This is a genomic window from Leuconostoc rapi (assembly GCF_016908715.1).
Lineage (GTDB): Bacteria > Bacillota > Bacilli > Lactobacillales > Lactobacillaceae > Leuconostoc > Leuconostoc rapi.
Genome location: NZ_JAFBEK010000005.1, coordinates 1 through 57671, shown reverse-complemented (window position 1 = coordinate 57671; position 57671 = coordinate 1). Strand labels below are relative to the sequence as shown.

The following is a 57671-nucleotide window of genomic DNA, read 5'->3' as shown; positions in this document are numbered from 1 at the left end:
AACGGATTTGAATGCACAAAAAGCCATTGCAGGGGAACAGTCCTTTTTAAAATCACGCACAATCAATGAAAATGGTGAGCGAAAGGAACTTGTGACGACAACACTTGGCGTCACAACGGACCGTGTCCGAGACATCACAGGCATTATTATTGTGAAAGCGAGTTTATTACCGGTTTATCAGAATGTTAACAATGTGATGCGATTATTTGTGGTTGCTGGATTAATTGCCCTGCTAGTCAGTATTATGTTGGCCTTGTTCCTTGCTCGTACGTTAACACGACCCATTGCGCAAATTGACGAGCAAACGACTAAAATTGCAAACGGCGATTATTCCATGGTAAATCATATTTATGGTTCTGATGAGCTGGGTCATTTGGCACAATCAGTTAATGAATTATCAACACGTGTTGAAGAATCAACAGAAACCGTCAACGCTGAACGTAATCGTTTAGATTCAGTTTTGACGCACATGGCGGACGGTGTGTTAGCTGCTAATCGGCGTGGTGAGATAACAATTATTAACCAGGCTGCAGCAAATTTTGTTGGTATTGATCGGGAAGCAGCCATTGGTAAAAATGTTGTTGATCTGTTGCGGCTAAAAGGCAAACGCACGTTACGTGATATGTTAGAGAACCTTGAAGATTTTCGAATTGACCTATCTGATGATAGCAAAGATATATTGGTACAAGCTTATGTCTCACTGATTAAGCGACAGTCTGGGTTTATTTCTGGTTTAGTCGTTGTGTTGCACAATATCACCGAACAACAACGTATTGATTCAGAGCGACGCATGTTTGTTTCCAATGTATCGCACGAATTACGAACACCACTAACTTCAGTGAGATCATACGTTGATGCTTTAGCAGAGGGTGCTATTAACGATCCTGACATGGCCCAAAATTTTTTGGGTGTTGTGCAAGATGAAACACAGCGAATGATTCGTATGATTAATGACTTATTAGCACTATCGCGATTAGATCAGGGTACCATGGAAGTTAAACTAGAAGTTATTAACTTGAATAGTTTATTTAACTTCGTTTTAAACCGATTTGATATGATTATTGAAAACGATGCAAAGAACGCAGATACACCGAACAAAAGCTATAATATTCAACGTGAATTTACAAACGAAGATGTTTGGGTCGAAGTTGACCCAGATAAATTTACCCAAGTGTTAGATAATATTATGAATAATGCTGTTAAGTATTCACCTGATGGTGGGACGATAACTGCGCGACTAATTAAAACAAAAACACGGGCTATTTTGAGTATTTCGGATCAAGGTTTAGGCATTCCACGTAAAGACTTAGATAATATCTTTAATCGCTTTTTCCGCGTTGACAAGTCGCGTTCACGCGCACAAGGTGGGACGGGATTAGGATTGGCTATTTCCAAAGAAGTGGTCGAAAAGTTTAACGGGCGTATTTGGGTTGATTCCGTAGAGAATGAAGGGTCAACCTTCTACATCTCACTAGCCTATGTTGATGATGCTGTCATTGAGGAGGACGATTGGGATGCGGAATAGACGTAAATATTTCCAAAGTACACTCTTGAATATGGCATTAATTTTAGCCATTACTTTTTCGGTAATTTTAACAGGATTTGTATTCAGCTCATTTGGTAAAAATGAAGCGCCAGATCAATCTGAAAATCAGCAACCGGAACAACGATTGTTAGAAATGTTTCGACCAACGCAGTATATTGTGACTCAATCTAATGGCCATCAACAGCTCGTTGTGAACGGTACTGATGAAAAAATTAAAGGTATTCGACGTGCAGTCACACAGTCGACATTTGATGAGGCACAAACCAAAACAGTCACAACAGGTCAAATTAAAAAAATTTTATCAACAAAGAAATCACAAATTTTTCGTTATCCTGATGTGATTCCTATTTCTTATTTTAATACGCGTTATGAGCAGCATATTTCAGCGCAAAAGCCTTTTAATTTTAACTATTTTGTCTTGTCTCTTGATCGTACAGAATATGGTTATTTTGTGAATACCAAAACGAATCAAGTCACAACAGTTAAAGTGAGTAAGTTGAATAGCGGTCAGACATGGGAACAGGTTAATAAATTACCAACCAATTTGACAGTTGATTTTAAAGCCTATAATGGTCGGGTTGTCCTTAATTATCCAGAAAAATTCAAGTTACCGGTTTATTCTTATCTGGTGAATCATCGGGATCCTAAAACGTATGTTTCTTCACTTTTAGGCACGATGAATCAATTGAAGATTACCCAAGATGACACTAAAACGGTGTATACGAATAAATTAAATAACCAGCAAATAACTTATGACCCATCTTGGGAAACGGTTAAATTTGAAGATCATAATCCAAAAAATAAGTTACCTAAAACATATCTCGACCGATTAAATTCTAATTTCTCACAAATCAACTTATTACAGCTCGATCTAACGGATACACGTTTTTATGAAAGCCAAGATAATGGGAAGAAAATTACATTTAGAACCTATGTTGAAGGCTTCCCAGTTTATTTCCAGTCGCAAAGTGGTGCTATTCATATGGTCATGGATAAGTATGGTAACTTAACAAGTACTTATTCTCTTAATGAACTTGGTGTGCCTGTCCCTAATCGACAATCAGATGTTGAACTGCCAGCAACTGAGACAGTGATTAAACAGTTAACGGATGCTGGTGTAAAGGCAAGTGATTATAATTTTATTACGCCAGGGTACGAATGGTTAATTAACGAAGATAGTCAGGCAGCAGTTAACATGGAGCCTACATGGATGATTGAAACGCATAGTGGTTGGCAGAGTGTGACATCATATTTGCGAAACCGGTAAGCTGAGTTGAAATAAAAACATCAGGAGGAAAATATGCAATTTAAACGACTTAAAGTCTTAATGCTCGTTTTGTTTTTTTTGTTAGATATTTTTCTGCTTAACTGGTGGCGTGCAGGCCAAGTGCCTAATGAACAGATAACGGATGCTAATGCTAACATCATTACCGAAATGAAAAAACAGAAAATTCATTTACCAAAGTTTAGCACTACGGTTCAATATAGTGGCTATATTGCTGCACAGCGTGGTGATAAAGGTACCATGACTTTACCTTCTGGGTTAAATGTGACCACCAATAGTCAATCAGACACAGTAACTGTTAAACTTAAAACGCCAGAATTACCAAAGAAAGAAACGGTTATTTCTGCTAATAGTCATAACCCGCTAACAATTGCAAACCGCGGAGGATATCGTTATAATCCTGTGTTAACGGCAGATAAAACGAATTCGGACAGTGTTTACTCCCAACGTATTAGAGGATTACCAGTAATTTCTGATAATGGGACAATGACTTTTCAATATAATAAAGAAGGTAAAATTACTGGATTTGTTCAGAGGCAGATCGTTAACGTGCAACGACTCCGCGATGATCGTGCTACAATTACTGAAGAAGAGGCCATTGTCGCATTGTATCGGTATAATGAGTTAGATAGTGGTGATCGTTTATCTTCAGGCTATTTATCATATGATAAAAGTCTTACTGTTAATGGGTATGATATTTACTTGCCAGTTTGGGCATTTGAGGCGCATAGTGGTAATGAAAAATATATTTTGAAAATTAATGCTTTCACTGGTGATAATTTATCGGAGTAATTTAATTTAATATTAATTTTTATGCGTTATAATAAGAATAATTCAATTGGTGGGTGATTAAAATGGCACAAAAATCATTAACAACGGTCGTAATAACTGGCGCAATCGCCGGTATTATCGGTGGCGGGGTTGTTTTATATGGACAAAATAGTCTTGAAAATTTACAAACATCAACTCAAAAAGTGAATACAAAAGCTGACAAAACAGTAAAAATAGCTAATAATGCCACGGCAACGACAGCTTATAATAAAATTTCTGATGCTGTCGTTTCTGTACTGAATTTTTCTAAGGATGGTAGTAACACTTATCAAGAAGCATCTGAAGGATCGGGTGTGATTTACAAAAAAGCAGGCAGTGATGCCTATATTGTGACAAATAATCATGTTATTGATGGGGCTGCACAACTGCAGGTGATGTTACATGATGGTAAAAAAGTCATTGCAACCCTTGTAGGTAAAGATGCAATGACGGATTTAGCAGTTCTAAAAATTAGCTCAGAAAATGTCAAAGCGACAGCAGACTTTGGCGATTCTAATAACATACAAGTTGGACAAAAAGTACTCGCAATTGGCTCACCTTTAGGATCGGAGTATGCTTCTTCAGTAACTGAGGGTATTATCTCTGCCAAAAAGCGTCTGGTAGCGACAACTTCAGAGAATGGTCAAAACTATGGTGGTTCAACCGTCATTCAAACGGATGCTGCCATTAACCCTGGAAATTCTGGTGGTCCGCTTGTCAACTTTGCTGGTCAAGTTGTTGGTATTAATTCTATGAAGTTATCATCATCATCTTCTGGTACAAGTGTTGAGGGGATGGGGTTCGCTATTCCATCAGACCAAGTCGTTGATATTGTTAATAAATTGGTTAAGGACGGCAAGGTAACGCGACCGGCAATTGGTATTGGATTGGTTGAACTTTCTGCTGTCACTGTTGACGATCAAAAATCATTACTTAAAATTCCAGCAAATATTACTGGTGGCGTTGTTGTAATGAGCACGACGAAGGATGGCCCAGCAGACAAGGCTGGCTTAACAAAGTATGATGTCATTACTGAAATTGACGGTAAAAAGGTTATGGGCCAGGCAGAGTTACGAGAAGCCTTATATAAGCACGACCTGAACGACACAGCCACCATTACCTATTATCACCATGATACTAAAAAGACAGTGAAAGTTAAATTAACTCAGAAACTAGCAAACTAACGGATTCCGTTAGTTTTTTCTTTACCTTTTGTTGACAAAACGATGAAAATAGGCGTTTTCTGATAATGTTGAAAACTATTGCAAAATGTTGATAATCGATTGTAAACGTGAATAATTTGTTGATAACTAATAAAAACTATGTGGAAAACTGATGAAAAAGATAAAGAAAGCTTAAAAAGAGTCATAAGCACCTCTTAGGAGGCGTATTTTTACGTTGAAATACGATGTATTTGTTAAATGTACGTGTTTTAATTAATTTTTTGTCTTTTGAAGTGTTGAATGGGCAATTAAACGATCTAAATGCTAACGTTCCGTTTTAGAAGTATTTGTATCGTCAAGGGAACAAATGTGCTTATCCACAGTTGTGGATAAAAAAGTGGAAAACTGTGGATAAGTATTAATTGATAGGACATAATTTGTCCAAATAGCCTTAAAGAGCCTTTTAAAAGTTATACACAATTTTGTTCAAAAATTGAAAAAAATGTGGATAAATAATAATGCGAACATGTAAATAACTGGTATAATAGCTTTACATAGATTTTACAAACAAGTTGTTCGTGTGGATAATTGTGGATAAGTAAAACAACACAAATGTTTGCGCTAGGGATAATATTATTAAGAAAGTTTAAAGTTGAAGAAAAATGAACATCAAATTAATTACAGTTGGTAAATTGAAAGAAACCTATCTCAAGGAGGGGATAGCGGAGTATATTAAACGATTATCGCGTTTTGCTAAAACAACGTTGATCGAATTACCTGATGAAAAAACGCCTGAGAAAGCTAGTATTGCGCAGAATAAACAAATTATGTCTAAAGAAGGCCAACGTATTCAGGAAAAAATTGGCCCTCGAGACTTTGTCATTGTCTTGGCTATTGAAGGAAAACAATTGGCATCAGAGGAATTTGCCCAAAAAATGGTTGATATTACAGTAGCTGGTTATTCAGATATAACGTTTATTATTGGTGGTTCACTGGGACTTGACCCAATGATTAAACAACGTGCTAATTTAAAAATAAGCTTTGGGTTATTGACATTGCCTCATCAACTCATGCGACTTGTGCTCGTTGAACAAATTTATCGTGCTTTTATGATTCAACAAGGTTCACCCTACCATAAGTGACTATAATTAGTTAGCTAATCTATCCGAGTTGTCCTATAATATAGTAAACTATAATTTATTAAAAAGAGGTTAGATGATTATGAATGAATTTCCACAGGCTTTAACAATTGCTGGATCGGATTCAGATGGTTCAGCAGGTTTACAAGCTGATTTACATACATTTTTTATTCGAAAAACATATGGTATGAGCGTACTTGTGGCTGCTGTGGCTGGAAATTCATATGGTATTCATGCATCTGAAACGCTACCATTAGCATTTATTGAGAAACAGTTTGAAGTACTAGCTGATGATTTTAAGATTCGTGCCAGTAAAACAGGCATGCTTTCTGATGCACCTTTAATTAAAACTGTTGTTCGGGCATATCAGAAGTATGAGTTTGGGCCACTAGTAGTTGATCCTGTAATTACAACGAAACATGGGGCGCAGCTTTTGGCTGAAAGCGCATTTCAAGCGCTAAAAGAGTTATTGTTACCTCTGGCCGAAGTAGCAACACCAAATTTTTTTGAAGCCCAATTGTTAACAGGTCTTACAATTAATTCAGAAGCGACCCAACGTGAAGCAGCTAAAGCAATTCAAAAGTTGGGTGTGAACAATGTTGTTGTTAAAGGGTGGCATAATCAAATAGATCAATCTGAGGTGGCTGATTATGTTTTGCTAGCTGATGGGCATGATTTTTGGTTACGTCATCGGTATTTTGACACGACGCATATTAATGGCACAGGTGATACACTAAGCGCCACAATTGCAGCTGAATTGGCTAAGGGGCAGACTGTCGAACAAGCTATCCGCATTGGTCACGATGTCACGACAGCAGCCATTGAAAATGAAATTGCAGTTGGCCATCAGTTTGGTCCTATTAATCATTGGGCAGCGGCAGATATATAAATGACATAAAAAACATCAAAAAAGACGCACATCACTGATATGCGTCTTTTTTGATGTTTTATGTCATGGTCGTGGTGCTTTGATCAAACGCGATCGATAGGTGCTTTGTTACTAAATAAGAGCGTTAATGCTGCAGCAACGAGCATTAATAAGGCAGCTATGAAGAATGTTGTTTTAATACCATGTAGTTGAATGAGTGTGTCTAACATGCTTCTGTGCGTAGTACCGTAATTCATGGCAGATTTAGTCATAATTGTTACTAATGCGGCCGTCCCAAATGATGCAGCAAGTTGTCGAATTGTTGTAAACATTGCTGAACCATCAGGCATAAGTGCTAATGGTAAGGCGTTGAAGGCTTCTGTTTGAATTGGCATGAGGACAAGGACCAAACCGAGCTGTCGAATAAATTGACCACTGACAATAATCCAAAATGGTGTTGCTAGGGTTAGGGCGGATAAAATAAATGTACCCAACGCAGTAATTAAGATACCTGCTAAAGTGAGATATTTAACACCATAGCGATCATACAAACGACCGCTCCAAGGTGATAAGAATGCGGTAACTAAGGCTCCAGGGAACAAAACAAGGCCTGATACCAATGCAGAAGAACCGCGAACAGTCTGCATGTACAGTGGTAGCATTAGCGCACCACCATACATTGAAATCATCAAAACGATGTTAATTAGCATAGCCAGCACAAATTCGCGATGTGTGAAAACAGCCATATTAAGTAATGGTGTCTCGGTTAAAAATTGGCGCCAAACAAATAATGTTGTCACAAGAATACCAATAATGATAAATCCCCAAACAGTAAAATCTGACCAAGGGGTTGCACCAGCGTTAGAAAAACCGTAAAGTAAGGAACCAAGACCGATACTGGATAAAACGACGCTCAAAAAGTCAAATTTAAGCATTTTTGGTTCGCCGATATTTTGTAATAAAAAGTAAGCGAGTATAAAGTTAGCAATAATCAAAGGGGCAACAATAAAAAATAAGAAACGCCAGGAAAGATTAGTGACAATAAAACCAGATAGCGTTGGCCCTAGTGTAGGGGCAAAGTTGAGGGCCAAACCAATAAGGCCCATGGCGCCACCACGTTTGTCAGGGGTAAATAGATTCATGACAACGACGTTCATGAGAGGCCCAAAGACACCAGCACCCATTGCTTGAATCATACGTCCTGTGATAAGGACTGTAAAGTTAGGCGCAAACCCTGCTATTAACGTGCCGATAGCAAATAATCCCACAGCTGACAGGTATAATCGGCGTGTTGTTAGTCGTTGGATTAAGAAGGCGGTCAGGGGGACCATGATGCCGTTGACAAGCATATAACCGTTTGTAATCCACTGACCAAGACCAGTATCAATATGAAATTCGCTCATGATATTAGGCAAAGCAACGTTCATCAGCGTTTGGTTTAGAAATCCGAGAAATGCGCCGATTACTAATATCGTCAAAATTGATTTTTGTTTTTGTGATATATTCAAATGGTATCCACCCTTTCTTGTTAAATAAAGTATAACAAAATATTAGCAGTAATATCGGAATAAAGATGTAAACAAAAAACCAGTATATTTACTGGTTTTTTGCCCAAAGAAATTAAACTACTTTGTTACAGGTAATTCTTCTGTTTTACCTTTTGCCCATTGTTGCAACTTTGCGATAGCAGTTTGACGTTGCTTCTTGGCTGAGTTGTGTCCGACCTTGCGAGCACGGGCGAATGAATTAAGCGGCTTCTTTAATGCCATGATGGGTACTCCTTTTTCAAATGTTTTACATACAAGATATTATTATACGTTATATACCTCAAAAAATCAAGGTTTAAACTTCATAAGAGTTTCTAAAAATCGTGAAAACTAGGGTACAATAGATATATGGAAATATGGTCTGAACAAACAATTAAAGATTTTCAACGAACGTTACTTGATTGGTATGATAACGAAGGGCGCGCTAATTTACCTTGGCGATTAAATCATGCGCCCTATCGTGTACTCGTTTCTGAGATTATGCTACAACAAACACAAGTAGATACGGTTTTACCTTATTATGAACGTTTCATGACAGCTTTGCCAACTGTAAAAGATTTAGCGCAGGCACCTGAGGAACAAGTTCTGAAACTTTGGGAAGGCTTGGGCTACTATTCACGTGCGCGTAATTTACAAAAGGCGGCTCAGTATATCGTTAATGATTTACATGGCCATTGGCCAGAAAGCGCTGACGATTTACAGATGTTACCGGGGGTTGGACCTTATACATCAGCTGCAATTGCTTCGATTAGTTTTGGCGAGGTTGTCCCAGCAGTTGATGGTAATGCCTATCGTGTGTTTAGTCGCTTACTTAAGATTGATGATGATATCGCTAATACAAAAGCGCGCAAGGTTTTTTATGATGCTATTTTACCAATTGTTGACCCACTACGCCCTGGTGACTTTAACCAAGCAATCATGGACTTGGGATCAAGTTATATGACAGCGAAAAATCCTGATAGTCAGGGTTCGCCTGTACGGGCATTCAACGCTGCTTTTCGTGATGGTGTGGAATTGTCTTATCCAGTTAAAACGAAAAAGAAAAAGCCTGTGAAACAACAGTATATGGCTATCGTTTCTGAAAAACAAGGTGAATTATTATTTGAACATCGGCCTGACAAGGGGCTGTTGGCAGGATTTTGGACCTTCCCATTAGTAGAAATCAATAGTATTGAGGAGATTAATGGGCAGCAGCTTAACATTAAACCAATTACTCACGTGTTCACACATCGACGTTGGGAAATTTGGCTCGTGCGACAAGAACTGACACCAAGAGAAAATCAAGCGTATTTATCATTAGATGATTGGCAAAAGTTGTCGTTGCCAACAATTCAACATAAGTTGCTTAAAGCACTAAGGGAGTTAAATTAATGTTTTTAAATCAGAAGTTAAAAAAATTATTTTTTTGGACAATTGAATTGCTTGCATTATCGTTATTAATTTTGATTGTATCCGGATTTGATTTTTTAATGCGACCAATTTCAGTATTTATCTCGACAGTATTTGTGCCACTATTGGTAGCGGGATTTCTTTATTATGTTTTAAAACCTGTTTTAAAGCTTGTTCAAAAAATAAAAATTTATGGTTGGCAAATTCCTCGTCAAGCAGCAGTTATTATTACTTTTTTATTCTTTTTATCAGTAATTGCTGGTGTCATAGTTGGTTTAGTGCCAACATTGGTACACGAAATTACAAATTTGATTACTGCACTGCCAGGGTTTGCACAAGATATGCAGCGATTTACGACAGAAACGATTAATAGTAAGTGGTTTGGCAATTTGAACTTGTCAATTAATGTTGATCAAGTACGAGATGCTGTTGGCAAATATGCAGCATCATTTTTGACAATTACAGCTGGCACTTTAGGATCAATTGTATCTACAGTGACTTCGGTGACAATCAATTTAGTGACTATTCCTGTTGTTCTATTCTATATGCTAAGTGATGGCGAACGTTTGGTGCCAGCCATCAAAAAGATGTTCCCAGAACGTCATGCGGATAAAATAACTGAATTAACAACTAAAATGGACAACACAATAGAGCGGTATATTTCTGGGCAAGCCATTGAAATGTTATTTGTGGGTGTAACAATGGCCATCGGGTATTTTATTATTGGACAACCATATGCTTGGTTGCTTGCGGTTGTGGCAGGTATTACGAATATTGTGCCTTATATCGGTCCTTGGATTGGTGTTATACCGGCTTTACTTGTTGCTAGTACACAATCATGGGAACAATGTTTATTTGTTTTCATTGTGATGACTGTAGTTCAACAACTTGATGGTAACTTTATTTACCCTAATGTCATTGGTAAATCATTAGCAATTCATCCATTAACAATTATGATCTTGTTAATGGTAGCGGGAAACTTGTGGGGCATTGTTGGTATGATTTTAGTTGTCCCAGTCTATGCTGTATTCCGAGTGATTATTAAGTTTGTCTTTGAATTGATTTCACTAACAAAAAGTAAAGATGTGTTATAATGACCTTATGACATGCTAGTTATTAAGTGAGGTTATAAATTATGAAGACGTTTGATTTTGAAAAAAATATTGCTATTTTACAAGATGCCAAAGGCAAGGAGATCGGATGGTATGGTAGCCATTACCCGGCCTATTCAACTGATATTATAGTTTTCGCCCAAAGTTATTTTAAATCAGATGCATATGATCGTTATTTTGATCGAACACTGCGTCAATATGGTTTCCGTGAAGGTATACCAGAAGAAAAGGTAGCAGAGATTGCCAAAGAATCAGATAACTATGATCTTGTGCGCGCTTTAATGTCTGCAGTTATTCGTGGTGAAAAGTATACACCAGGTATGTGGCAGGTACTCGTTTATAATGGTATTATGCTTGACTTATTAGTACGTCAGTATCAACTTAAAACAAATATTCAATTAGCTATTGACGTATGAACTTTTTTCAAGTAAACTAATATAGTTGCGTAATCAACAAAGATGCGGGTGTGGCGGAACTGGCAGACGCGCTGGATTTAGGTTCCAGTGCCGCAAGGCGTGCAGGTTCGATTCCTGTCACCCGTATAAGAGGATGATTGTTCTCTGGGGTATCTGGTATGATTTAGGCATACCTGAGTACTTGGCGTTGCCGACTTAGCTCAGTTGGTAGAGCATCTCACTAGTAATGAGGGGGTCAACGGTTCGATTCCGCTAGTCGGCATGATGTAAAAAGTAGTGATACACTGTATCACTACTTTTTATTTACTAATCTATTATGCTTTACAAACTAGTGGGTTTATTATATACTGCTAATATGCTAAGCACACTAGCTAAAAGGTGAAAAAATGAAATCAAATACTTCTAGTCAAATGCTTAAAGGAATTTTACAAGGTGTAATGTTAATTATTTTAGAAAAAAAACCAGACTATGGTTATGGTATTAGTAAACAAATCAATCAATATGATTTATCTGATATACCAAAGGGGACAATTTATCCTTTACTGACAACGATGGAGAGACGTGGCTTAATTGAAGGGAAAATGAAGTCGTCATTAGAGGGTCCGGATCGAAAATACTATTTCATTACAAATAAAGGTATACAGGCAAAAAGAGAATTTGTTAATGAATGGCAATTTTTAGAACATGCAGTGAATCGTTTGATTGACGAAAGGAATCATAATGAAAACCAAGGAAATAATTGAAGCGAACAACTTGTTACGTGAAAATTTGAATAAAGAAAATAAAGTGTTTTATGAAAACTTATTGTTGTATATCAGAATCGAAGGTTTTGCACGCGATGAACACAAAATAGAGACACAACTATTAAGCATATTACAGGATATTTTGGAGGCACAAAACGAAGGTGTTTCAGCAGCTAGTTATTTGGGTAAGAACCCAAAAATAGTTGCTGATGAAATATTATCTGAGATGCCACGTCGTATCTGGGAAGTTATTAGAGTAGGTCTATATATGTTGTTAACGTATATTTGTATTTGCTTATTACCATCCTTGATGATAGCAGAGAGGCCACTGGATGTGGGCATGTTAGGAATTTCAGGAGTTTTGTTATACATTGACATTTTGATTGGTTTTAAATATTCAGGACGAGCAATATATCAAGTCAATACGACATTAAAAAATAAATATTTACGATATTTTGTGATTTGGATAGTAGCCAGTGTTGCTATTGCACCAATTTACTTGGTGAATATATTTCTGAAAACACCATTGCGTTTACGGTTGGATGGTGGATTGGGCATCGCTGTTATTTTATTAGCGTTAACAAGTGGACTATATTTTATCCTCCGTGCAAAGGATAAAACATTACTTTGGCCCTTTGCCATCTTTTTAGTCGGTGCAGGCATTATGGGAATCGTGACACGACTGCCTGAATTAAATGATTTATTGCTGCATACGACAAATGGCCGATACTTGATAGCTGGCATAATAATGGTGTTGTTATTATTATTTTACCTATTAAGTTTTATAGCACTGAAAAAAATTAAAAAGCAGGATCAAAGTTATTAAAAAAAGCAGGTGCTACGTTTTTAAACGTAGCGCCTGCTTTTTTTATGAATGATCACGTTTTGTCAACTTCACAACGCCTTCCCAGCGCGCTGTTTGTGGGAACATATCAATACTTTGAATATACTCAACTTTGTATGCTTTCGTTAAGTCAACTAAATCACGGGCCAATGTTGAAGCATTGCATGAAATATAAACAAATTTTTCTGGTTGCGTACGCAGAATTTCACGACGTAACGCAGTATCTAATCCAGTTCGTGGTGGATCAACGACCAGTGCATCAGCTAACCAACCTTCTGATTGCCATTTTGGAAATAGTTCTTCTGCTGTGCCTATTTCGTAATGTGCATTTTCAATATGATTGATTTTAGCATTAATATTAGCATCATCAACTGCTTCGGGAATAATCTCCATACCGCGGACTTCGCCAACTTTATCAGCTAAACTTAACCCAATTGTACCAACACCAGCGTAGGCATCGACTAATTTATCAGCATGGGTCAAATTAAGCGCACTTAGTGCCTCTTTGTAGACTACAGACATCTGCGTGTGGTTTAACTGCATGAAGGCACGTGGGGACAACTGGAAAGTTTTACCCATAACGGTTTCTTCGATGTAATCTTTACCCCACAATTTAATTGTTTCATCGCCCCAAACTAGGCTAGTACGACCAGGATTAAAGTTTTGGAAAATACCTGTCACTTCTGGTAAAGCTTGATTAATGGCTGCAATCAGTGCGGTGTCTCCTGGAAAACCATCTGTGTTGGTGACAAAGGTGAGTTGTACGTCACCAGTAGTGTGTGAAACACGTGCAACAATTGTTTTGACTGTGCCACGATTCTTGTCTTCATTATAGATAGAAACGGATAGTTTATCGAGTAATTCACGAATTGTGCGAAGTACTTTCATAGTTGCGGGATTTTGTGTATGAACGACAGGTAAATCTACCAGGTCATGGCTGCTGCGTTTATACATACCCACCCGCAGTTGGTCACCAATTTTTCGAACAGGAAATTGTGCTTTGTTACGATATTCGTAAGGGTTTTCCATACCAATTGTGTTGCGTAAATCATAAGTAGACCAACCTTTTGGTTGAAACTTTTCCAATGATTGGACAAGGACATCTTTTTTAAAAGCTAATTGCGCAGCATAAGTCATATGTTCAAGTTCAAAACCACCAACTTCATCAGCAAACTCATCTAATGGTTTAACACGATTAGGTGATTTTTCACGAATTTTTAATACTTTAGCAGCAATGTATTTTGGTTGCACCTCAGTTACTTTAACAACGGCGACTTCGTCTGGCAAAGCACCGGGGACAAAGACAATTTTACGTTTAAAGTAGCCAATACCTTCGCCGTTAATGCCTAGACGTTTAATTGTCAAAGGGAAGTTTTGACCAACACGAACATCAACACCTTCGCTGTTCTTTTGTTTGTTTCCTTGTTTACGTGGGTCAAATTGTTTGCCATAGTAGGTTTTTTTACCAGTTGTTGCACGATCCTTTTGTGGATACAGGCGTTTTTTGCTGAAATTTTCTGTCATTATTTTAGTGTATTTACAGCCTATGAAGTACAGTAAATACAATTCCTTTCTGCATTGCAATGCCGCGGTGACGTTGTTACTTATTAAGTATAACAGCTCCAAAAATATAAAATAGTTTACATATATGAATGTTTCACACTTGTGTTATAGCACGTATGTGATATAATTATAGATGTAAAGGAGATGTGGAAAAATGATCAGAAGCAGCAACTTTATTAACCGTAATCACGATCGTGTGCGCGGACAAACTTTAAACTGGAGTGATAATGATGAGATTTGATATTAAGGCGTATTTGGATGATAATTCGCTGACAATTTACCGTGTAGCGAAAGATTCTGGATATGGTTATACAACAATCCATAAATCATTTAATAAGACGCAATCAGACGCAACCAGTTTAAACATGCGAGACCTTGATGCACTGGCTAAAGCACAACATCAAGCGATGTGGGAAGTGTTACGCGACCTTGAGAAGTTATATTTTAACTCTGATGAGGATTAATTTTTAAGGACAATTAAATAAAAGGGAGAATTTTAAATGGCTAACGATAATTTTTTTAATGATCCATTTGGATCAAATATGAATGATATTTTTAACAATATGATGGGTAATATGAATGGTTACAATTCTGAAAACCGGCGTTATTTAATTAATGGACAAGAAGTGACACCAGAACAGTTCGCGCAATATCGACAAGGTGGACAGTTACCAAACGGTCAACAACAACAGGCCCCAACAGCCGGGAACGGGCGTATGGTAGCACCACAACAACCAGGTCAAGTTAAGCAGGAAGGGATGCTTGCTAAATTAGGTCGTAATTTAACACAAGAAGCACGTGACGGGCTTCTTGATCCAGTCATTGGCCGTAATAAGGAAATTCAGGAAACGGCAGAAATTTTGGGACGTCGTACGAAGAATAATCCGGTGTTAGTTGGTGATGCTGGTGTTGGTAAAACAGCCGTAGTTGAGGGACTTGCACAAGCTATTGTCAATGGGGATGTACCAGCTGCTATTAAAGATAAAGAGATTTATTCGATTGATATTTCTAGCTTGGAAGCAGGAACACAGTTCCGTGGTGCTTTTGAAGAAAATATTCAAAATTTGATGAAAGAAGTGAAGACAGCTGGTAATGTGATCTTATTCTTTGATGAAATTCATCAAATTTTAGGTGCTGGATCAACCGGTGGCGAAGATGGTGGTAAAGGGTTGGCTGATATAATTAAGCCAGCTTTGAGTCGAGGTGAAATTTCAGTCATTGGTGCAACGACGCAAGATGAATACCGTAATACGATTATGAAGAACGCAGCGCTGGCACGTCGTTTTAACGAAGTTACCGTCAATGCACCATCACCACAAGATACTTTACAAATTTTAAAGGGTATAGCTGCCCTATATGAAAAGCATCATCATGTTTCATTACCTGAAAATGTTTTAAAAGCCGCGGTTGATTATGCTGTTCAGTACATTCCGCAGCGCTCATTACCAGATAAAGCAATTGACTTGTTAGATATGACAGCAGCACATTTAAGTGCTAAAAATCCAGTCACTGACAAGGTTAGCTTAGAGAAGCAACTCAGTGATACAAAAGCAAAGCAAGAAAAGGCTGTTGCTGAGGAAGATTTTGAAGCAGCACTAAAGTATAAGAATGCAATTGCCGAACTAGAACAGAAAATTTCAGGGGCAGATGAGGCGACTAAAGTTGTGGCAACTGCCAATGATGTCGCTGAGTCTGTGGAGCGATTGACGGGCATCCCCGTGTCACAAATGGGTGCTTCAGATATTGAACGTTTGAAGACGATTGGGGCGCGGTTAGCTGGCAAGGTAATCGGTCAAGACGAGGCAGTTAATATGGTCGCCCGTGCGATTCGTCGTAACCGTGCTGGTTTTGACGAAGGGAATCGGCCAATTGGTAGTTTCTTATTTGTCGGACCAACAGGTGTGGGTAAGACAGAACTTGCTAAGCAGTTAGCATTAGATATGTTTGGTAGTAAAGAAAATATTGTACGGTTAGATATGTCAGAATATGCGGATTTAACGGCAGTTTCAAAGTTAATAGGAACGACAGCTGGATATGTCGGCTATGATGACAACAGCAATACACTGACAGAAAAAGTACGCCGAAATCCCTATTCAATTGTGTTATTGGATGAGATTGAAAAAGCTAACCCACAGGTTTTGACGTTGCTCTTGCAGGTCATGGATGATGGACGATTGACTGATGGTCAAGGAAACGTGGTTAACTTCAAAAATACTGTGATTATTGCGACATCAAATGCCGGGTTCTCAGATAAGAGTGACGGAGAGTTGATGGACCGTTTGGCTCCTTATTTCCGTCCTGAATTCTTAAACCGGTTCAATGGTGTGATTGAATTCTCCGCCTTGAGTAAAGATGATTTGAAGCAAATTGTGGATTTGATGTTAGCAGATGTCAACCAAACATTAGCTAAGAAATCATTGACGTTGCAGGTTTCTGATGCTGTTAAAAATCATCTCATTGAGTCTGGTTATGATGAAGCACTCGGTGCACGACCATTACGTCGTGTGATTGAACAGCAAATTCGTGATCAAGTGACTGATTTTTATCTAGATAATCCAGGCGAAAAACAACTTAGTGCAGATTTAATTGATGGCAAGGTTGTTATCTCAGCTATTGTGCAGCAATAATATTGAAGAAACCCAGTTAGCCGTATCAAGGTTAACTGGGTTTTTATGTGCTTTAATCGGGAGAAACAGTTAAAAGTCAAAAAATCTTGTCTAGACGACAAAGCTTACCATCATTGCTTGTATTCAAGCTTGTCTATACATAACCCTTAAAATAGCTGTTCGCATTATTGTAAGCGCTTACAAATGATGTTATATTTAACTTGTAGACATCGGTAAAGGAGGCCCAGTGATGAACAAATATCAGACAATTCATGATGAACTACTCAAGGACATTAATGATGGGAAGTATCCTGATAATGCCAAATTACCCAGCGATTTTGCACTGATGAATCGTTACCACGTTGCTCGCGAGACGTCGCGAAAAGCCGTGGCAATGTTAGTGGATGAGGGCTACGTCATACGTATCAAGGGACGTGGGACGTTTGTTATTAATCAAAACCGTTATTCTTTTCCGATATCTCATGTTGAAAGTTATCGTGAGTTAGCAGCACGGTTAAAATTGGATGAACGGACGCAATTAATTTCAATTTCAGACAAAAATGTACCGACATATTTTGATTATGGCGAAGATACAGAACTACCAGCAACAGAAATTATTCGTGTGCGTAATGTTGATAACGAGCCTGTTATTGTTGATCGTGATTATGTGTTAAAAGCAGTTGTGCCAGAAATTAAAAGCTTATCAACTTCATTGTCTTTATTTGAATTATTTGAGCAACAGCTAGGTCTAGTGATTAGTTATGCCAAAAAAACGATCACAATTGAAGCTGCTAATGCTATTGATAAACAGCTCATGCTAGTGAAGGAACCCATGGCAGTTGTGGTTATTCGTTCAGAAACATTTTTAAATGATGGCAGAATCATTTCATTTACAGAGTCAAGGCACCGTGCCGACCGTTTTAAAAGTGTTGAATTTTCTAGAAGGCATTGATTTGAATGCGATTCAAGTTAATGCTATCACGCAGATATTACGTTAGGCGTTCATAGGAGAAGAGAAATGACAAATATAAAAATTTTGGCGCCTCTTGCTGGTCAACTTATACCGCTAACAGAGGTTAAGGATCCGATTTTTAGTAAAAAAACAATGGGTGAGGGTTTTGGAATAAAGCCTACTGGGCACCGTATTTTGGCACCAGTGACAGGTGAAGTAATTGCCTTACAGGGACATGCATTTGGTTTGCGGACATCAGATGGTCTAGAGGTCTTAACACATGTTGGTCTTGAGACTGTAAGCCTTGCGGGTAAGCCGTTTTCTTGGACAATTAAACTAGGTGATCATGTAACGGCTGGCAATCAGGTAGGTACGGTTGATTTAAAACAAATTAGCGCGGCCAACTTGTCGACAACAACTATTGTTGTAATTACGAATACAGCTGAAAAATTAGCAAAACTAGAAATTAACAACTATCGAATCGTCACCACGGGTGAAACCGTTGCTGTTGCGACAGTTAAAGCATCCCCAAAAATTACAGGGAGCACCGATAAAAAGTCTACCAAGGGGTCAGCTAATCAATATGCGAATCTAGCAACTGATATTATTGCAGGTGTTGGTGGCGGACAAAATGTGGATAAGGTGATCCATTGCATCACAAGATTACGTTTTTATTTAAAAGATCATACAGCTGCCGATAAGTCAGCTCTCGAAAAGTTAACTGGGGTAGCAGGAGTTAATTATGCTGAATCTTTAGGGCAATATCAAGTGGTTATTGGCCCCGCTGTGGCTGATGTTTATGATGAAGTGGTTGCGCAGTTAGGCGACAGTGTCGTTGATAATGAAGCAACTCATGAGGCCATTGCTGAAACAGCGGCAGCCAACAATAGCTCTAAAAATCCATTCGTGCATGCGTTCCAAGCAATTATTGGTACGATTACTGGTGCGATGATGCCAATTATCGGTTTGTTGGCTGCCGGTGGTATGTTAAATGGGTTCTTGAGTTTAGTGTCTAACAAGGCATCGTTTTCTGCTATTTATTTTATTGATCCAGCCTCAAGTACGTTTACGATTTTACAATCAATGGCTATGGCACCGTTTTATTTCTTGCCGATTTTAGTTGGCTTCTCGGCGGCGCAGCAGCTTAAAAGTGATCCGTTCGTTGTTGCGGCAATTGGTGCGTTTTTGATTAAACCCGAATTTATTAATTTAACAAATCCGCATGTTGTTGATAATCAGATTGTGCAACCTGTGAAAACTTTAGGTTCACTATTTGGTGTTAGTTTAAATGCCAGTTTCTTCGGATTACCAATCAATATCCCAAGTTATGCCTATTCAATTTTTCCAATTATCTTTGCAGCGTGGTTAGCACGCCCAGTAGGTAATTGGCTTAAAAAGAAGATACCTTTGGTACTACGTTCAATTTTTCAACCTTTGTTGACCTTGTTTATCGTTGGGTCGGTCGTTTTGATTATTGTAGGCCCAGCCATTACGTTGACCTCTCAAGGTATCTCTACTATTGTGAATTGGTTGCTGCATCTGAACTATCCTTTGTCCGGCTTGATCATTGGTGGTTTGTATCAAGCCTTAGTTATCTTTGGATTGCATTGGATGGTTGTCCCACTGATTGCCAACGAAATCGCGCAAACTGGTCATTCGACATTGAATGCTATTGTTAACTTTACAATGATCGCGCAAGGTGCTGGTGCATTGGCTGTTTGGGCTAAAACTAAAATTCCATCACTTAAAGGTCTTGCTGGTGCAGGATTCCTTTCGGCAATGGCAGGTATTACTGAACCTGCTATGTATGGTATTAATTTAAAATATGGTCGTGTGTTCTGGATGGCGAATATTGGTGGCGCGGTTGGTGGTTTAATTGCCGGTTTGTTTAATTTGAATATGTACGGTTTCACCGGTTCATTGATTGGTTTCCCGTCATTTGCTGTGCCAAAAGGTCAAGAAGGTATTGCAAATAATATGTTGATATTCTGGCTTGCTTCAGCAGCAACAATTGTTGTTTCATTTGCAATGGTCTACTTCTTCGGCTTTAAAGATTCAGATACAAACGAAATTAAGTCAGTTGAGAAGAAGAATGCCTTTAAAGACGCGGTAGGTAAATAAAACGACTAACGTTTTAAGGAGGAAACATGACAGAACAAAATTGGTTATTATCTTATCATGACATCGTCAATGGTGTGAAAAATTATGGTCGTGAAAGCTTATTGAGTTTAGGAAATGGTTATCTGGGATGGCGAGGCTCATTAGTGACAAGCACATACGGAGATGACGATTATCCAGGATTGTATGCAGCGGGTGTTTTCAACCAAACGTCGACACCAGTTGCTGGTCGTTCGGTTATTAATGAAGATTTAGTTAACTTGCCAAATGTGCAATTGATGCGTATTAAAGTTGATGGCAAACCATTAATAATTAATAACGAGACAATAATATCTTTGAATCGATATCTTAATTTCAATAGTGGTGAATTGGTAGACCGGTATCGCGTTGTTGTAGATAATGAGCCATCACACTACATTGATATCGAAACAACTAAAGTAGTGGATCCAATTGCTTGGCATCGTTTAGCATTAGAATTTAAAGTAACACCGAGCTATGATGTTAATTTAACGATTGCAGCAGAAGTTGATGGTCAAATTGAAAACAAAAATGTTGCTCGTTATCGTGATTTTGATTCGAAAGAATTTATAGTTAAAGCCGTAACTGATCATGTGATGACAGTTCAAACGCGAACGACTGGTGTAACAGTTGCTTTAGCTTCTCAATCAAGTGGGGATAACGTGATTGACAAACATGTGTTGTCCACAGAAACAACGGTTGCAGATTATTATAACGCATCTGGGCGAGCGAATCATACGATAACAATTCATCGGGTCATGGCTGTTGCAAGTACACTTGAAACTAAAACAGATCTTGTCGCGTTTGTTAAAAACGAAATTAACCAAACAACTTTCGAAGATGTTCAAAAAAATAGTCAAGACTATTGGCATCAATTGTGGTTAACAAAAGATATTGAGATTACTGGTGATGATGCTATGCAACAACTCATTCGTATGAATATCTTCCATCTAAATCAGCTGGCCAATCCTCATGCTAATCCTCTTTTAGACGTGTCAGTGGGATCTCGTGGGCTAACGGGTGAGGGATATCGTGGTCATATTTTCTGGGATGAAATATTTGCCATGCCTTATTATTCGGCGAATGAACCTCGTGTTGCGCGCGCAATCCTAAAGTATCGTACAAATCGTTTGTTAGCAGCTAAACGTAATGCTGTTTCTGAAAATGAGATAGGTGCAATGTACCCCTGGCAGTCGGGGATGTATGGGGATGAACAAAGCCAATTAATCCACCTGAATACTGTTGACAACACGTGGATTCCCGATAATTCACGACTACAGCGCCATGTTTCTTTGGCAATTGCGTATAATATGTGGGTATATCAAAGAATATCAGGTCAATTAGACCATCTCGATCATCACGGATTAGAGATGTTAATCCAAATTGCCCGTTTCTGGATAAATAAGGCAGAATTAATAGATGGACGCTATACAATTGCCGGTGTGATGGGACCAAATGAGTTCCATGAGGCAGCGCCTGGTGCGCATGTCGGTGGTTTGAAAAATAATGCCTATACAAATTTGATGGTTGTTTGGTTGTTAAATTATATTGATGAACTATCACATCAGTCAGACATTGATTTTGAAAAAGTCGCACAAACAGCTGGTTTTACGAGTAAAGAGCAAGAAAAAGCAGTTCAATTACGACACCACTTAAAATTATCTATCAATAAGGATGGTGTTGTTGAGCAATATGAAGGATTCTTTAAGTTATCACAACTTGACTTCTCAGTTTATGAGGCAAAGTATGGTGATATTCACCGTATTGATCGTTTATTGAAATCTGAAGGGAAGTCACCGGATGATTATCAAGTTATCAAACAGGCTGACTTTTTGATGTTAATCTACAATTTGGGTGCGACACATACACGTCAATTAGTTGAACAGTTGGGCTATGTGTTACCTGATCAATGGTTAGCCAGAAACACAGCTTATTATTTGAAACGAACGACTCATGGTTCAACAACTTCCCGACCAGTATTTGCTGGTATTTATCTCGAACTTGCGCGATTGGGCGAAACGGTATTTGAAGATGATGCTTATAAGTTTTTAACAGATGCTATTCGATCCGACTATGATGACATACAAGGTGGCACAACAGCGGAAGGTGTGCATATGGGCGTGATGGGTGAAACATTATCAGTTATTCAAAATGATTACGCCGGTGTAGATATGCGACATGATCGATTCCAATTAAATCCTCGTTTGCCAAAGCAATGGTCAGCATTACGATTTTCACAACTTTATCGCGGCGTGCATTTGAAGATTAACATCACACCCCAAATAATCTCGATTACGAGTGATCAACCTATTGAGATCAATATTTATGGTGAAGTAGTTGCTGTCAAGGCGAATGAAACTAGAAAGGTTGTTTATCATGGTTAAATTTTCAGATATTAAAGGATTTACTTTTGATTTGGATGGTGTTATTACTGATACAGCAAAATTTCATGAACAAGCGTGGCATGATTTAGCAACGGAACTAGGGGTTGAATGGTCTGATACGTTAGGCAGTCAACTAAAAGGTATTGGGCGGATGGATTCTTTAAATATGATTCTAACTGCAGGTGGCAAGCAAGATCAGTTCAGTGATGATGAAAAAGTTGCGTTTGCTACGAAAAAAAACACGCACTATGTTGCACTCATACAAAGCATTACACCAGATGACATTTTACCAGGTATGACTGCATTTTTAGAGGAAATTAAAGCTGGTGGTTATCTTGCAAGTATTGCAAGTGCTTCGAAAAATGCCCCTCAGATACTTAAAAAGCTAGGGATTACAAATTATTTTGTTGGTATTGTTGATCCATCAACAGTATCACGGGGTAAACCAGATCCTGCAATATTTGTTAAAGCTGGAGAACTTTTGAACCTACAACCCAAACAAATTATTGGTATTGAAGACGCAAGTGCCGGCGTCCAAGCTATTAAAGCAGCTGGACAAACAGCACTTGGCGTTGGCGCAGCGACGCAATCAGCTAATCCACAATTATGGGTGCACGACACAGCAGATATTTCTCTTAAGATGATAGCTACGACATTAGGTAGTGATTGATCAATAATTATCATTAAAAACAAGCACAGCACGAGACGTTTTAATCAAAACGTCTCGTGCTGTTTTCGTTTAAAAAAATTGATGATCATTAAAATAGCTTGATATATCAGTAGTTACGGAGTGTTATCATATCAGTTAACTTAACGTTAAGAATTTATTTAACGGTTTACATAAGTTACATAAATTACTTTAGTTTCTTTTTGTTAATTAGTTCACAAAATTAAGCTATCATAGTCATTGAAAAGTATAAGAAATTTATTGGAGGCTTTGAAATGGACTTTTGGAATGCGTTGGAGAAGACATTTACAAATGTAAATATTGTGAGTGCGATCACATCAACAGTATTTATTATTTTAATTGGGTATGGTATGCGAAAAAGAGGTGTTTTCACAGATGCCTTTGCTAAAACATTGACCAAAGTTGTGTTAAGTGTGGCATTACCAGCATTAGCATTTACGTCGTTTATGCAACCAATTGATGCTCAAACACTAGGTCAAAGTACGAATGTTTTAATTTGGGGCATTGTGATGTATGTGGTTTTAATTTTTATCATGAATCCTTTCTTTGCTATGTATAAAACACAAGGCGACAGGCAGATGACTTTGAAAGTCTTGTCTATCTTTGGATCAACAACATTTTTTGGATTACCTATTGTTGGTGCAGTATGGGGCGCTAAGGGTATTCTGTATGGTTCGATTTTTAACATAGGTTATCGGATATTTCTTTATTCATATGCTTATATCAAAATGTCTGGGTTGAAAATGGAACTTGCGAACATTAAGAAAATGTTTCTCAATCCAATCGTTATTGCCACATTTTTTGGTTTACTATTATGGCTTATTCAAGGGGTCGTACCGACAGTTAGTGTGATAGATTTAGCTGGGAAAACGCAAAATGTTGCTTTTTATCGTATTGATTTGACAGCATTATGGTTAATGAAACCATTAACTTATTTATCAGGTCTAGCCTCGCCTTTAGCTTGGTTAGCAATTGGATCAACTTTGGGATCAATATCATTTGGTAAGGCATTTTCCGATAAAACATCATGGTACTATACTTTTATTAAAATTATTGTTGTACCAGTTATTAATATTATTTTGCTAACCTTATTGTCGATAACACATATTTTGCCAGTCGATCAGACGGCTCTAGCAGTTATTGTGATTATGATGGCCACGCCACCAGCGACCGTTGCGGTGTCGTATGCTATTAGTTTTGATCGTGAGGCGCTATTGGCATCAAACACATCATTACTTGCAACGTTAGCTGCGGTAGTCATGACACCTGTTTGGATTGTTGTACTAACGATTATTGCACATACTGGTTTATTTAAATAATTTGGAGGATAACATGTTTAAAATAACAGCCTATGGTGTTCGAGAAAACGAAGTTAATTACTTTCACAAACTCAATATTTTCGATTATGATTTAAACTTGATTCCTGAAAACTTGACACAATCAAATATTGAGACTGCAAAGGGTTCTGACGGCATTTTATTGCGTGCTAATAATGATGGCTCGGAGCCAGTATTACGCCAATTAAAAAAATGGGGGATTAAATACGTATTCACACGAACTGTTGGATATGATCATATTGATCTGGAGGCAGCATCAGAACTAGGAATTACAGTGGCACGCGTACCCTCATATTCACCCTATGCTGTCGCTGATTTAGCAATGAATTTGGGGATTACTTTAGTACGCCGCACGGCAATTGCAACATCACGTGCAGCGTTGGCTGACTTTAAAATCGAGACTGATTTATTTAGTAGAGAAATTCATGATTTAACAATTGGCATTATTGGCACAGGAAAAATAGGATTAGCAGAAGCAAAATTATATCAGGGTCTTGGGGCTAAAATTGTCGGATATGATATTTTCCAGTCCGATGCTGCAAAAGAAGTGTTGACGTTTGTATCACAAGATGAACTCCTAGAAATATCTGATATTGTTAGTTTACATGTTCCTCATTTTCCAAACAAAAATGACCATTTCTTTGATGAAAAATTAATTAATAAAATGAAGAAAGGGGCAATTTTAATTAACACGTCCCGAGCAGAAATAACAGATCAATCAGCAATTATTCAAGCTATCAAGAATGAGCAGTTAGGTGGATTTGGGGCTGATGTTGTCTTACGTGAAAAAGAAATATTTGGCCATCGGTTTGATAAGAATCATATTTTAAAGGATAAAGAAGTGACTGAATTACTTGACCTATATCCTAAGGTACTATTAACACCACATATTGGCTCATACACGGAAGAAGCGCTAACAGATATGATTAATATTAGTTATCAAAATTTCAATGACATGCTTATCAAAGGCACGACACTTAATGAAGTGGCACTGACACAGTCGTAGACATTACTCAAGGATTCAGGGCACCTGGATCTTTTTTATGCTATATTCAACGGTATAGGATAGATGTTGAAAGGTTTAGTATGCATAGAATTAAAAATGTACCATTACAGGTTATTATTATTGCTATTGTTCTTTTAGCTACTGTTATTTCGTTAGGTACAACGGGTATATTGTTACAACAAGTGATTGAACGTAATGAGCGGCAGATTATTAATTTACGGTTAAAAAATATTGCACAAATGGCTGCTAACGATTCGACGGTTGTCAACAGCTTGTCTTCAGATGCAAATAAAGCGGATAGACTTGCTGTTCAAAACTATGCGCAGCGTCTGACACAGACGGAAAACATTGATTTCGTTGTGGTATTAGATAGAAAACTTGTTCGATTATCTCATCCTAATGCAAAGGAAATTGGAAAAAAATTTAGTTCACCTCGAGATGCTGCACCGACATTATTAGGTCAGGCCCATTTTTCAAAAAAAGTCGGCATACTAGGGTTAGGTTACCGTTATTTTGTGCCAGTATATAGTAATACACACGATATTATAGGTTTAGTCAGTGTAGGATTGACCGAGAATACGATAGCTCAGTCAATCAAAACAGCACGACGTCCAATTTTAATGGGACTTATTATCGGACTATTAATTGGTATAGTCGGATCAATACTATTAGCTAAGCGATTGAAAAAGGTACTATTAAATATGGAACCTCATGTTATCGCCAAAAAACTAGTTGAAAAAAGCACCATTGAAGATAGTATGATGGAAGGGTTATTAGTCATTGATGATGATCATACAATAATTGCTAAAAACAGCATGGCTAATAAATTACTTCCAAATGTAGGGCATGTTGGCGATAAATTAGTGGCAGAAATTTATCAAACATTTTTTACGGTCATCTCAAGTGACAATAATACGAATAGAGTCGTGTTTAATGCACGAGAATATCTGTGTTCTGCTGCCAAACTGACATATCCTGAAATCGGTGCACTGGTTTTGTTTCGCGATATTACTGATTTGAAAGAAATTGTTGAAGAATTGGATGGTACTAAACAGTATGCTCAAGCGCTGAGGGCACAGACGCATGAGTTCATGAATAAATTACAAGCTATTTCTGGTTTAATAGAATTAAAAAAATACCATGAAGTGACCGAACTTATCCCACAATTAACCAATGATTATCATCAAAACGTTGGCTATGTGACGTCGCATATTAAAATACCAGTGATTGCTGGTTTTCTAATTGGTAAGATTAATTATGCCAAAGAACATGAGGTTAGTTTAATCTTGCGGGAAACATCTAGTATGCCTGAGTTAGCTATTTCAGGCAGAGAGATAACAAATATTATTAAAATTTTCGGCAATCTTATTGACAACGCTGTTGATGCTGTTGCACGTCAAAACACAAAGGCAATTGATTTATTCATACAATACGATGAAGCTGGCCGGGCATTGCTTATAGAAATTATAGATAGTGGGTTAGGGGTGCCAGTTGAACAGTACAATCTCATTTTGAGCGCTGGTTTTTCAACAAAAGGGGCACATCGTGGCTATGGTTTGGCTACAATCAATGATATTATAATGGCGCACCAAGGATTTATTGATATTAACTCGGCGCCAAATAAAGGTACAAAAATTTATATAGAATACCCATTAGAGATATGAGGAGCCTAGTGAAATGACTTACAGCGTTTTAATAATTGAAGACGACCCAATGGTTGCAGAGATTATCAGCCAATTTTTAAATCAGACAGCACATGCACTATTTGCCCCTGTTACAATAGTTGGACGTCTAGAAGAGGTGCAAGAGCGTGTTGATTTGTCAACGATAGACTTATTATTGATAGATGTCTATTTACCTGATGGTAAAGGCACAACGTTTTTGACTGAACTACGAAACAAGCATATTTCAGTTGCGACAATTATGATTACAGCTGCAGATGATCGTGAAACTTTCAGGCAAGCAATGACAAATGGTGTGATCGATTATTTGATTAAACCATTCCAAATGCAGCGCTTCAATCAAGCCATACAAAAATTTTTAGTTTTAGAAGAAATTGCCTTACGCAAAGAAAAGCTATCTCAGCGAGACGTTAATCAATATTTTCAAGGTGAAGCAAAAATTGAACCGTTAGCTATGGACTTACCAAAGGGCATTTCCGAATTAACTTTGAAGTTGATTATCGCAACAATATTTTCTTTTTCAAAGACTTTTTCGAATCAAACACTTTCTCAGCAGGTCAAGTTATCACGTGTGACAACTAAAAAATATCTAGATTATTTAGTAGAAAATGCGTTTTTAACTGTTAAAGTAACGTATCTGGATGTTGGACGACCTTTATCATGTTATAAAATCAACCCTTTAAAATATGAGGCATTACGGCGTTTAACAATTTGAACGGACAGACCATGATATAATAAAATCATTAAATTTAAAGGGATCTATGATGATTATTCAACAAGCTATCTTACACATTCTTGATACAAATACAGGTAACTTAATTGCTTCTCAGGGTGAAATGTCAGTTGAAAATGTCGGCGTTCATGATTATATTGAAAAATTAGTAAACAAAATATATCATGGTGATGTTAAAACTGGTACATTAGCTTCTGAAACATATTTACAAAGGATGATTTCAAATCAAAATTTCCCAGAGATGACCACACAACTAGCTACCAAGTTATTTGATATTATTGCGGGTAGTGATGCAATTCAGTCAGGTGATTTATTAAGTTTCAGAGCCATAACAGATGATGGCCCAATTTTTGGTTTGATCAAATTAAATTATTCACCACGATACGCACATACTGTGGCATATGTTGCCGATCAAATGGTGAATAATTTGGTTTTGAATCAAACAGTACTACCTGCTGCAACGCAAAATGTTGATGAAGCGATTTTAGTGAATACAGAGACGAATCGCTATCATCTATTGGAGAAAAAACATCTCATTGATGGTCAGCGTGTAGCTTATTTTTCAGAAAAGTTTTTAAACATTATACCGGAAGTTTCTTTGAAGGAAAATATTCAAGTGATTAAACGTACGGTTAAAAGCGTCACTGAAAAATACGATAGTATGCCAGAACATGAGACACTGGCTTTAACTCAGTCAGCCATCTATGATGCATTAGAGGCCGGTAGTATTGATGCTGATGTGATTGCTGAAAAAGTCTTTTCAGACAATACCTCAGCCAAGGTGCTATACCAGGAAAAAATTGCTGATAAATTGGGGCATAAAGCAATAGCAGTTGAAAATGTTGCGAAATACGAAAAAAAGTACCGCGTTCAAAAATTTAAACTCGATTCAGGTATTGAAATTTCTATTCCAATGGCCATATATCAAGATCGTACGAAGGTTGAATTTGTTAACAATGCCAATGGGACAACGTCGCTAGTGATTAAAGACATTGAAACGATTTTAAATAAGTTCACGAGTTGATTTTTTTGAATTGGTGGTGTGATCTAGAACTGAAATGTGTTATTTATTGGTATAATGAAATAAATACGAAAGGACAGTATCAATGTTTACTGCTTTTAAATGTTGATCATGATGAAAATATGCCATACAAAGATTCCTATGTTGCTAAAATTCGTGAATTAGTTGGGCATGACTTTGAGTTAGTGATGCCAACAACAGATGTTTTGATTGAAAATGAAAAAGGCGAATTATTGATGATTTTTAATCGCGATTTTCAAGGTTGGGCCTTTCCTGGCGGTTATGTGGAACCGGAAATGTCATGGCAAGAAAATGCAGCACGTGAAGTGTTAGAAGAAGCAGGTGTGCATGCTGATGCTGATGATTTGAAACTCATTGGTACGATTTCTGGTAAAAATTATAAAGCCCAGTATCCTAATGGTGACATGGCTAAGCTGTACAGTAATATCTTTTTACTAGACCAGTGGGATGACGAAACCAGCAAAATCGACGTAACGGAAATTGATGCAAAAAAATGGGTTTCACCAAAAACAATTGACCATATGCATCTCACTTTTTCAGGGCAAGCAACCTATCGGTTATATTGTGCGTACAAAAAAACTGGGGACGCACAAGTTTTGACGATTGATCGTGAAATTCAACGTTTCTTGGATGCACAAAATGGAGAAATCATTGGTGTTAATAATTATCAAGATGCTTTAAAAGAACTGTCAAATGGTAAAAAGTTGACACACTGGATGTGGTTTGTGTTCCCACAATTACGTGCTTTAGGACGTAGTGAGCGTGCAATTTATTATGGCATTAAAGGACTACATGAAGCACATGAATATTTAGATGATGACATCTTAAGGGCTCGTTTAGAGGAAATCGTGGCAACAACATTGTCTTTACCGGGAGATGACCCAATTGCCTTATTTGGTGACATTGATGCTGTGAAATTTCAAGCAAGTTTGACCTTGTTTGGACAGGTTACCAATACAAAATTGTATCAAAATGCACTGGACAAATATTTTAATGGACAGCAGCATGTTGAGACACTTCAATTACTACAATAAAAGACGCAAAGCTTTGGTTAATAAAGGCTTTGCGTCTTTTTAAGAATAGGTCATGCACCGGTATAGTCTGGTGCTAATTTATTAACCGGTGGTGTGAATTTACGCATTGATTCAGCGAGATGAACAAAGTTTGTAACCAAATGATGGTTTGGTGCCTTTGTACCATGCGTATCTGCCAAATTCGCGATCCAGCCATTGATATAATCTACTTCTGTTGGGCGTCCTTTAACAAAGTCCTGATACATAGAAGGAAAATGTAATGGGTTAGCAACGTTTGAAACATAGTCTACTTGGGCAACCATATCATCGCGTGATTCAATTAACGTGATACCAGCTGCCTCAGCTGCATCAAATGCTTCGTTAATCAGTGGACGAGCGATACCTTCTAAAAAGCCATCATAAGCCATTAATTGTCCCATTCGTGATTGGAACATGGTTGCAATTGAATTTTCTACTGCATTGAAAAAGACTTTTGTTAGTAAAGTACCCATAAAGTTTTCAGTATAGCTGGGGTTTAAGTGTGCTGCTTTAAAATCAGCTTGTAAGGCATCCATAGTTGCAGAAGGCTTTTCAGTTAGATTCGCATAGACAGAGGAACCAGCGCCCTCGTCACCCATAAAATCAACATCACCAAAATCATTTAAAACAGTAGCAATCATTGCTGTGCCACCAATAATATGGTCATCATCAAAATATTTTTGCAGCTTTTCGATGTGTCCCATACCATTCATAGCGCCTAAAGCCGTCTGTCCATTTTTGAACTTAGGCGCTAAGCGGTCAAGTGTATCCTGTAATTGCATTTGTTTCATGAAGAAAACCCAGACATCTGGAGAACCATCATATGATTCTGGTGAGAAAATATTAATTTTTATTTGGTGTCGCTCCTTGTGATCACGTGATTTCCAAACTTTATTGCCTTGAGAAATAATTTTATCTAGGCTGGCTTGTGTTGGTTCAATAAAATCAACAACGACACCAGCATTTTCTTGGAGTAAAATACCATACCGCAACCCCATCGCTCCTGCGCCAACTATTGCATACTTCATATGTGTATTCTCCTTTTGATTATTAATGTTATTATTCTAATCTAATTCACATTTTATGTCAACCGTAATCTAATTTTTTTAACTAGGCACCCGCATTAATTTACCGTATAATAATAACCATAGTGTCGTTTAAACGTTGTGAATAAAGGAAGTTTAATATGTCTAAAGAAATTTACTTAACAGGTGATCGTCCAACAGGGAAATTACATATTGGTCATTATATCGGGTCATTAAAAAATCGTGTCAGAATGCAAAATTCTGGCGAGTTTTCACCGTTTGTTATGATAGCTGATACGCAAGCTTTCACTGATAATGCGCGCAATCCAGAAAAAATTCGCCAGTCATTAACGGAAGTTGCATTAGATTATTTGGCTGTCGGTATTGATCCTGAAAAAACCACAATATTTGTGCAATCACAAATTAAGGGTTTGTTTGAATTAACGGAATACTTTATGAATTTAGTTTCCGTTGCGCGTTTGCAGCGTAATCCTACTGTGAAATCCGAAATTTCACAAAAAGGGTTTAATGAGGGTATCCCAGCTGGATTTTTAACTTATCCCGTCTCACAGGCGGCTGATATTGCTATTTTTCGTGCTACCAAGGTACCAGTAGGCGATGATCAAGAGCCAATGTTAGAACAAGCGCGTGAGTTAGTACGTTCGTTTAATCATGCCTATCAATCAGATGTTTTAGTTGAACCGGTTGGCGTTTTCCCACCAAAGGGGCAAGGGCGTTTACCAGGTATTGATGGTAATGCTAAGATGTCTAAATCGCTTGGTAATGGCATTTATATTTCAGATGATACAGATACGATGGCCAAAAAGATTAAATCAATGTACACGGATCCATTGCACATTAACATCACTGATCCAGGACATGTGGATGGCAACGTTGTTTTCACTTATTTAGATATTTTTGATCCTGATAAACAACGTGTACAAGACTTGAAAGATCATTATACAGCAGGTGGATTAGGAGATATGAAGCTTAAAAAACATCTAATTGACGTGATGGAAGCAGAAATGGCACCTATCCGCCAACGACGTGAAACATATGCGCAAGATATACCTGCAGTGTTACGTATGTTAGAAGAAGGTTCAAGGCAAGCTAATTTAGTTGCCGAGGCGACTATGAAAGATGTTCGTCATGCAATGGGCATTGATTATTTTGGATAAATACTTATTAAAAATAGGTAGACACAGAGATGTGTCTACCTATTTTTGTGTTAATCACCGGTTGTTGGATCGATCGTTGTGCCATCATCAGTATCATCTGTTGTTGTGCTGGTACCATTATCACCAACAGGACGCAGTGACGTTGCTACCGTTGAAAGTGCAGTTGGAATCTTACCACCATAAGGTAACCCAGTTTTGCCAGGTTTTAATCCCAAAGCCTTTCGTGCCAAATTTGTTGTGCGTTGTTTCTCTTTTTGTGGAATAACTTCGTAAGACACATTATTACCTTCAGCATCGGGATAGCTTGTACCAACACCTTGCAAATGTTCTGTAACAATGTCATTTTTGGCATTAATATATTTGCTGGCCATCGTTGTCATATCACCAAAGGTCAGATCTGTGCGAACATTCTTTGAAATTGTAGACATGAACTTTTCATTTAATAAGGTAGAAACACTTGCTGATTTTTTAATCAGTCCTTCTAGCACGACGCGTTGTCGTTTTTGACGACCGTAATCGCCATCAGGATCATCATAACGCATGCGTGAAAAGGCTAAAGCTGCATCGCCGTTCATTCGTGTTTTAGACGCAGACCATGTTTCACCGTTATCATCAGAATGTTCATATTTATTACTATTCTTGTGGAATCGGTAGAGGTTAGGCCCATAATCATGTGCTGTTTCTTGGCTATAGGTGAAATCAATTGGTGAATCAACTGAAATACCACCAACTTGATCTACCATATTCGCTAAACCGCCCATATTGACTAAAGCGTAATAGTCAACGGGAATGTTTAGGAAAGCTTCAACTGTCTTGATAGAAGTAGCTGTTGAACCATAAGCATATGCTGCATTGAGTTTTTGAGGGAAAGTATCTTCATACCCAACAATTGAGACCATGGCGTCACGTGGTAGCGAAATCATGGTTGTTTTCTCGGTTTTCGGGTTAATTAGGAGCAACATCATCGAATCTGTCCGTCCACGATATGTCCGTCCTAACTCGCCGGTATCTGTACCGTATAATAAAACAGAAATTGGACGACCGCTTTTAATAATATTAGACACATTACGTGACTTTGTTAGACCAGCACCTGCATAGGATCTATCAATGACACCTTTAGTATTATGGATAGTACGCCAAACAAAAAAGCTAACGATAATTAAGATCGTGGCAATTAAAAGCAGGATGGTGTTACGTAATTTATGATTGGGATTCTGATAACGTTTTGAACGTGAATCTGGTTTAGAAGCCATTAGGGCAGCTCTCCTGATGTTTAGTTGTGTTGCGATGACAAGCAGACAAAACTCAAAATTAGCGTGTATTTGTCAAATAAAAATCAATTATTTATAATATACCTGATAGAGATAAAGACAACATTAAATTACGACAAATAATAATAGATTTAAAAGAAACTAATGTACCTAATGGTACAATTATTGTGACTAATAAACAAGAGAGTTAAGAAAATGTTAATCCAGCCTGATAAATTAAGAAAAATACTGATATTAATATTTAGCCTACTATTTCTAGCGTTAGCGATTCAAGTTAGATTTGATATGCTATTCATACATGTCATTGACAACGGCGCTACGTTAGTTATACAAAATTTAATACCGCAGTCCTTACAGCGGTGGATTAATTTTGGTGGTTCATTTGCTCACTATTGGATTGCTTTGCCGATTATGGGTGTTTTAGCGAGTTTACTTTATTTAATGAATTATAAAATTGCCATGTGGTGGCTGGTTATCACACAAGTGTTGGGTATGATACTCACATTGATCATATCTTTCGTGTTAAAAATCCACTGGGTAGATGGTCTTAAATTTGGACCTACAATACCAAATTTATTACTGCTCTGGTGGTTACAAATTCTAGCGATATGCGAGGTTATTATTATACCTCGTCTTATTACCAATCGGCGCGTGCGTTTTTTGATGACCGCAATAGCTATTACATTGTGGCTACTGATGTTAGTCGCTTGTGTACAAAAAAACGATATGCCCTTGTCAAGTGGTTTAGGGTCATTGTTTTTTGGTTATTTTTGGTGGCAATTCAGTGAGGAACAATATCGAAAACGTGCCAAACATTGGCGACGTGTGCTAGCAATTGACACGCTAATTTAAAAATGATATGATATTCAAGTTATCAAAGAGGTTGCAACCAACATAAATCGCGTAAATGAGCCTGCCATGGGTGTTGACGTTACGTTAAAGGGGCGGTTGCCGAAATAACATTCTTGGCAGAATGTTATTGGGCTAATAATTAATAGTTGTTAGACTGTCACGGCAGCGTGGTGTGCTTTGAAAAGTTGATGATATAATGACTTTTTAAACCTCTTTCTATGTATTAGAGAGGGGCTTTTTATTTGCCCCAATTAGGGAGAATTTTTTATGAGTGAACAAAATAGTGGCATGCAACGCAATCTAAAAACGCGTCATGTATCAATGATCGCCCTTGGTGGCTCAATTGGTACTGGATTGTTTGTCGCATCAGGGGCAACTGTTGCGCAGGCAGGACCATTTGGCGCCATTGTAGCTTATTTAGCCATTGGTGTCATGGTGTATTTTTTAATGACGAGTCTGGGTGAGATGGCAACTTATTCACCAACTTCAGGTTCGTTTTCTGACTATGCCGGGAAATATGTTGATCCAGCTCTGGGATTTGCTATGGGGTGGAACTATTGGTTTAATTGGGCAATCACATTAGCAGTTGATATTGTTGCTGTCGGTCTTGTTGCAGAATTTTGGTTTCCAGACACACCAGGGTGGATTTTCTCGGCTGTCGCTTTGATCTTTATCTTTTTAATTAACTTATTTTCTGTCGGTGCATTTGGGGAAGCTGAATTTTGGCTTTCAATGATCAAAGTCGTTACAATTATTGCTTTCTTAGTAGTCGGATTAGCCACAATATTTGGTGTCATTCATTCGGATGTTGATGTCGTTAAGAATCTATCTGTTGGTAACCATGGTTTTGTCGGTGGACCGCAAGCTATTTTGTCAGTCTTTGTTGTTGCTGGCTTTTCATTCCAAGGCACAGAATTAATTGGTATTACTGCAGGTGAGGCACAAGATCCTGATAAATCAGTGCCAAAGGCTATTAATCAAGTATTCTGGCGTATTTTATTGTTTTATATCTTAGCAATCTTTGTCATTTCAGCCTTAGTGTACTACCAAGATCCACGTTTATTAAGCTCATCAACAGAAAACGTTGCTGTCTCACCATTTACAATTGTCTTTAAAAACGCTGGTATCGCGTTTGCAGCAAGTTTGATGAACGCAGTTATTTTAACGTCCATTGTTTCTTCGGCTAATTCTGGATCGTATGCTTCTACGCGTATGTTGTATGCGATGGCACGTAAAGGCGAAGCACCCAAGTTATTTGCTAAGGTATCAAAACGTGGTGTGCCGGTCGCTGCACTAATCCTAACCACAGCTATTGGTTTGCTGGCATTTATTGCAAATACCAAAGGTGGCGCTGTGGCCTATACATGGTTGGTCAACGCTTCTGGGTTGACTGGATTTATAGCATGGGTGGGTATTGCCATATCACATTACCGTTTTCGACGGGCCTACTTGGCTCAAGGGAAGCAGTTGAGTGATCTTAAATATAAAGCCAAGTGGTTCCCCTTTGGACCAATTTTTGCATTAATTATTTCAATTGGTGTGATTGTCGGTCAAGATCCAGCAAGTTTTACAAAATTAAATTGGGAAAAAATTGGTGTGACTTATTTATCTGTACCCCTATTTGTGATTTTGTTTGTGGGATATAAGCTTCGCTATAAGACAAAAAAAATAAAGTTAGAAGATGTTGATTTGACACAAAATCGTTAAAAATTATCAGTTGGTATATTAGCTTGTTAAAGCTAATATACTTTTTTGCTATTACGGGATGAAATTTTTTTTTGGATCAGTTATCAATCAATAATTGATAAAAATGGGTGATTATAGATTAAAATAGCAATTATTTGGTAGAATCTGATATGCTGTATTTAGTAGTTAAGTAAATTGTGAGGTTGACAACATGGTAGAAACAAATAAAGTTGCTAAAAAACCAGTGGCTAAAAAGACAACCAAAAGAAAAAAATCAAAAAATCAAAAAAAGCTTGTTGTTGTCGAAAGTCCGGCAAAGGCGAAAACAATTGAGAAATATCTTGGTAGTACGTATAAAGTTGTTGCTAGTTTAGGGCATATTCGCGATTTGCCAAAATCAACACTGGGTGTTGATGTGGATAATGATTATGATCCTAAATACATTAATATACGTGGTAAAGGTGACCTAATTAAAGGTTTGCGAAAAGAGGCAAAAGCCGCTAAGATCGTTTATCTAGCAAGCGATCCAGATCGCGAAGGAGAAGCTATTTCTTGGCATTTGCAACACATTTTAGGCCTAGATCCTGAGCAGCCTAATCGTGTTGTTTTCAATGAAATCACAAAAGATACAGTGAAAAACGCTTTTAAAACACCTCGAAAAATTAATCAAGATCTTGTTGATGCGCAACAAGCACGGCGGATTTTGGATCGATTGGTTGGTTATTCGATTTCACCGATTCTTTGGAAGACGGTAAAACGTGGTCTATCCGCAGGACGTGTACAGTCTGTTGCCCTAGGATTAATAATTGCACGTGAGCGTGAGATTCAGGCATTTGAGCCAGAAGAATACTGGTCATTAGACTCTGAATTTAAAAAATCACGTCAAAAATTTAAAGCAACATTTTATGGATTTGATAGTAAAAAACAAGCGTTACCAGATAATGATAGTGTTCAGAGCGTATTAAAAAGTATTGACAAATCAGCTGATTTTGATGTCATAAAGGTGAACGCCAAAGAACGTAAGCGTAATCCGCAACCACCATTTACGACAGCAACGATGCAACAAACAGCCAATACACAATTGAATTTCCGCACACGTAAGACTATGATGGCAGCACAACAATTATATGAAGGAATCAACTTAGGTCGTGGTATTGGACAGGTTGGTTTGATTACTTATATGCGTACGGATTCAACACGAATTTCGTCAGTTGCTCGCCATGCTGCCGCTGTCTATATTCATGATACATGGGGCGAAGCTTATTCACAGCATAAATTGGTACAAGGTAAACTACCTGAAGGCGCACAAGATGCCCATGAAGCAATACGACCTTCGGATGTAACGATCACACCTAACAGTATCAAGGATAAGTTAACGCCAGATCAATTTAAACTCTATTCATTAATTTGGTCACGCTTTGTTGCTAGTCAAATGACTCCAGAAATTTTAGATACAATGGCTGTGACAATTGAACAAAACGGTGTTATTTTCCGAGCAAACGGTTCTAAAACAAAATTCCAAGGATTTACAAAAGCTTATCCTGCCGCTAAAGAAAAAGATAATGCTTTACCAGATTTGGCAGAAGGGGATCAGGTTAAATTAGCAAATATTAGCCCAGAGCAACATTTTACGTTACCTCCTGCCCGCTATTCTGAAGCAGCCTTAATAAAAGCATTGGAAGAAAATGGTGTGGGACGACCTTCGACTTATGCGCCAACACTCGATACGATTCAACGACGTAATTATGTTCGAATCGATGCCCGCAAATTCGTCCCTACAGAACTTGGTGAAATTGTTCAAACAATTGTCGAAAATAGTTTTCCAGATGTAACAAATATGAAATTTACGGCACGTGTTGAACATGAGTTGGACGAAATTGAAACTGGCGATAAACAATGGGTGCCTGTGATTGATTCGTTTTTTAAGCCTTTTTCAAAAGAACTTGAAATTGCCGAAGCCACTCTTGAAAAAGTGATTATGCATGATGAATTGGCGGGGATGGATTGTGAAATTTGTGGTGCGCCAATGCTTGTTAAAATGGGTCGTTATGGTAAATTCTATGCGTGTTCACGTTTCCCAGATTGTCGTAATACACAAACAATCGTTAAAGAAATCGGATTAATCTGTCCAAAGTGTGGTAAGGGGCAAATCATTGAACGTAAAACTAAACGCCAGCGTACATTTTACGGTTGCTCGCGTTATCCAGACTGTGATTTTGTATCATGGGAAAAGCCAACAGACAAAACATTGCCAGATGGCACAACGCCTAAGGATGATGCAACGTCTGATAAGGAACAGGACAGTAATTAACAGATGGACAATGAAGAGGGAACAGTATGAATCCAATCGTTATGATAAGCATTAGTTTACTAGCTGTTTATTTTGTATTTTGGCTGATTCGACCAATTAATTTTGCTAAATTTATGCCGTATACGCCAACACAAGCTATGTTTTTAAAAATTGTTATAGCGATTATTGGTGGGTACTTATTGGCTGGCTTTTTTATGTCAATGACCAATTGGGTCTTAGATATGCCAAATATGGTCAATGAACTATTTTAAATGATTTTAGGAGTGAGATTAATTTTAACTATATAGCTATCTTTTGAGTATTGTTATTTACTTAAAAAAATATGCGCCATGATTGACAACAATATCTTGATAGTTTATAGTTAATAACAATATAAACGTTGAAAAGATAAGTACTTTATAGCGTCTTAGTTAGAGAGCTCGTGGTAGGTGAAAGCGAGTAAGACGGCGGATTGGAAAATGGTCTTGGAGTTTTTTACTGATACGAGCAAACGGACACTCATATGTGTTACGTGTAAGTTGAAACCGGGTGTTTCCGTTAGCAAACAACGTATAACCAATAACTGCTACAGATGTTCTCGAAGGCAGTTAAAGGCGTACGTATGAAGGTGTATACGCGTGAGCGCTACACAAATACCGGGTGGTAACACGTCATTTAACGTCCCGTAGTATCAATTGATACTACGGGATTTTTTGTCGTCAAATTTTTATGTGCTCACAAATGTTTATATGATCAAAAAAATCAATTTGAAAGGAATTAACATGAAAACACAGTGTCAAATTAGCAAACACTTACATGGTAATCATATCGTCATGTGATGCAGAGCGTTGATAAGAATATGACTAACGCACGGAAACAATATTTAGGAGAATGTACTATGACAATCGAAACACCAACGCAATACAAGAACACACCTTATATTCATGATCATGTTGGGTCATTTTTAAGGCCTGACGCTTTGCGTGAAGCACGTTTAAATACCCCTTTAGATCAACAATTAGCAGATGCAGACTTTGAATTACAACAAATAGCTATCAAGGACATTGTGGCAAAACAAGTTGCATTAGGATATCAAGGTATAACTGATGGTGAATTTTCACGTAAATGGTTTCATGCTGATTTCTTAGTCGGGTTAGCGGGTGTTGATTTTTATCTATCAAAGGGCTACGGATTTGAAGGTGTTGATACAACAGCTGAAGATTTTAAAATTGGTGGTAAAGTTGGATTCAATCCTGACCATCCATTCTTCAAATCATACCTTTACTTACAAGATTTGGTGAAGTCATACAATGATCCATCAATTCAGGCAAAACAAACGATTCCCGCACCATCATTCTTGATTTTCGATTCGGGCCGTACGGATGAATACTTGAATGGTTACTCTGAACATTACACTAATCGTCAAGAATTCTTAGATGATGTGGCACAGGCCTATATTGACACAGCGTTACATTTTTATGAATTAGGCAATCGTTATTTGCAAATTGATGATGTCCCATGGGCAAACATTGCACAAACGTTAGCAACCACAAATGATCCTGAAAAACGTGCTAAGTTTGAGCAATATGCTGAAGAAATCATTTATGTGAATAACAAAATTTCTGATGCGTTGCCAGAAGACTATACATTTACGACGCATATTTGTCGTGGTAATTTTCGGTCGACATGGTTGTTTACTGGTGGCTACGACGCTATTGCAACATTTTTAGGACAGCTGCATGTTGATGGCTTGTTCTTGGAATTTGATGATGAACGCTCGGGTGATTTTGAAACATTAGGTGACATTTGGCATGGTGATAAAAATAAAAAGCTGGTACTTGGCCTAGTAACAACTAAAAATAGTGATTTAGAGGACAAAGGGGTGATTAAAGCACGCTTGGCAGATGCTGCAACGCACGTGCCCTTGGCCAATTTAGCTTTGTCCCCACAATGTGGTTTTGCATCAACTGTTGAAGGTAATGATGTATCAAGTGACAGTCAATGGGCTAAATTGAATTTAATCAAGGAAATTGCTCAAGACGTTTGGGCATGAGAACACATTGACAAGATGAGTAAAGTGTCCGTATGTAATAGATAATTCACGTCAATATACAAAGAGCAAAATACAATTAGTGTTTTGCTCTTTGTAATCGTATTATTTTTAATAAATGGGACACTTTTTCACAGGTTATAGTGCTAAAGATCGCTACATGATTCAAGAGCCTATATAACTCATGTTTCTCGGCTAAATACTGTTACTTAAGAATTATTAGTCGGCTAGAGTATTTGGAAAATAGCCAAAAATAGTGCCTAACTATGGTATAATTGACTAGATTATATAAGCAAGTTGGCACGGCAAAGTGCCCGTTTATCAAAATAATAATTTGGAGATTAAACATGGCAAAAGATATAGGCATTGACTTAGGAACAGCCAATGTGCTCATTTATGTTGAAGGTAAGGGTATCGTATTGAATGAACCCTCTGTTGTCGCGGTAGATGATAAAACAGATCGTGTATTAGCTGTTGGTTCAGAAGCCTATCGTATGGTTGGTCGTACGCCGGGGAATATTCGTGCTGTCAGGCCCTTAAAAGATGGTGTTATTTCAGATTTTGATGTGACTGAAGCAATGTTGACTTATTTTGTGGATAAATTGAATGTTAAAGGTTTTATGTCAAAGCCAAACATTATGATTTGTGCCCCAACTAACATTACAGAAATTGAACGCAAAGCAATTATTCAGGCAGCCGAGAAGGCTGGTGGCGCTAAAGTATATCTCGAATATGAGCCTAAGGTAGCTGCTGTAGGCGCAGGCCTAGATATTTTCAAACCTATTGGGTCAATGGTTATTGACATGGGTGGTGGTACTTCTGATATTGCGGTGCTATCTTTAGGCGATATTGTCGTTTCCGAGTCAATCCGTGTAGCCGGTGATAAAATGAACTTTGACATTGTTGGTTATTTAAAGCGCCGGCATAATTTAATTGTTGGTGAACGTACAGCTGAAACAATCAAGATTCAAATTGGCTCAGCACTCCCTGTCGATGAACCGTTGACAATGGAAGTTCGAGGCCGTGATAATTTTGAAGGCATGCCTAAAACAATCACAATTCATTCAAATGAGGTTGAAGAAGCACTGCATGACACTTTACAACAAATTGTTCGTGCTGCGCATTCTGTTCTAGCTAAGTTACCGCCAGAATTAGCTGCTGACATTATTGACCGTGGAATCATGCTAACTGGTGGCGGCGCACTCCTTCATGGCATGGACCAGTTATTGGCTGATGCGTTAGAAGTGCCGGTTGTTGTTTCTGATTCACCGCTGGACAATGTGGCCAAAGGTGCCGGTGCACTTCTTGAACATATGAAATCAAACCATAAAGGGTTATAAGATGCGTAAAAAAAATCAAAATTTTGGGGTTGAGCTTGTAGAAGATAACCAGCAAATACAAGTATTGATTGATAATAAGCCAATTGGACATATTGAGAAGGCAGAGCGTGGTTTTGTTGGTTATTTTGGTCAACAGGCAGTTATTAATCAAGCTAAGAATCAAGATGACGCGCTTCAAGCTATTTTGGCAAGTTTTAACCTGTATCAATAATATTAATTATGACAAAAACCCTTATCATATCTGAATGATGAGGGTTTGTACATAAACGAGGTAACACCAATATGCAACAGATACCATCAAGACAAATGAGTAATCGCACCTCAGCTTCGGAATTAGACTGGGGTATTATTTTAGCACTCTTATTATTTATGATCATTGGTTTGAGTTCTGTTTATCAAGCAGCGCTGCATTCACAATACGGTACAGTACAAATGGCGGTGCGAACAACTATTGTGCAAGGACTCTTTTGGGTCATTGGTACAATAATCATATTGTTCTTACTGCGCTTTGATGCCTCACAGCTTTGGCGACTAGCGCCAGTGGCTTATGGTTTAGGTGTTTTCCTGCTTGTGGCAGTGTTGATTTTTTATAATAAACCAATGGCAGACGCCACTGGTGCTAAATCGTGGTTTGTATTAGGACCGATTTCCTTCCAACCGTCAGAGGTTGTTAAGCCCGCGTTTATTTTAATGATTAGTCGTGTGGTAGCAGAACATAATCGCCTATACGAACAACATGTCACAATGACTGATTGGCTCTTGTTGGGCAAAATGGCACTTTGGTTTCTGCCAATTGCTGCATTAATTGCTTTGCAAAATGACTTAGGGACTTTATTAGTATTTATTGCTATTTTCGGTGGCGTTGCACTGGTATCAGGCGTTACTTGGCGAATTTTAGCACCAGTGATTGCGGCTGCAGCAGTTGTCGGTGCGACGCTATTAACTTTGGTTACTTCAGCTACAGGCAAAGTCATTCTAGATGCGCTGGGCTTTAAATTATACCAATTTGATCGTATTCAAACTTGGTTGCATCCTGATCAAGACACGTCAGCTTCAGGTTATCAGACCTATCAAAGTTTAAAAGCGATTGGTTCTGGTCAGTTGACTGGAAATGGTTTTGGTCATCTGAAAGTTTATGTCCCCGTTCGAGAATCTGATATGATTTTTTCAGTTATTGGGGAGAGCTTTGGTTTTATCGGTGGCGCGTTATTGATTGCACTATATTTTGGATTGATTTACCTACTAATTCGCGCGACATTTAAGGCACAAAATGCTTTTTATGCTTATATTGCAACTGGTGTCGTCATGATGGTACTTTTCCATGTGTTTGAAAATATTGGTATGAGTATTGGATTGTTGCCACTAACCGGTATTCCATTACCTTTTATTTCACAAGGTGGCTCGTCACTACTTGGTAACCTAATTGGTGTTGGCTTAATATTAACCATAGGTTATCAGCAGCAAAATGCAACATTTACAGAATTGACAGGGTTTTCAATTTAATGGCTGAATTAGAAGATTTACAACAAAAAATGATTCGCCTGCGTCATAAAACGCGTGAGGGAGAAATTTTTCAATCGTTAGGGGAAAGCATAGCGGAATTGGTCGGTCATTTAGACCTAGTACCTGCAACATCCGTGATATTACCAAAAAATGATGATACGGTTCTGACATATATGCAGATGCATGGGCAACAACTACCGGATGATGATATACCATCAGAAAATTTGTCTGATGAGAGCATGATCACTGACGATGTTTTAATGGCGATAGCGGAGCAACTTGCGAATCCAGTGCCAAAATATCGTGATAATGGGGCTTTCGTTTTTCTAAGCGATATGATTCAAAAGAATTTAATTTCAGAAAAACAGATGTCGTGGTTAACTGATTATTTTGTATCAGACGAGCAACTGTTTGGCCACATATTTGAGCGCGCCAACGATGGTATTTATCGGCGTTCATTCAGCGTACTAATCCTGTCATTATTATTATTCATACAGCGCACTAAAAAATCATTTCTGACAGATAAACAAATGTCAAAAATCATTAATCAAGTGGCTTTATATGCCATTTTAGAGCGAGATACACGTGGCTTTATTGGCACCAATGGTTGGGCACATGCATTTACACATATTGGAAATGTTGTAGCTGAAATAATGATGATGCCTAAGTTAGTACGTGCTGATAAGTTATTTGTGTTAGCAAGCATGTTAGCTGGTTACCGTGAACTCAAGCAACCATTAATGATGGGTGAGACAGAACGTCTTGTTGAAGTTGTGATATACGCCGCTAATGCACATCGTTTGTATTGCGATTATGTGCTACTCACGTTAAAGTTATGGCGCAAGGACTTAGTTACGCGACAAAGTATTGCAACTGAGGCTAATTGGCATCAGTTGTATAATCGTACAAGATTTTTTCATGCTATCATTTTAAGTGGTGAACAAAATGTGCCAAAAATGATTTATGATTATGTAGAACAAACAAAAGGGTATCTGACTTAGGCAATATACCTTGCTTAATATTACTTAATTTTGGTATAATAAAATTTGGGGTAAAACTAATGAATAAAAAACATGTGGCTTTATTATTTGGCGGTAATTCATCAGAACACGACGTATCAAAACGTTCTGCTCAAAATTTTTATGATGCGATTATGGCAACAGGAAAATATGATATAACAGTTTTTGCTATCGCACAAAATGGTTATTTCTTGGACCCGGAAAGTTCTAAAAAAATATTGGCGTTAGCTGACGAACAACCGATTGTAGATGCTTATATGGCTAAAGTGGATGACACTGACCCGCTGGCACGCATTAAAGCTTTGCGCGACGGTGGCAATTTTGATATCTTTTTTCCAGTTGTGCATGGTAATTTAGGTGAAGATGGCACATTACAGGGGCTGTTTAGGCTATTAAACAAACCATATGTTGGTGCCCCTTTGCGTGGGCATGCGGTCAGTTTTGACAAAGTCCTAACTAAAGAATTACTAACCGTTAACCATATTCGTAATACAAATTACGTGGTGGTTGATACTAAAACAGCCAAAGACTGGACTTGGGATAAAATAACAGAAGAACTCGGCCCAGTTGTATTTGTCAAAGCGGCTAACCAAGGGTCATCTGTTGGTATTTCACGAGTCAAAAATGCAGTGGCATTTGAAGCAGCATTGGCAGATTCATTCCAATACGATTATAAAGTTTTGATCGAACAGGCTGTTAAAGGGCCACGAGAATTAGAAGTCGGTGTCATTGGTAACGAAGAGCCAATCGTATCAGAAATTGGGGCGCATACTGTTCCTGAACAGGGTGAAGGTGACGGCTGGTATGATTATAATAATAAATTTGTCGATAATTCAGCAGTTTACTTTGAAATTCCTGCTCAGCTACCAAAAGAGGTCACAGAAGAAGTCAAGAAAATGGCAATCGAATCTTATAAGGTCTTAAATTTGCGTGGTGAAGCACGTATGGACTTTTTGTTAGATGAAAACAACGTGCCTTATCTCGGTGAGCCAAACACATTACCTGGTTTTACTAATATGTCGTTGTTTAAGCGATTATGGGATTATTCAAATATTGATAATACAAAACTTGTCGACATGATGATTACATATGGCTTTGAGGAATTTGAAAAGAACGCACAATTGAGCTATAAATTTGTGACTTTGGGCGAAGAAAAGATAGGGAAATTTAACTAATGGTAAAGAACACTAGAAAAGATAATTTTGACGGTAAAGCAATTCGTGCAGCGCGTAAGAAAATGCGCTTATCACAAGTTGAGTTAGCTGATGGTATTACAACGCAAGCTACGATTTCGTTGGTTGAAAATCAAAATCGTGTGCCTAACGCCGATGTTTTGTTGGCCATACTCGATCGATTGAACTTAGATATATCAGAATTTGTATCGGGAGATTTCTTGACACAAAAAGCTAAAGAATTACTTGGTAAAGTCATTTTGCAAATGAAACATGATGCATTATCAGAATTTGCGGAATTTGAAAAGGCATTGAGCCAAAATCCACCTACAATTCAGGCATACTATATTTTGAAAGCAGCTGATGCTTGCTATAACAAGAAAGATTTTGAACAGGTTATTCATTTCACAGATTTAACTGTTGATAAGAAAACCCCATCTTTGGGTGATTTTTACTTATTTTATGCGTATCGTCAGATGGCAACGAGTTATTATTTGCAAGGAAATATCCAAGAAGCCAAAGATAAATTCAAATTGGCTTTTGAATTAGAACCGGATTTGTTAACAGCAAATGAATTAGAGTTTCATGGTGCATTGCAAGGTCGTCAATACTATGCTGAATTTTTGGTTGAACAAAATGAGCTTGATAAGGCAGCCGAATTACTAGAAGAGGGACTGTTGGCACTACGTAAACGCGTTGATTTGTTCTGGGTACCAGATTTGGGTGAGATGTTGGGAAACATTGAGAAAAAAAGAGGGAATGAACTTGCTGCACAGCGTAATTTACATTATGCACATATTGCGGCATTCTTGTCTAATCGTCAAGTTGCTGAGGAACGATTATCAGCATTAGATACAGTTCAATTTTAATTAAAATTGTAGTGAGCAATTAATTTGTGATAAAAAGCTGAAAGTTTAAAATAATTTTCGGCTTTTTTTGTTGTATTAAGAGCCAAATTAAAAAGCCAACTGCCATTCTTATTGATGAATGGCAGTTGGCTTTTTAGTTCAAAATGTTTTTGTACACTAATTCAAGGTAGTTAAGTGATATAATTTATCCACGAACAACTAAGACATCGACCTTTGCTGTTCGTGTAACGAATTCTGTTACAGAGCCAATAACTAGGCGTTCAACAGCATTTAAACCAGTAGCACCAATAACAATAATATCAGCGTTAACTTCGTTTGGCACATCTTTTGCGATCAATGCTTTTGGTGACCCATATTCAATCAAATAATCGACATTTTTAACACCAGCATCAAGTGCTTGTTGCTTGTAGCGATCAAGTGTCTTACGTGTTTCGTCTGAAACGGCTTCAACCATTGTGTCATCAAAGCTTGCCACGTTTTGGAAAGCACGTGTATCAATGATGTTCAAAATTGACAAAATACCACTATCACCAGCATCTTTGGTCAATTCAATGGCACGAACAAGTGCTGCTTCTGATTCCTTGGAACCATCCATAGGCACTAAAATGTTGTTGTAGTTTGCTGTCATGAGAATTCTCCTTTAGTTTGTTTATATAATAAGTATACCGCTTACATTGAAAAAATAATAGTATTTTGCCATTTGAATTTTATCGATACAAAAAAGCGCCTACAATTGTAGACGCACGGGACATGCCCGGAATACTCGTGGTACCGTTAATCGCTACGCAGGTTTTCCTCGGAAATGTCGAGGTGGTTGGTTCATCTCGTTCATCAGATTACCAAATGAAAGGGCAGATCTTGTGAGCCGGGAATTCCCATCCGTGAAATAAAGGTTGTAAGGAAAAAGCTGATGATGTAGCAATGCGTATACCTGGGTAATTCAATACATATTATAACGCTAAAACTGGGTCACGACCAGTCTTGACATTTTGCAAGAAAGCACTATTCTAATCCTTTTTGTTGTTGTCGTTTTAACGAATGATAAATCTCGCTGAATGATCGCTCGATTTTCGAATTGCCTTTGGGCTGAAAATAATTTGCTTGCTTGATACTATCAGGTAGATATTGTTGAGGCACCCAATCATTGTCAAAATCATGAGGATAAACATAAGTTGTCCCATGACCCAAATCGGCAGCGCCTTTATAGTGGGAATCTTTGAGATGGTTAGGAATATCTGATGTTTTACCAGTATTGATGTCACTTATTGCAGTGTCAATAGCTAAATAAGCAGCGTTTGATTTTGGTGAGAGGGCCAGTTCGATAATAGCGTTAGCGAAGGGAATACGTGCTTCAGGGAAGCCGAGGGATTGAGCAGCTTGGATTGCTGTGACAGCATGTTGTGCAGCTGCGGGGTTAGCCAAACCAATATCTTCATAAGCGATAACAGTTAGTCTTCGTGCTAAAATAGCTAGGTCACCAGACATAACAATGCGGGCGGCATAATGTAGTGCCGCGTCAACATCAGATCCACGAATAGATTTCTGTAGTGCAGAGATGACATCATAATGTGCATCACCATCTTTATCAGCGGAAAGCGCCTTGCGTTGGACGGTTTCTTCGATAATGGGTAATGTAATATGAATAATGTTATCATCGGTAGCCGGTTTGGTTGATAAAACAGCTAATTCTAAGCCGTTTAAGGCACTACGTAAATCACCATTTGTTGCACGTGATAAATGTGACATAGCGTTATCCTCGAGCACAACATCATACTCACCAAGACCGTTTTTTTTGTCAGCCAATGCACGCATAATAGCGGCTTGAATGTCTTCTTCAGTCAGTGGATTGACTTGGAAAATTTGTGTTCGAGATCTAATAGCAGGCGTAACATTAATGTATGGGTTTTCTGTTGTAGCACCGATGAGAATGATGCTACCAGATTCTAGATGTGGTAATAAAAAATCCTGTTTCACTTTATTTAAACGGTGAATTTCATCGAGTAATAGCACAACTGTGCCTGACATTTTTGCTTCTTCGGCGACAATTTGCAGGTCTTTTTGACTGTCTGTTGCAGCGTTTAACATGCGAAAAGCGTATTTAGAAGACCCTGCAATGGCTGAGGCAATTGAAGTTTTTCCGGTTCCGGGTGGGCCATATAATATCATGGAACTTAGCCGCATCGCATCAACCATTCGTCTGATAATTTTTCCTTCACCGACTAAGTGTGTTTGACCAACAATGTCTTCAATTTTAGTAGGACGCATACGATATGCAAGAGGTTGCTGCATAATATTAAAAGGATCACTAGTTATTAGATAACTGTTAGTTAGGTTATAAACAGTTTGCCTAATAGCATGGCGAACGCACTCCTTTCTGTCAAGAGTTTCAATTTGAATTAACTTAAGTAAATATGATCAATATTGATTGCCGTATCAGCTGCTAATAAAACAGCAATAGGATCATCTTCCTGCGAAGATTCATCTGCGTGAGATAATAATGTAAAAGGGTGTTTTGTACGTGTAGCGATGGTAACATATGTTGTGAAATTATCTTCGGCAAGTTGCTGATTAATTAATACTTTACCGATACTGTGAGATCTTAGAGCTGCTTCAAATTTTGCTTGAATTTGAGCATTATTGAGTTGTGATGCCTTTACTGCCACAATTACGCGTTCGCGAAAGGTGCCAAGATAGTGCCGTTGTTCATCTGGATTAATTTGTGAGTGACCGCCACGCTGGTCTTGTTGTATGCGTTCGTTGATATCCATAGATTTTCTCCATTGCGTTTTGATAAGTCTATTATACGTTATATTCAAATGGCAATACAAACAAAAGAAAAACGCCACCGGAGGGTGACGTTTCAACCAAATGAATTAAGATATTAACCCAAACGGTTATAGTATTCGACGATCAATGCTTCATTGATGTCAGCATCTAATTCTTCACGTTCTGGCAAACGAACTAATGAACCTTCAAGCTTTTCAGAATCAAATGAAACGAATTGTGGATGTGCCACAACTGATTCAACAGCTACTTGGATAGGAACAATAGTTTTTGACTTATCACGAACTGAGATAATTTGACCAGGTGTTACACTGAATGAAGGAATATCAACGCGCTTACCATCAACTAAAATATGACCATGGTTTACTAATTGACGTGCTTGTTGGCGCGTTGTAGCCAAACCTAAACGGTAAACAAGTGAGTCTAAACGTTGTTCCAACAAGATCATGAAGTTAGTACCGTGTGTACCCTTACGAATCTTACCAGCTTTGTTAAACAAAGAATGGAATTGACGTTCAGTCAAACCATAAGTGAAACGCAACTTTTGCTTTTCACGCAATTGTGTACCATATTCAGAAACCTTAGCACGGCGACCAGCACCGTGATCACCAGGTGCGTAGGCACGACGTGATAATTCTTTTCCAGTACCAGACAATGAAACGCCTAAGCGACGTGAGATACGCCACTTTGGACCTGTATAACGTGACATGTATATGTCCTCCAAAATGTAATTTGTCGCACTTTGAGGGGTAAGCACCAGATGCGTGCAGCGCCGAACTTGACGTTTCTCAGAACCAGTAGCTATGGCCTTACTAACGATTTGGGGCGTTGTTGACGCGCTTCTTTGCTTACTGCTACTCAATTAACAACTTCTTTCAATAATAACAGAAAGTGCGCTAATAAGCAAGTTATTAAGAAAGGTGTAAAGCATTTTAGATTTGTCAAAAAAATACACATATTCGGCATTACCTAAGGTGGCGTGATAGAATAGAGTTATCAATAAAACTGGGATAAAAACACATGAATTTAACGATATTAGCAGTTGTTTTAGGTATTGTTGTCATTGCATATTTGGCGATTTTTGTCATGCAGCGTACAACGATAAGCAAAGTTAACACATTTAAAACTAAAAAAGAGCAATTAGAGTCTTTGAAAGTTCGCGAGGAATTGGTTGAAGGCCGTAAATTAGCGTTAACTGGACAATCTTTGAAAGAATATCAGAGTTTAGAAAGTGCTTTTAATGATGTTAAGAACAATAAGTTTTTAAAAATTGATCAACAGGTCAACCTTGTACTTTTTGAGGCGCGTGGGATTAATTTTATTAAAACACGGCATGAATTAATTCGCCTGGAATCTATGGTGGATGACACGGAAAATACAATTAATTCAGTGCGTAGTGGTTTAACAGAATTAAAGAAAATTAACGAAGCGCATCGTGAAGCCATTAATGATTTGAAAAAGAAGTACGATGATTTACGCAAACGATTGTTGGCTGAAAATTTCAAGTTTGGTCCAGCAAACCAAGAACTAGATAAATTTTTAAAACAGCTTGAAGCTGATTATGATGAATTTACGCGTTTGACAGAAGAAGGCGATCACGCCACAGCTTCAGATATATATGAACAACTTGCCATGGAAACAACTCAAATGGAAAATATGATGGCTGATATTCCGGCGTTGTTTGAAAAATTAGATACGGTGTATGTTGACCAATTGAATGAATTAGTTCAAGGGCATGCTGACTTAGTTGAAAAAGGGTATGTTTTTCCAAATGACACACTTGAACAAGAATTACATGCGATTGATGAGCAGAGACAACAAGTATTGCAATTACTAGGTGAATTAAAGTTAAAAGAAGTTTCAGAACAAAATGGTTACATTCAACGGCGTATCGAAACATTATACGATATGATGGAAACAGAAATTAGTGCACGGAAGCAAGTGGTTAAGAATGCCGAACAGTTATCTTCAACCCTATTGCGATTACGTGAACAAAATAGTCAATTAGCGTTAGAATTGGATCAGTTAGGGCAAAGTTTTCAATTTAATCATAAGGAACTAGAGACCAGACGATCATTATTAGAACAAATTAATGCTTTAGAAGAACAAGTTAATCACAATGACGATTTACTTGAAGCTTCTGAAATGTCATCTAGTGAATTAAGAGCTAAACAAGATGGTCAATTGCAACACTTTTCTGAAATCGAGGCGCAACAAGTTGAAATTTGGGAAAAAATATCAGGACTTGAAAAAGCCCAACATTCTGCACGACAGCTTGGCGGCGAATATCAACATCAAATTGAAGATATCAAACAGGCTGTTGAGCGTATGAATTTACCAGGATTACCTGCTAGTTATTTAGAATATTTCTTTGCTGTATCTAATGAATTAGAAAGACTGGCAAAATCTTTACAGGCACACCTAATCGATATGGACGAGGTGCAGCGACAACTTAATATTGTTTCGGCAGATATTGATACACTAAAAGAAAAGACAAATACATTAGTTGATCAAGCGGCATTGACGGAGCAGTTGTTACAATATGCTAATCGTTACCGGACGACAAGTGATCGTGTGGCCGCGGCTAGTGCACAAGCACGCATGTTCTATGAGCGTGATTATAATTTTGATAAAGCGATGGACGTTTTGGGGCCGGCACTGGATAGTGTTGAACCTGGAATTTATGAAAAATTGGTTGAATCATATTTACGTCGTAAGACACCGTTGCTATAATAAATTAACCCCGAAAATTATTTTCGGGGTTTTCTGGTCATAAGGGAAAATGAAGACAATCGAAAACTATCAAACAATCACAACAGAACGTCTACTACTCAGAAATGTTTTGTTAACTGACGCACCACAAATGTATCATTGGTTAAGTGATGAAACCACTGTTAAATGGCTATCTGGTCAGTTGAGTCATAGCATCAAAGATGTTGAAAACCTGGCGATTAAAGGTTATTTTTGGCAAGACGTTGTAGGGACTAAAAAATATGGCATTGCTTTACGCAATACCAATGAACTTATTGGCAGTGTTGATTTCCGCCAAAAAGAAGATAACCAGACTGCTGAAATAGGTTACGTTTTAACGCCAGCACAGCGGGGACAGGGTTTTATGCATGAAGCCATATGTGAATTACTAACAATTGGTTTTGATGAATTGGGTTTAAATCTCATTTGGTTAAGTCATGACATTGATAATATTCAAAGTCGCCATGTGGCTGAACGTTTGGGTTTTAAACAACGAGAAACGACAGATAATCAAGGACATTTAATTTGGTCAATGACACATGAATTATATAATAATCAAAAATAAAAAAGTAGCCGGAATATTCCGGCTACTTTTTTTATTTTATGATAGCTTTGAATGACGGATACCATAGGCAAAGTACCAAATAATACCTAGAACCAACCAGATACTAAACAGCTCTAGTGTTTCGACGGGTAATTTTGTAATCAGTAGTAAACTGATCACGCCTGCAATAAATGGTACTAAAGGATAACCGGGTACTTTAAAGCCGTCATGTGACAGGTCCTTGCGCCTACGTAATATTAGAATACCAAAATTAATGAACATGAAGGCCAATAATGTGCCAGCATTAATTAGGCTAGCTAATGTGTTCAATGGGATTAGACCGGCAAAAATCGATTCAACAATCACGGCAAGAATTAATGCATTGACTGGTAACCGTGAGCCTGCTGATATTTTACCTAAACTGCGTGGTAGTAAGCCATCACGACCAAATGAGTAGGTGAGTCGCGATGACGCATAAACCAGCGCTAGAATAGCGGTGAACATACCGACAAGAGCGCCTACGGTAATAACAACAGAGAATTGTGTTTGGTGAATAGCTTGTAAAGCAAACGCAGCAGGGTCATCAACGCCAAGTTTTTTGTAGTTCACGATACCTGTTAGAACGATTGAGAACAGGACGTAAAGTAAGGCTGAAATAATAACTGTACCGATAATCCCACGAGCCATTGTTTTTTGTGGGTTTTTCACTTCGGCAGCATGTGCTGCAATTGTATCAAAACCAAGAAAAGCGAAGATGATACTTGCAGTGGCTGCCCATATGCCGTTTAACCCACCAAAACCAGAATGGAATTCTTTGGGATAAAAGGGTACATAATTTGTATGTTTGATGAAAAATGAGCCACCGATAATAAATAGTGCAAGAATGACAACTTTTAAGATAACGGCACCATTTTCAATTTTTTTGGAAGCATTTAAACCACGTGATAAGATAACAGTAACTAGCAAGATAATTAAGACGGCGAATAAATTAATAACACCACCTTCCATTGGGCCGGCTAGAAGAGACTTTGGCATATGAATGCCAAATGTGATTAATAAATTACCTAGGTAAGCAGAAAAACCAGTCGCAATAGCGGAAACAGCTAGAAAATATTCTAAAATTAGAGACCAACCTAATAACCAACCAATAATTTCACCGTAAACAACTGTGCCATAAGAATAAGCAGAACCAGCAACTGGCATAGCGGATGAAAACTCAGCAAATGCCATACCTGATAGCCCTGAAAATATAGCTGCAATTAAGAAGGCGACAGATACGGCCGGACCTGCATTTTGTGCAGCTTCATGACCGGGCAAAATAAATATACCGGTACCGATGACTGTACCAACGCCCAAGCCAATCAAATCTCTTGTGGTTAAAACACGTGCCATATGAGAATCTGCACGGATATAACTATCAACAGATTCTCGTTTAAATGCTCTCGAAAAGATGGACATAAAGTTTCTCCCATATTATTTTAATTTAATCATAACTATTATTTTAACAATTTAAGCACTGAATGTCTAACTTTGAATGGTAAGATACGTTACAATAGAAAAAGTAAGGAATGAGGGTAAATGAAAAATAATAAAGTCTTTGTAATTACAGGCGCAACCGGTGTCGGTAAGACAACAATTGCACGATATTTACAAGATAATTATCGTATGCCACGGGTTATTACCCATACAACGCGTGCACCTCGTGATAGAGAAATAGATGGCGTGTCCTACTATTTCGAAGATAAGGTCTCCTTTGAAAAGAAACATTTTCTGGAGCGTGTGAAATATGCGGGTTCACAATACGGTTCTTCATATGAAGGCCTTGAGTTGGCATGGCAAAAAAATCCATACATTACCATCGTATTAGACACTGCTGGTGCAATCACCTACGCCAAAGAGTTAAGAGAACAAGCTGTAATTATTTTTGTGACTGTTACTAGCCCTGATGTTTTAGTGGAACGGGTTCAAGTTCGTGGGGATGATCCTACTTCTGTTAAAAAAAGGGTCGCGTCTCCTGAATTTTTGCGTGATGTCACATTACCAACTGCATTGCAACATATTGCCTATGAACTAGAGAATGATGATTGGTCACGCACAAAGGTCCGGCTTGATTTACTTGTCAATGATATTATGAATGGCCGTAGTATTCCTCAAAAAGGATCACTTTAAATGAGCTAATTCATATTAGTTATCAACATGATGAATTAGTTTTTTCAGATATAACTAGCACATTACGATTTTTATTTGACAATCATATTAAAAAATATTATAATTATCTCATAAAAATGTTGAAGGTTTTTAACAAATGACAAACATGCGTAAAAAAAACTCAAATAAATTTTACTTTTGGTATTTCGGATAGTCGTCTGGTTACCAAGAGCATTTTGCAATGGTATTCAGATGGCAACAACCATCGAATGCCGCAGTGAGTTCAACTATAGAACTAACGCACATTCGGAATGGTCCGTATGTGCGTTTTTTGTTAGATTAGAAATTAGGAGAAAAAATATGCCCGTAGTAAAACAAACACTATTAACAGGACTAAATCATAATCTGGAACGTGTTCAGCCAAGTGCCATCCGTGCTTTTGATAATGAAGTCAGCACAATTCCTAGTATTTTAAAGTTAACACTTGGTGAACCAGACTTTAATGTCCCCGAGCATATCAAACAGGCCGCTGTCAGGTCTATTTTAGAAAATGATTCACACTATGCTGCTTCAAATGGTACGATGGCGGTTCGTAAAGCAGCAACGCATTTCTTAAAGGATCGTTATGATGTCACGTACGATGCTGCAAGTGAAATCATTGTAACAGTTGGCGCAACAGAAGCAATCTACACTGTACTCACCTCGTTACTAAATGAGGGGGATAAGGTCATCTTACCAACACCAATATTCCCGCTATACATACCTATTACATTGGTTGGCGGTGGTGAGCCTGTATTTATTGATACGTCTAGCAACGATTTTGTTTTGAGTCCAGAAATGTTAAAGCAAACGATCAAAACGCATGGAGATAGTATTAAAGCCATTGTATTAAACTTTCCTTCAAATCCAACCGGTGTCACGTATAGTGCACAAGAGATTAAGGCGCTTGCTGATGTTCTGCGTGACACTAATATTGTTATTATTTCAGATGAAATATATTCCGAACTAACCTATGAAACAACCCATGTTTCAATGGCCCAGTACTTACCTGAACAAACGATTATTTTAAATGGTGTATCTAAATCCCATGCAATGACTGGCTATCGTATCGGTTTTTTAGCAGCACCAGCCGAGTTAGTGACCAAGTTGAGTCTGATTCACCAATTTACAATTACAACAGCTAATAATACTGCTATGGCGGCGGCAGCCGAAGCTTTGGGAACCGAAGCTGGCCGTCAAGATACACTGGCGATGAAGGCGGCTTATCAAGAGCGTCGTGACTTTGTTTATCAAACAATGATCAACCTAGGATTTACAATACCAAGACCAGCAGGCGCTTTTTATATTTTTGCTAAAATACCAGCAGGGTATCATCAGGACGATTTTGAATTTGCACGTGATTTGGCGGTTAAAAATAAACTGGCAGTAGTGCCAGGAAGCGCTTTTGGTCCGGGAGGTGAAGGGTATATTCGTCTGAGTTATGCAGCATCATTAGCTACTTTACAAGATGCGATGTCACGATTGAATGATTATCTTAAAGATAACCGCCAAGCCTAAAATTTTAATGATGGGCGTGTGAGACGATGAAAAACTTGCCATTCATGCTCGAGCAGCAAACATGATAGCAGTTGATTTATATTCAGCGTCAATAGTATTACTAAAGACAGTAGATTTTAAACACATAAAAAGAATGATGTTATTAGTCAACAATTTGAACATGAAGTATAACTAAGCGCTTTTTGCGCATACATATTAATGAGGACAAATGGATGAGTAAAATGATACAAAATACGGTAAAGCCTGTGCAAAATAAACGGTCATATCGTGTTCGGGAATTTATTGTGACTGTTTTAAATGGCACGAGCTTAGGTATTGTTATTACATTAATACCCAGTGCCTTAGTTAGCCAGTTACTTTTACTATTCGCAGGTAATCCTGTGGCGGCTAAAGTTGCTTTTATGACAACGCTTATTCAGAGTACTTTACCACTCGTGGCTGGTTTTGCAGTTGGACAAATATTCAAGTTATCCCCGATTGATTCGGGTTCTATAGCATTAGCTATATTTGTATCATCGGGTGTTGTTACACAAACAAAATCCGGCATGATTATTGGTGGTACTGGTGTTATCTTAAATATTTTACTCGTTGCAATTATTGCAACAGCACTTGTTAAGTTGACTGAAAACTTGTTTGGACACTTGAAAATGTTATTACAGCCATTAGTTGTTCTAATGATTGCCGGGGGCATTGGATTAGCAACGTTAGACCCATTGCGCCAAGTTCAAATGGTTATTGGTATGACGGTCGCGTATGCAACAGATCTTACGCCGATAGTTCTTGGTGCAGTACTGGGCGGTGTTTTTGCCTTTTTAATTGTGTCACCGTTGTCATCAGTTGGTATTGCGATGGCTATTAATTTAACTGGTATCGGGTCGGGTGCTGCTAATGCAGGTATTGTCGTTGCGAGCTTTACTCTAGCTGCAATGGGTGCGCAAGTTAATCCTCTTGGTGGGACTTTGGCACACTTTATTGGCTCGCCCAAAATACAAATGGCTAACATGTTAACAAAACCAAAACTATTTATTCCCACAACAATTGGGGCAATGATTATGGGCGTCGTGGCAACTCTTTTCGGTGTTAAGGGCACACCAGCTTCGGCAGGGTTTGGTTTTTCGGGTCTGATTGGTCCCTTAACCGCATTTACTTTATCAGATGGGTCGGTTAGTGCTATATTTAGTATCTTAACAACGTTTGTTGTCTTACCTGTTATATTGGCGTTTTTCTTAAAATGGTTATTTATGACAAGGTTTAAGCTGATTAAACCTGATGACTTGAAGCTAACGTTACAATAAAACCTTAAGGAAAGGTAAAGGAAAAACCAGGAAAGCGAATAAGAGAAAAGGGGGAAGAAAAAAAGGGGGATAAAAAGCGAACGAAAGGAAAAGAAGCGAGGCGAAAGAGGGGTGAAAAAAGGACGAGGAAAAAGGGGGTGAAGAAAGTAGTTGACGGGAGGGCGGGAAGTTGGTATATTAGTATATGTTCTTACGAAGGACGCGAGGCGAAAGAGGCAATTAATTCAAGAAGATCTGAGAAGAGATTGAAAAGAAGTAGTTGACAAAGGGAACTGAGCGTGGTAAGATAATATA

At 38.0% G+C, this 57671-nt stretch carries 50 protein-coding genes, 2 tRNA genes and 1 riboswitch (1 of these 53 running past the window's edge); of the genes, 42 read left to right on the top strand and 10 right to left on the bottom strand.

Features of this window, described 5'->3' with window-relative positions:
• From walK to thiD, 6 genes are all read left to right on the top strand, one after another.
• Positions 1-1525, top strand: the 3' portion of a protein-coding gene (gene walK, locus JOD28_RS06130; protein WP_204769952.1) for a cell wall metabolism sensor histidine kinase WalK. The gene continues 347 nt to the left of window position 1, outside the view; the window shows 1525 of its 1872 coding nt (coding positions 348-1872); the start codon falls outside the window, past its left edge; the stop codon is at positions 1523-1525.
• Entirely contained in the window at positions 1515-2813 is a 1299-nt protein-coding gene (locus tag JOD28_RS06125) for a hypothetical protein (protein WP_204769951.1), read from the top strand. Before walK ends, JOD28_RS06125 begins: the two co-directional genes overlap by 11 nt.
• 33 nt (positions 2814-2846) lie before the next feature.
• The gene (yycI, locus tag JOD28_RS06120; protein WP_204769950.1) at positions 2847-3623 is read left to right on the top strand and encodes a two-component system regulatory protein YycI; all 777 of its coding nucleotides are present in this window, start codon (positions 2847-2849) and stop codon (positions 3621-3623) included.
• A gap of 62 nt (positions 3624-3685) precedes the next feature.
• Positions 3686-4825, top strand: a complete 1140-nt coding sequence (locus JOD28_RS06115; RefSeq protein WP_204769949.1) for a S1C family serine protease — start codon at positions 3686-3688, stop codon at positions 4823-4825.
• Positions 4826-5466: 641 nt separating this feature from the next.
• Positions 5467-5946: a 23S rRNA (pseudouridine(1915)-N(3))-methyltransferase RlmH gene (gene rlmH / locus JOD28_RS06110; RefSeq protein WP_204769948.1), complete on the top strand. Its 480-nt coding sequence runs from the start codon at positions 5467-5469 to the stop codon at positions 5944-5946.
• A gap of 79 nt (positions 5947-6025) precedes the next feature.
• Positions 6026-6832, top strand: coding sequence for a bifunctional hydroxymethylpyrimidine kinase/phosphomethylpyrimidine kinase (gene thiD, locus JOD28_RS06105; RefSeq protein ID WP_204769947.1), 807 nt, complete (start codon positions 6026-6028; stop codon positions 6830-6832).
• A gap of 83 nt (positions 6833-6915) precedes the next feature.
• Here the strand turns inward: thiD and JOD28_RS06100 are convergent, their stop codons facing one another.
• Together JOD28_RS06100 and JOD28_RS06095 are read right to left on the bottom strand one after the other, a co-directional pair.
• A complete protein-coding gene (locus tag JOD28_RS06100) occupies positions 6916-8319 on the bottom strand; it encodes an MDR family MFS transporter (RefSeq protein WP_204769946.1) in 1404 nt (467 codons plus the stop codon).
• Positions 8320-8436: 117 nt separating this feature from the next.
• Positions 8437-8580 (bottom strand): hypothetical protein, encoded by a 144-nt coding sequence (locus tag JOD28_RS06095; RefSeq protein ID WP_013103050.1) that lies wholly within the window; start codon positions 8578-8580, stop codon positions 8437-8439.
• Positions 8581-8706: 126 nt separating this feature from the next.
• Here JOD28_RS06095 and mutY point away from each other — a divergent pair, with 126 nt between their 5' ends.
• The 7 genes from mutY to JOD28_RS06060 all read left to right on the top strand — a co-directional run bounded on the left by mutY (position 8707) and on the right by JOD28_RS06060 (position 12844).
• On the top strand, positions 8707-9729 hold the full coding sequence (gene mutY / locus JOD28_RS06090) for an A/G-specific adenine glycosylase (protein WP_204769945.1): 1023 nt from the start codon (positions 8707-8709) through the stop codon (positions 9727-9729).
• A complete protein-coding gene (locus JOD28_RS06085) occupies positions 9729-10841 on the top strand; it encodes an AI-2E family transporter (protein ID WP_204769944.1) in 1113 nt (370 codons plus the stop codon). Before mutY ends, JOD28_RS06085 begins: the two co-directional genes overlap by 1 nt.
• Before the next feature lie 41 nt (positions 10842-10882).
• Positions 10883-11275 (top strand): hypothetical protein, encoded by a 393-nt coding sequence (locus tag JOD28_RS06080; RefSeq protein ID WP_204769943.1) that lies wholly within the window; start codon positions 10883-10885, stop codon positions 11273-11275.
• 44 nt (positions 11276-11319) lie between these two features.
• A tRNA-Leu gene (locus JOD28_RS06075) sits at positions 11320-11401 on the top strand.
• A 63-nt stretch (positions 11402-11464) separates the two neighbouring features.
• Positions 11465-11537: transfer RNA gene (locus JOD28_RS06070), tRNA-Thr, on the top strand.
• Positions 11538-11661: 124 nt separating this feature from the next.
• On the top strand, positions 11662-12018 hold the full coding sequence (locus JOD28_RS06065; RefSeq protein ID WP_204769942.1) for a PadR family transcriptional regulator: 357 nt from the start codon (positions 11662-11664) through the stop codon (positions 12016-12018).
• Complete coding sequence (locus JOD28_RS06060) at positions 11996-12844, top strand: hypothetical protein (RefSeq protein ID WP_204769941.1); 849 nt, start codon at positions 11996-11998, stop codon at positions 12842-12844. The genes JOD28_RS06065 and JOD28_RS06060 overlap by 23 nt, the downstream gene beginning before the upstream one ends.
• Before the next feature lie 42 nt (positions 12845-12886).
• Here the strand turns inward: JOD28_RS06060 and rlmD are convergent, their stop codons facing one another.
• Complete coding sequence (gene rlmD / locus JOD28_RS06055) at positions 12887-14386, bottom strand: 23S rRNA (uracil(1939)-C(5))-methyltransferase RlmD (protein WP_204769940.1); 1500 nt, start codon at positions 14384-14386, stop codon at positions 12887-12889.
• 269 nt (positions 14387-14655) lie between these two features.
• On the opposite strand from rlmD, the gene JOD28_RS06050 reads away from it, so the two are divergent.
• The 12 genes from JOD28_RS06050 to JOD28_RS05995 all read left to right on the top strand — a co-directional run bounded on the left by JOD28_RS06050 (position 14656) and on the right by JOD28_RS05995 (position 30025).
• Positions 14656-14889: a transcriptional regulator gene (locus JOD28_RS06050; RefSeq protein ID WP_204770014.1), complete on the top strand. Its 234-nt coding sequence runs from the start codon at positions 14656-14658 to the stop codon at positions 14887-14889.
• 36 nt (positions 14890-14925) lie between these two features.
• Positions 14926-17052: an AAA family ATPase gene (locus tag JOD28_RS06045; RefSeq protein WP_204769939.1), complete on the top strand. Its 2127-nt coding sequence runs from the start codon at positions 14926-14928 to the stop codon at positions 17050-17052.
• Between the two features lie 229 nt (positions 17053-17281).
• Positions 17282-17983 (top strand): trehalose operon repressor, encoded by a 702-nt coding sequence (gene treR / locus JOD28_RS06040; protein WP_204769938.1) that lies wholly within the window; start codon positions 17282-17284, stop codon positions 17981-17983.
• 66 nt (positions 17984-18049) lie between these two features.
• On the top strand, positions 18050-20104 hold the full coding sequence (locus JOD28_RS06035) for a PTS sugar transporter subunit IIABC (RefSeq protein WP_204769937.1): 2055 nt from the start codon (positions 18050-18052) through the stop codon (positions 20102-20104).
• Between the two features lie 26 nt (positions 20105-20130).
• Positions 20131-22503 carry a glycoside hydrolase family 65 protein gene (locus JOD28_RS06030; RefSeq protein WP_204769936.1) on the top strand — a complete coding sequence of 791 codons (2373 nt, stop codon included), beginning with the start codon at positions 20131-20133 and terminating at the stop codon, positions 22501-22503.
• Positions 22496-23173, top strand: coding sequence for a beta-phosphoglucomutase (gene pgmB, locus JOD28_RS06025; protein WP_204769935.1), 678 nt, complete (start codon positions 22496-22498; stop codon positions 23171-23173). Before JOD28_RS06030 ends, pgmB begins: the two co-directional genes overlap by 8 nt.
• Before the next feature lie 272 nt (positions 23174-23445).
• On the top strand, positions 23446-24510 hold the full coding sequence (locus JOD28_RS06020) for an AEC family transporter (RefSeq protein WP_204769934.1): 1065 nt from the start codon (positions 23446-23448) through the stop codon (positions 24508-24510).
• 13 nt (positions 24511-24523) lie between these two features.
• The gene (locus tag JOD28_RS06015) at positions 24524-25534 is read left to right on the top strand and encodes an NAD(P)-dependent oxidoreductase (RefSeq protein WP_204769933.1); all 1011 of its coding nucleotides are present in this window, start codon (positions 24524-24526) and stop codon (positions 25532-25534) included.
• 80 nt (positions 25535-25614) lie between these two features.
• Positions 25615-27198 carry an ATP-binding protein gene (locus tag JOD28_RS06010; RefSeq protein WP_204769932.1) on the top strand — a complete coding sequence of 528 codons (1584 nt, stop codon included), beginning with the start codon at positions 25615-25617 and terminating at the stop codon, positions 27196-27198.
• A gap of 13 nt (positions 27199-27211) precedes the next feature.
• Positions 27212-27931, top strand: a complete 720-nt coding sequence (locus JOD28_RS06005) for a response regulator (RefSeq protein ID WP_204769931.1) — start codon at positions 27212-27214, stop codon at positions 27929-27931.
• Positions 27932-27980: 49 nt separating this feature from the next.
• The gene (locus JOD28_RS06000) at positions 27981-28973 is read left to right on the top strand and encodes a nucleoid-associated protein (RefSeq protein ID WP_204770013.1); all 993 of its coding nucleotides are present in this window, start codon (positions 27981-27983) and stop codon (positions 28971-28973) included.
• A gap of 119 nt (positions 28974-29092) precedes the next feature.
• Positions 29093-30025, top strand: a complete 933-nt coding sequence (locus JOD28_RS05995) for a DUF1810 family protein (RefSeq protein ID WP_204769930.1) — start codon at positions 29093-29095, stop codon at positions 30023-30025.
• A gap of 50 nt (positions 30026-30075) precedes the next feature.
• On the opposite strand, the gene JOD28_RS05990 is transcribed toward JOD28_RS05995, so the two are convergent.
• Complete coding sequence (locus JOD28_RS05990; protein WP_204769929.1) at positions 30076-31071, bottom strand: ketopantoate reductase family protein; 996 nt, start codon at positions 31069-31071, stop codon at positions 30076-30078.
• 158 nt (positions 31072-31229) lie between these two features.
• Here JOD28_RS05990 and trpS point away from each other — a divergent pair, with 158 nt between their 5' ends.
• Positions 31230-32246, top strand: coding sequence for a tryptophan--tRNA ligase (gene trpS / locus JOD28_RS05985; protein ID WP_204769928.1), 1017 nt, complete (start codon positions 31230-31232; stop codon positions 32244-32246).
• Between the two features lie 50 nt (positions 32247-32296).
• Here trpS and JOD28_RS05980 read toward each other — a convergent pair whose 3' ends face one another.
• Positions 32297-33499 carry an LCP family protein gene (locus tag JOD28_RS05980; protein ID WP_204769927.1) on the bottom strand — a complete coding sequence of 401 codons (1203 nt, stop codon included), beginning with the start codon at positions 33497-33499 and terminating at the stop codon, positions 32297-32299.
• 213 nt (positions 33500-33712) lie between these two features.
• Here JOD28_RS05980 and JOD28_RS05975 point away from each other — a divergent pair, with 213 nt between their 5' ends.
• The 11 genes from JOD28_RS05975 to JOD28_RS05925 all read left to right on the top strand — a co-directional run bounded on the left by JOD28_RS05975 (position 33713) and on the right by JOD28_RS05925 (position 46298).
• The gene (locus JOD28_RS05975) at positions 33713-34369 is read left to right on the top strand and encodes a phospholipid phosphatase (RefSeq protein ID WP_204769926.1); all 657 of its coding nucleotides are present in this window, start codon (positions 33713-33715) and stop codon (positions 34367-34369) included.
• Between the two features lie 17 nt (positions 34370-34386).
• A riboswitch (Lysine riboswitch) is annotated at positions 34387-34555 on the top strand.
• An 81-nt stretch (positions 34556-34636) separates the two neighbouring features.
• On the top strand, positions 34637-36076 hold the full coding sequence (locus tag JOD28_RS05970; RefSeq protein ID WP_204769925.1) for an amino acid permease: 1440 nt from the start codon (positions 34637-34639) through the stop codon (positions 36074-36076).
• Between the two features lie 190 nt (positions 36077-36266).
• Positions 36267-38366 (top strand): type I DNA topoisomerase, encoded by a 2100-nt coding sequence (gene topA, locus JOD28_RS05965; protein ID WP_204769924.1) that lies wholly within the window; start codon positions 36267-36269, stop codon positions 38364-38366.
• A 26-nt stretch (positions 38367-38392) separates the two neighbouring features.
• Entirely contained in the window at positions 38393-38617 is a 225-nt protein-coding gene (locus JOD28_RS05960) for a DUF1146 family protein (protein ID WP_204769923.1), read from the top strand.
• A 626-nt stretch (positions 38618-39243) separates the two neighbouring features.
• Positions 39244-40398 (top strand): 5-methyltetrahydropteroyltriglutamate--homocysteine S-methyltransferase, encoded by a 1155-nt coding sequence (locus tag JOD28_RS05955; protein WP_204769922.1) that lies wholly within the window; start codon positions 39244-39246, stop codon positions 40396-40398.
• Positions 40399-40742: 344 nt separating this feature from the next.
• The gene (gene mreB / locus JOD28_RS05950) at positions 40743-41735 is read left to right on the top strand and encodes a rod shape-determining protein (protein WP_013103081.1); all 993 of its coding nucleotides are present in this window, start codon (positions 40743-40745) and stop codon (positions 41733-41735) included.
• Between the two features lies 1 nt (position 41736).
• Entirely contained in the window at positions 41737-41946 is a 210-nt protein-coding gene (locus JOD28_RS05945) for a DUF2969 family protein (protein WP_204769921.1), read from the top strand.
• A gap of 71 nt (positions 41947-42017) precedes the next feature.
• Entirely contained in the window at positions 42018-43238 is a 1221-nt protein-coding gene (locus JOD28_RS05940) for an FtsW/RodA/SpoVE family cell cycle protein (RefSeq protein WP_204769920.1), read from the top strand.
• Positions 43238-44239, top strand: a complete 1002-nt coding sequence (locus tag JOD28_RS05935; RefSeq protein WP_204769919.1) for a DUF2785 domain-containing protein — start codon at positions 43238-43240, stop codon at positions 44237-44239. The genes JOD28_RS05940 and JOD28_RS05935 overlap by 1 nt, the downstream gene beginning before the upstream one ends.
• A gap of 59 nt (positions 44240-44298) precedes the next feature.
• Entirely contained in the window at positions 44299-45432 is a 1134-nt protein-coding gene (locus JOD28_RS05930; protein ID WP_204769918.1) for a D-alanine--D-alanine ligase family protein, read from the top strand.
• Positions 45432-46298: a helix-turn-helix domain-containing protein gene (locus JOD28_RS05925; RefSeq protein WP_204769917.1), complete on the top strand. Its 867-nt coding sequence runs from the start codon at positions 45432-45434 to the stop codon at positions 46296-46298. The genes JOD28_RS05930 and JOD28_RS05925 overlap by 1 nt, the downstream gene beginning before the upstream one ends.
• A gap of 184 nt (positions 46299-46482) precedes the next feature.
• On the opposite strand, the gene JOD28_RS05920 is transcribed toward JOD28_RS05925, so the two are convergent.
• From JOD28_RS05920 to rpsD, 4 genes are all read right to left on the bottom strand, one after another.
• Positions 46483-46926 (bottom strand): universal stress protein, encoded by a 444-nt coding sequence (locus JOD28_RS05920; protein WP_204769916.1) that lies wholly within the window; start codon positions 46924-46926, stop codon positions 46483-46485.
• A gap of 374 nt (positions 46927-47300) precedes the next feature.
• A complete protein-coding gene (locus JOD28_RS05915) occupies positions 47301-48587 on the bottom strand; it encodes a replication-associated recombination protein A (RefSeq protein ID WP_204769915.1) in 1287 nt (428 codons plus the stop codon).
• Positions 48588-48694: 107 nt separating this feature from the next.
• Positions 48695-49066, bottom strand: coding sequence for a DUF1694 domain-containing protein (locus tag JOD28_RS05910; protein WP_204769914.1), 372 nt, complete (start codon positions 49064-49066; stop codon positions 48695-48697).
• A gap of 113 nt (positions 49067-49179) precedes the next feature.
• Positions 49180-49791 (bottom strand): 30S ribosomal protein S4, encoded by a 612-nt coding sequence (gene rpsD, locus JOD28_RS05905; RefSeq protein WP_204769913.1) that lies wholly within the window; start codon positions 49789-49791, stop codon positions 49180-49182.
• Between the two features lie 311 nt (positions 49792-50102).
• On the opposite strand from rpsD, the gene ezrA reads away from it, so the two are divergent.
• Both ezrA and JOD28_RS05895 read left to right on the top strand, forming a co-directional pair.
• A complete protein-coding gene (gene ezrA / locus JOD28_RS05900; RefSeq protein WP_204769912.1) occupies positions 50103-51815 on the top strand; it encodes a septation ring formation regulator EzrA in 1713 nt (570 codons plus the stop codon).
• Between the two features lie 49 nt (positions 51816-51864).
• The gene (locus JOD28_RS05895; RefSeq protein ID WP_204769911.1) at positions 51865-52398 is read left to right on the top strand and encodes a GNAT family N-acetyltransferase; all 534 of its coding nucleotides are present in this window, start codon (positions 51865-51867) and stop codon (positions 52396-52398) included.
• A gap of 36 nt (positions 52399-52434) precedes the next feature.
• Here JOD28_RS05895 and JOD28_RS05890 read toward each other — a convergent pair whose 3' ends face one another.
• A complete protein-coding gene (locus JOD28_RS05890; protein WP_204769910.1) occupies positions 52435-53835 on the bottom strand; it encodes an APC family permease in 1401 nt (466 codons plus the stop codon).
• Positions 53836-53955: 120 nt separating this feature from the next.
• Between JOD28_RS05890 and JOD28_RS05885 the strand changes: the two genes are divergently transcribed.
• The 3 genes from JOD28_RS05885 to JOD28_RS05875 all read left to right on the top strand — a co-directional run bounded on the left by JOD28_RS05885 (position 53956) and on the right by JOD28_RS05875 (position 57377).
• Positions 53956-54546, top strand: a complete 591-nt coding sequence (locus JOD28_RS05885) for a nucleoside/nucleotide kinase family protein (RefSeq protein WP_204769909.1) — start codon at positions 53956-53958, stop codon at positions 54544-54546.
• Positions 54547-54885: 339 nt separating this feature from the next.
• Positions 54886-56082 (top strand): aminotransferase class I/II-fold pyridoxal phosphate-dependent enzyme, encoded by a 1197-nt coding sequence (locus JOD28_RS05880; RefSeq protein WP_204769908.1) that lies wholly within the window; start codon positions 54886-54888, stop codon positions 56080-56082.
• Positions 56083-56303: 221 nt separating this feature from the next.
• Complete coding sequence (locus JOD28_RS05875; RefSeq protein ID WP_204770012.1) at positions 56304-57377, top strand: PTS sugar transporter subunit IIC; 1074 nt, start codon at positions 56304-56306, stop codon at positions 57375-57377.
• Positions 57378-57671: the final 294 nt, after the last annotated feature.

Excerpts from the sequence above, each read along its gene's own strand:
- JOD28_RS06125 (WP_204769951.1), top strand. The coding sequence starts at position 1,515 with ATGCGGAATAGACGTAAATATTTCCAAAGTACACTCTTGAATATGGCA.
- yycI (WP_204769950.1), top strand. The coding sequence starts at position 2,847 with ATGCAATTTAAACGACTTAAAGTCTTAATGCTCGTTTTGTTTTTTTTG.
- JOD28_RS06115 (WP_204769949.1), top strand. The coding sequence starts at position 3,686 with ATGGCACAAAAATCATTAACAACGGTCGTAATAACTGGCGCAATCGCC.
- rlmH (WP_204769948.1), top strand. The coding sequence starts at position 5,467 with ATGAACATCAAATTAATTACAGTTGGTAAATTGAAAGAAACCTATCTC.
- thiD (WP_204769947.1), top strand. The coding sequence starts at position 6,026 with ATGAATGAATTTCCACAGGCTTTAACAATTGCTGGATCGGATTCAGAT.
- JOD28_RS06095 (WP_013103050.1), bottom strand. The coding sequence starts at position 8,580 with ATGGCATTAAAGAAGCCGCTTAATTCATTCGCCCGTGCTCGCAAGGTC.
- mutY (WP_204769945.1), top strand. The coding sequence starts at position 8,707 with ATGGAAATATGGTCTGAACAAACAATTAAAGATTTTCAACGAACGTTA.
- JOD28_RS06085 (WP_204769944.1), top strand. The coding sequence starts at position 9,729 with ATGTTTTTAAATCAGAAGTTAAAAAAATTATTTTTTTGGACAATTGAA.
- JOD28_RS06080 (WP_204769943.1), top strand. The coding sequence starts at position 10,883 with ATGAAGACGTTTGATTTTGAAAAAAATATTGCTATTTTACAAGATGCC.
- JOD28_RS06065 (WP_204769942.1), top strand. The coding sequence starts at position 11,662 with ATGAAATCAAATACTTCTAGTCAAATGCTTAAAGGAATTTTACAAGGT.
- JOD28_RS06060 (WP_204769941.1), top strand. The coding sequence starts at position 11,996 with ATGAAAACCAAGGAAATAATTGAAGCGAACAACTTGTTACGTGAAAAT.
- rlmD (WP_204769940.1), bottom strand. The coding sequence starts at position 14,386 with ATGACAGAAAATTTCAGCAAAAAACGCCTGTATCCACAAAAGGATCGT.
- JOD28_RS06050 (WP_204770014.1), top strand. The coding sequence starts at position 14,656 with ATGAGATTTGATATTAAGGCGTATTTGGATGATAATTCGCTGACAATT.
- JOD28_RS06045 (WP_204769939.1), top strand. The coding sequence starts at position 14,926 with ATGGCTAACGATAATTTTTTTAATGATCCATTTGGATCAAATATGAAT.
- treR (WP_204769938.1), top strand. The coding sequence starts at position 17,282 with ATGAACAAATATCAGACAATTCATGATGAACTACTCAAGGACATTAAT.
- JOD28_RS06035 (WP_204769937.1), top strand. The coding sequence starts at position 18,050 with ATGACAAATATAAAAATTTTGGCGCCTCTTGCTGGTCAACTTATACCG.
- JOD28_RS06030 (WP_204769936.1), top strand. The coding sequence starts at position 20,131 with ATGACAGAACAAAATTGGTTATTATCTTATCATGACATCGTCAATGGT.
- pgmB (WP_204769935.1), top strand. The coding sequence starts at position 22,496 with ATGGTTAAATTTTCAGATATTAAAGGATTTACTTTTGATTTGGATGGT.
- JOD28_RS06020 (WP_204769934.1), top strand. The coding sequence starts at position 23,446 with ATGGACTTTTGGAATGCGTTGGAGAAGACATTTACAAATGTAAATATT.
- JOD28_RS06015 (WP_204769933.1), top strand. The coding sequence starts at position 24,524 with ATGTTTAAAATAACAGCCTATGGTGTTCGAGAAAACGAAGTTAATTAC.
- JOD28_RS06010 (WP_204769932.1), top strand. The coding sequence starts at position 25,615 with ATGCATAGAATTAAAAATGTACCATTACAGGTTATTATTATTGCTATT.
- JOD28_RS06005 (WP_204769931.1), top strand. The coding sequence starts at position 27,212 with ATGACTTACAGCGTTTTAATAATTGAAGACGACCCAATGGTTGCAGAG.
- JOD28_RS06000 (WP_204770013.1), top strand. The coding sequence starts at position 27,981 with ATGATTATTCAACAAGCTATCTTACACATTCTTGATACAAATACAGGT.
- JOD28_RS05995 (WP_204769930.1), top strand. The coding sequence starts at position 29,093 with ATGCCATACAAAGATTCCTATGTTGCTAAAATTCGTGAATTAGTTGGG.
- JOD28_RS05990 (WP_204769929.1), bottom strand. The coding sequence starts at position 31,071 with ATGAAGTATGCAATAGTTGGCGCAGGAGCGATGGGGTTGCGGTATGGT.
- trpS (WP_204769928.1), top strand. The coding sequence starts at position 31,230 with ATGTCTAAAGAAATTTACTTAACAGGTGATCGTCCAACAGGGAAATTA.
- JOD28_RS05980 (WP_204769927.1), bottom strand. The coding sequence starts at position 33,499 with ATGGCTTCTAAACCAGATTCACGTTCAAAACGTTATCAGAATCCCAAT.
- JOD28_RS05975 (WP_204769926.1), top strand. The coding sequence starts at position 33,713 with ATGTTAATCCAGCCTGATAAATTAAGAAAAATACTGATATTAATATTT.
- JOD28_RS05970 (WP_204769925.1), top strand. The coding sequence starts at position 34,637 with ATGAGTGAACAAAATAGTGGCATGCAACGCAATCTAAAAACGCGTCAT.
- topA (WP_204769924.1), top strand. The coding sequence starts at position 36,267 with ATGGTAGAAACAAATAAAGTTGCTAAAAAACCAGTGGCTAAAAAGACA.
- JOD28_RS05960 (WP_204769923.1), top strand. The coding sequence starts at position 38,393 with ATGAATCCAATCGTTATGATAAGCATTAGTTTACTAGCTGTTTATTTT.
- JOD28_RS05955 (WP_204769922.1), top strand. The coding sequence starts at position 39,244 with ATGACAATCGAAACACCAACGCAATACAAGAACACACCTTATATTCAT.
- mreB (WP_013103081.1), top strand. The coding sequence starts at position 40,743 with ATGGCAAAAGATATAGGCATTGACTTAGGAACAGCCAATGTGCTCATT.
- JOD28_RS05945 (WP_204769921.1), top strand. The coding sequence starts at position 41,737 with ATGCGTAAAAAAAATCAAAATTTTGGGGTTGAGCTTGTAGAAGATAAC.
- JOD28_RS05940 (WP_204769920.1), top strand. The coding sequence starts at position 42,018 with ATGCAACAGATACCATCAAGACAAATGAGTAATCGCACCTCAGCTTCG.
- JOD28_RS05935 (WP_204769919.1), top strand. The coding sequence starts at position 43,238 with ATGGCTGAATTAGAAGATTTACAACAAAAAATGATTCGCCTGCGTCAT.
- JOD28_RS05930 (WP_204769918.1), top strand. The coding sequence starts at position 44,299 with ATGAATAAAAAACATGTGGCTTTATTATTTGGCGGTAATTCATCAGAA.
- JOD28_RS05925 (WP_204769917.1), top strand. The coding sequence starts at position 45,432 with ATGGTAAAGAACACTAGAAAAGATAATTTTGACGGTAAAGCAATTCGT.
- JOD28_RS05920 (WP_204769916.1), bottom strand. The coding sequence starts at position 46,926 with ATGACAGCAAACTACAACAACATTTTAGTGCCTATGGATGGTTCCAAG.
- JOD28_RS05915 (WP_204769915.1), bottom strand. The coding sequence starts at position 48,587 with ATGCAGCAACCTCTTGCATATCGTATGCGTCCTACTAAAATTGAAGAC.
- JOD28_RS05910 (WP_204769914.1), bottom strand. The coding sequence starts at position 49,066 with ATGGATATCAACGAACGCATACAACAAGACCAGCGTGGCGGTCACTCA.
- rpsD (WP_204769913.1), bottom strand. The coding sequence starts at position 49,791 with ATGTCACGTTATACAGGTCCAAAGTGGCGTATCTCACGTCGCTTAGGC.
- ezrA (WP_204769912.1), top strand. The coding sequence starts at position 50,103 with ATGAATTTAACGATATTAGCAGTTGTTTTAGGTATTGTTGTCATTGCA.
- JOD28_RS05895 (WP_204769911.1), top strand. The coding sequence starts at position 51,865 with ATGAAGACAATCGAAAACTATCAAACAATCACAACAGAACGTCTACTA.
- JOD28_RS05890 (WP_204769910.1), bottom strand. The coding sequence starts at position 53,835 with ATGTCCATCTTTTCGAGAGCATTTAAACGAGAATCTGTTGATAGTTAT.
- JOD28_RS05885 (WP_204769909.1), top strand. The coding sequence starts at position 53,956 with ATGAAAAATAATAAAGTCTTTGTAATTACAGGCGCAACCGGTGTCGGT.
- JOD28_RS05880 (WP_204769908.1), top strand. The coding sequence starts at position 54,886 with ATGCCCGTAGTAAAACAAACACTATTAACAGGACTAAATCATAATCTG.
- JOD28_RS05875 (WP_204770012.1), top strand. The coding sequence starts at position 56,304 with ATGATACAAAATACGGTAAAGCCTGTGCAAAATAAACGGTCATATCGT.